62 protein-coding genes and 1 riboswitch (1 of these 63 running past the window's edge) are annotated in these 57,671 nt (G+C 29.3%); of the genes, 3 read left to right on the forward strand and 59 right to left on the reverse strand.

Annotation, left to right across the window (positions count from 1 at the left end; all coding sequences use genetic code 11):
• Positions 1-217: 217 nt before the first annotated feature.
• From IR151_RS15400 to cobT, 22 genes are all read right to left on the reverse strand, one after another.
• Positions 218-796 (reverse strand): bifunctional precorrin-2 dehydrogenase/sirohydrochlorin ferrochelatase, encoded by a 579-nt coding sequence (locus IR151_RS15400; protein ID WP_227436126.1) that lies wholly within the window; start codon positions 794-796, stop codon positions 218-220.
• Between the two features lie 169 nt (positions 797-965).
• Positions 966-1,931, reverse strand: a complete 966-nt coding sequence (hemB, locus tag IR151_RS15405; protein ID WP_227436135.1) for a porphobilinogen synthase — start codon at positions 1,929-1,931, stop codon at positions 966-968.
• A 15-nt stretch (positions 1,932-1,946) separates the two neighbouring features.
• Complete coding sequence (gene cobA, locus IR151_RS15410) at positions 1,947-3,446, reverse strand: uroporphyrinogen-III C-methyltransferase (RefSeq protein WP_227436137.1); 1,500 nt, start codon at positions 3,444-3,446, stop codon at positions 1,947-1,949.
• Positions 3,436-4,341, reverse strand: coding sequence for a hydroxymethylbilane synthase (gene hemC / locus IR151_RS15415; RefSeq protein WP_227436139.1), 906 nt, complete (start codon positions 4,339-4,341; stop codon positions 3,436-3,438). The genes cobA and hemC overlap by 11 nt, the downstream gene beginning before the upstream one ends.
• Positions 4,342-4,370: 29 nt before the next feature.
• Positions 4,371-5,849 carry a cobalt-factor II C(20)-methyltransferase gene (locus IR151_RS15420; protein WP_227436141.1) on the reverse strand — a complete coding sequence of 493 codons (1,479 nt, stop codon included), beginning with the start codon at positions 5,847-5,849 and terminating at the stop codon, positions 4,371-4,373.
• A gap of 18 nt (positions 5,850-5,867) precedes the next feature.
• Positions 5,868-6,620: a precorrin-6A reductase gene (cobK, locus tag IR151_RS15425; protein ID WP_227436144.1), complete on the reverse strand. Its 753-nt coding sequence runs from the start codon at positions 6,618-6,620 to the stop codon at positions 5,868-5,870.
• The gene (gene cobJ / locus IR151_RS15430; protein ID WP_227436145.1) at positions 6,617-7,342 is read right to left on the reverse strand and encodes a precorrin-3B C(17)-methyltransferase; all 726 of its coding nucleotides are present in this window, start codon (positions 7,340-7,342) and stop codon (positions 6,617-6,619) included. The genes cobK and cobJ overlap by 4 nt, the downstream gene beginning before the upstream one ends.
• Entirely contained in the window at positions 7,339-8,463 is a 1,125-nt protein-coding gene (cbiG, locus tag IR151_RS15435; RefSeq protein WP_227436147.1) for a cobalt-precorrin 5A hydrolase, read from the reverse strand. The genes cobJ and cbiG overlap by 4 nt, the downstream gene beginning before the upstream one ends.
• Positions 8,447-9,199, reverse strand: a complete 753-nt coding sequence (locus tag IR151_RS15440; protein WP_227436149.1) for a cobalt-precorrin-4 methyltransferase — start codon at positions 9,197-9,199, stop codon at positions 8,447-8,449. Before IR151_RS15440 ends, cbiG begins: the two co-directional genes overlap by 17 nt.
• A complete protein-coding gene (locus IR151_RS15445) occupies positions 9,192-9,767 on the reverse strand; it encodes a decarboxylating cobalt-precorrin-6B (C(15))-methyltransferase (protein WP_227436152.1) in 576 nt (191 codons plus the stop codon). Before IR151_RS15445 ends, IR151_RS15440 begins: the two co-directional genes overlap by 8 nt.
• A complete protein-coding gene (locus tag IR151_RS15450; protein ID WP_227436153.1) occupies positions 9,757-10,365 on the reverse strand; it encodes a cobalt-precorrin-7 (C(5))-methyltransferase in 609 nt (202 codons plus the stop codon). Before IR151_RS15450 ends, IR151_RS15445 begins: the two co-directional genes overlap by 11 nt.
• Entirely contained in the window at positions 10,362-11,588 is a 1,227-nt protein-coding gene (cbiD, locus tag IR151_RS15455) for a cobalt-precorrin-5B (C(1))-methyltransferase CbiD (RefSeq protein WP_227436156.1), read from the reverse strand. Before cbiD ends, IR151_RS15450 begins: the two co-directional genes overlap by 4 nt.
• Before the next feature lie 8 nt (positions 11,589-11,596).
• Entirely contained in the window at positions 11,597-12,229 is a 633-nt protein-coding gene (locus IR151_RS15460; RefSeq protein WP_227436158.1) for a cobalt-precorrin-8 methylmutase, read from the reverse strand.
• Positions 12,217-13,104 (reverse strand): cobalamin biosynthesis protein, encoded by an 888-nt coding sequence (locus tag IR151_RS15465; protein WP_227436160.1) that lies wholly within the window; start codon positions 13,102-13,104, stop codon positions 12,217-12,219. The genes IR151_RS15460 and IR151_RS15465 overlap by 13 nt, the downstream gene beginning before the upstream one ends.
• 1 nt (position 13,105) lies before the next feature.
• Positions 13,106-14,176: a pyridoxal phosphate-dependent aminotransferase gene (locus tag IR151_RS15470; RefSeq protein ID WP_227436162.1), complete on the reverse strand. Its 1,071-nt coding sequence runs from the start codon at positions 14,174-14,176 to the stop codon at positions 13,106-13,108.
• Positions 14,177-14,208: 32 nt separating this feature from the next.
• Positions 14,209-15,171, reverse strand: a complete 963-nt coding sequence (gene cbiB / locus IR151_RS15475) for an adenosylcobinamide-phosphate synthase CbiB (RefSeq protein ID WP_227436164.1) — start codon at positions 15,169-15,171, stop codon at positions 14,209-14,211.
• Positions 15,172-16,548, reverse strand: coding sequence for a cobyrinate a,c-diamide synthase (locus tag IR151_RS15480; RefSeq protein WP_227436165.1), 1,377 nt, complete (start codon positions 16,546-16,548; stop codon positions 15,172-15,174).
• A 39-nt stretch (positions 16,549-16,587) separates the two neighbouring features.
• Positions 16,588-18,102: a cobyric acid synthase gene (locus tag IR151_RS15485; RefSeq protein WP_227436168.1), complete on the reverse strand. Its 1,515-nt coding sequence runs from the start codon at positions 18,100-18,102 to the stop codon at positions 16,588-16,590.
• Positions 18,103-18,221: 119 nt separating this feature from the next.
• A riboswitch (cobalamin riboswitch) is annotated at positions 18,222-18,401 on the reverse strand.
• 47 nt (positions 18,402-18,448) lie between these two features.
• Entirely contained in the window at positions 18,449-19,063 is a 615-nt protein-coding gene (locus tag IR151_RS15490) for a histidine phosphatase family protein (protein ID WP_227436170.1), read from the reverse strand.
• Positions 19,064-19,083: 20 nt separating this feature from the next.
• Entirely contained in the window at positions 19,084-19,857 is a 774-nt protein-coding gene (cobS, locus tag IR151_RS15495) for an adenosylcobinamide-GDP ribazoletransferase (protein ID WP_227436172.1), read from the reverse strand.
• A gap of 9 nt (positions 19,858-19,866) precedes the next feature.
• On the reverse strand, positions 19,867-20,427 hold the full coding sequence (gene cobU / locus IR151_RS15500) for a bifunctional adenosylcobinamide kinase/adenosylcobinamide-phosphate guanylyltransferase (RefSeq protein ID WP_227436174.1): 561 nt from the start codon (positions 20,425-20,427) through the stop codon (positions 19,867-19,869).
• Positions 20,428-20,455: 28 nt separating this feature from the next.
• Positions 20,456-21,502 carry a nicotinate-nucleotide--dimethylbenzimidazole phosphoribosyltransferase gene (gene cobT, locus IR151_RS15505; RefSeq protein ID WP_227436176.1) on the reverse strand — a complete coding sequence of 349 codons (1,047 nt, stop codon included), beginning with the start codon at positions 21,500-21,502 and terminating at the stop codon, positions 20,456-20,458.
• 213 nt (positions 21,503-21,715) lie between these two features.
• On the opposite strand from cobT, the gene IR151_RS15510 reads away from it, so the two are divergent.
• Together IR151_RS15510 and IR151_RS15515 are read left to right on the forward strand one after the other, a co-directional pair.
• The gene (locus IR151_RS15510; protein ID WP_227436177.1) at positions 21,716-21,907 is read left to right on the forward strand and encodes a hypothetical protein; all 192 of its coding nucleotides are present in this window, start codon (positions 21,716-21,718) and stop codon (positions 21,905-21,907) included.
• Positions 21,908-22,300: 393 nt separating this feature from the next.
• Entirely contained in the window at positions 22,301-23,173 is an 873-nt protein-coding gene (locus tag IR151_RS15515) for an aldose 1-epimerase family protein (protein WP_227436198.1), read from the forward strand.
• 237 nt (positions 23,174-23,410) lie between these two features.
• On the opposite strand, the gene IR151_RS15520 is transcribed toward IR151_RS15515, so the two are convergent.
• Positions 23,411-24,568 carry a S41 family peptidase gene (locus IR151_RS15520; protein WP_227436200.1) on the reverse strand — a complete coding sequence of 386 codons (1,158 nt, stop codon included), beginning with the start codon at positions 24,566-24,568 and terminating at the stop codon, positions 23,411-23,413.
• A 154-nt stretch (positions 24,569-24,722) separates the two neighbouring features.
• Here IR151_RS15520 and IR151_RS15525 point away from each other — a divergent pair, with 154 nt between their 5' ends.
• Complete coding sequence (locus tag IR151_RS15525; RefSeq protein ID WP_227436202.1) at positions 24,723-25,292, forward strand: 5-formyltetrahydrofolate cyclo-ligase; 570 nt, start codon at positions 24,723-24,725, stop codon at positions 25,290-25,292.
• Between the two features lie 179 nt (positions 25,293-25,471).
• Here the strand turns inward: IR151_RS15525 and IR151_RS15530 are convergent, their stop codons facing one another.
• From IR151_RS15530 to IR151_RS15705, 36 genes are all read right to left on the reverse strand, one after another.
• Positions 25,472-25,888: a hypothetical protein gene (locus tag IR151_RS15530; protein WP_255613098.1), complete on the reverse strand. Its 417-nt coding sequence runs from the start codon at positions 25,886-25,888 to the stop codon at positions 25,472-25,474.
• 214 nt (positions 25,889-26,102) lie between these two features.
• A complete protein-coding gene (locus IR151_RS15535; protein ID WP_227436206.1) occupies positions 26,103-27,197 on the reverse strand; it encodes a hypothetical protein in 1,095 nt (364 codons plus the stop codon).
• Positions 27,198-27,630: 433 nt separating this feature from the next.
• A complete protein-coding gene (locus tag IR151_RS15540) occupies positions 27,631-28,572 on the reverse strand; it encodes a transketolase family protein (RefSeq protein ID WP_227436210.1) in 942 nt (313 codons plus the stop codon).
• On the reverse strand, positions 28,565-29,392 hold the full coding sequence (locus IR151_RS15545) for a transketolase (protein ID WP_227436212.1): 828 nt from the start codon (positions 29,390-29,392) through the stop codon (positions 28,565-28,567). The genes IR151_RS15540 and IR151_RS15545 overlap by 8 nt, the downstream gene beginning before the upstream one ends.
• Before the next feature lie 171 nt (positions 29,393-29,563).
• Positions 29,564-29,947, reverse strand: coding sequence for a type II toxin-antitoxin system PemK/MazF family toxin (locus IR151_RS15550; RefSeq protein ID WP_003421356.1), 384 nt, complete (start codon positions 29,945-29,947; stop codon positions 29,564-29,566).
• Positions 29,916-30,203, reverse strand: coding sequence for an antitoxin (locus tag IR151_RS15555; protein ID WP_227436214.1), 288 nt, complete (start codon positions 30,201-30,203; stop codon positions 29,916-29,918). The genes IR151_RS15550 and IR151_RS15555 overlap by 32 nt, the downstream gene beginning before the upstream one ends.
• 32 nt (positions 30,204-30,235) lie before the next feature.
• Positions 30,236-31,393, reverse strand: a complete 1,158-nt coding sequence (gene alr, locus IR151_RS15560; RefSeq protein ID WP_227436215.1) for an alanine racemase — start codon at positions 31,391-31,393, stop codon at positions 30,236-30,238.
• Positions 31,394-31,407: 14 nt separating this feature from the next.
• On the reverse strand, positions 31,408-31,998 hold the full coding sequence (gene gerS, locus IR151_RS15565) for a germination lipoprotein GerS (protein WP_227436217.1): 591 nt from the start codon (positions 31,996-31,998) through the stop codon (positions 31,408-31,410).
• Between the two features lie 20 nt (positions 31,999-32,018).
• The gene (locus IR151_RS15570) at positions 32,019-32,480 is read right to left on the reverse strand and encodes a CBS domain-containing protein (RefSeq protein ID WP_227436219.1); all 462 of its coding nucleotides are present in this window, start codon (positions 32,478-32,480) and stop codon (positions 32,019-32,021) included.
• Between the two features lie 14 nt (positions 32,481-32,494).
• On the reverse strand, positions 32,495-32,875 hold the full coding sequence (gene acpS / locus IR151_RS15575) for a holo-ACP synthase (protein ID WP_227436228.1): 381 nt from the start codon (positions 32,873-32,875) through the stop codon (positions 32,495-32,497).
• Positions 32,876-33,347: 472 nt separating this feature from the next.
• Positions 33,348-33,608, reverse strand: a complete 261-nt coding sequence (gene atpC / locus IR151_RS15580) for an ATP synthase F1 subunit epsilon (protein ID WP_227436229.1) — start codon at positions 33,606-33,608, stop codon at positions 33,348-33,350.
• A 2-nt stretch (positions 33,609-33,610) separates the two neighbouring features.
• Positions 33,611-35,005, reverse strand: a complete 1,395-nt coding sequence (gene atpD, locus IR151_RS15585) for a F0F1 ATP synthase subunit beta (protein ID WP_227436232.1) — start codon at positions 35,003-35,005, stop codon at positions 33,611-33,613.
• Positions 35,006-35,017: 12 nt separating this feature from the next.
• A complete protein-coding gene (atpG, locus tag IR151_RS15590; protein ID WP_227436233.1) occupies positions 35,018-35,896 on the reverse strand; it encodes an ATP synthase F1 subunit gamma in 879 nt (292 codons plus the stop codon).
• Between the two features lie 27 nt (positions 35,897-35,923).
• Entirely contained in the window at positions 35,924-37,426 is a 1,503-nt protein-coding gene (gene atpA / locus IR151_RS15595) for a F0F1 ATP synthase subunit alpha (protein WP_227436234.1), read from the reverse strand.
• Positions 37,427-37,442: 16 nt separating this feature from the next.
• A complete protein-coding gene (locus tag IR151_RS15600) occupies positions 37,443-37,988 on the reverse strand; it encodes a F0F1 ATP synthase subunit delta (protein WP_227436235.1) in 546 nt (181 codons plus the stop codon).
• On the reverse strand, positions 37,985-38,482 hold the full coding sequence (atpF, locus tag IR151_RS15605) for a F0F1 ATP synthase subunit B (RefSeq protein WP_227436237.1): 498 nt from the start codon (positions 38,480-38,482) through the stop codon (positions 37,985-37,987). Before atpF ends, IR151_RS15600 begins: the two co-directional genes overlap by 4 nt.
• A 123-nt stretch (positions 38,483-38,605) precedes the next feature.
• Complete coding sequence (gene atpE, locus IR151_RS15610) at positions 38,606-38,866, reverse strand: ATP synthase F0 subunit C (RefSeq protein WP_021386434.1); 261 nt, start codon at positions 38,864-38,866, stop codon at positions 38,606-38,608.
• 70 nt (positions 38,867-38,936) lie between these two features.
• Positions 38,937-39,641, reverse strand: a complete 705-nt coding sequence (locus tag IR151_RS15615) for a F0F1 ATP synthase subunit A (protein ID WP_227436239.1) — start codon at positions 39,639-39,641, stop codon at positions 38,937-38,939.
• A gap of 2 nt (positions 39,642-39,643) precedes the next feature.
• Complete coding sequence (locus IR151_RS15620; protein WP_227436241.1) at positions 39,644-40,030, reverse strand: ATP synthase subunit I; 387 nt, start codon at positions 40,028-40,030, stop codon at positions 39,644-39,646.
• A 4-nt stretch (positions 40,031-40,034) separates the two neighbouring features.
• Positions 40,035-40,262: an AtpZ/AtpI family protein gene (locus tag IR151_RS15625; RefSeq protein WP_227436243.1), complete on the reverse strand. Its 228-nt coding sequence runs from the start codon at positions 40,260-40,262 to the stop codon at positions 40,035-40,037.
• A 199-nt stretch (positions 40,263-40,461) separates the two neighbouring features.
• Entirely contained in the window at positions 40,462-40,899 is a 438-nt protein-coding gene (locus IR151_RS15630; RefSeq protein WP_227436245.1) for a deoxycytidylate deaminase, read from the reverse strand.
• A gap of 227 nt (positions 40,900-41,126) precedes the next feature.
• Positions 41,127-41,942 carry a selenium-dependent molybdenum cofactor biosynthesis protein YqeB gene (gene yqeB / locus IR151_RS15635; RefSeq protein ID WP_227436246.1) on the reverse strand — a complete coding sequence of 272 codons (816 nt, stop codon included), beginning with the start codon at positions 41,940-41,942 and terminating at the stop codon, positions 41,127-41,129.
• A 291-nt stretch (positions 41,943-42,233) separates the two neighbouring features.
• Positions 42,234-42,863 (reverse strand): uracil phosphoribosyltransferase, encoded by a 630-nt coding sequence (gene upp, locus IR151_RS15640; protein ID WP_227436248.1) that lies wholly within the window; start codon positions 42,861-42,863, stop codon positions 42,234-42,236.
• Between the two features lie 35 nt (positions 42,864-42,898).
• Positions 42,899-43,351, reverse strand: coding sequence for a ribose 5-phosphate isomerase B (gene rpiB / locus IR151_RS15645; RefSeq protein WP_227436250.1), 453 nt, complete (start codon positions 43,349-43,351; stop codon positions 42,899-42,901).
• A gap of 16 nt (positions 43,352-43,367) precedes the next feature.
• Positions 43,368-43,817 carry a low molecular weight protein arginine phosphatase gene (locus tag IR151_RS15650; RefSeq protein WP_227436252.1) on the reverse strand — a complete coding sequence of 150 codons (450 nt, stop codon included), beginning with the start codon at positions 43,815-43,817 and terminating at the stop codon, positions 43,368-43,370.
• 16 nt (positions 43,818-43,833) lie between these two features.
• Positions 43,834-44,874, reverse strand: coding sequence for an L-threonylcarbamoyladenylate synthase (locus IR151_RS15655; RefSeq protein WP_227436254.1), 1,041 nt, complete (start codon positions 44,872-44,874; stop codon positions 43,834-43,836).
• A gap of 28 nt (positions 44,875-44,902) precedes the next feature.
• On the reverse strand, positions 44,903-45,583 hold the full coding sequence (locus IR151_RS15660) for a ZIP family metal transporter (RefSeq protein WP_227436256.1): 681 nt from the start codon (positions 45,581-45,583) through the stop codon (positions 44,903-44,905).
• 128 nt (positions 45,584-45,711) lie between these two features.
• A complete protein-coding gene (gene prfA, locus IR151_RS15665) occupies positions 45,712-46,776 on the reverse strand; it encodes a peptide chain release factor 1 (protein WP_227436258.1) in 1,065 nt (354 codons plus the stop codon).
• Between the two features lie 43 nt (positions 46,777-46,819).
• A complete protein-coding gene (gene prmC, locus IR151_RS15670; RefSeq protein ID WP_227436268.1) occupies positions 46,820-47,671 on the reverse strand; it encodes a peptide chain release factor N(5)-glutamine methyltransferase in 852 nt (283 codons plus the stop codon).
• Positions 47,672-47,688: 17 nt separating this feature from the next.
• A complete protein-coding gene (locus IR151_RS15675) occupies positions 47,689-48,582 on the reverse strand; it encodes a DUF1385 domain-containing protein (protein ID WP_227436270.1) in 894 nt (297 codons plus the stop codon).
• Positions 48,583-48,726: 144 nt separating this feature from the next.
• Positions 48,727-48,927, reverse strand: a complete 201-nt coding sequence (gene rpmE / locus IR151_RS15680) for a 50S ribosomal protein L31 (RefSeq protein ID WP_003421397.1) — start codon at positions 48,925-48,927, stop codon at positions 48,727-48,729.
• A 151-nt stretch (positions 48,928-49,078) separates the two neighbouring features.
• Positions 49,079-50,698 carry a transcription termination factor Rho gene (gene rho, locus IR151_RS15685; protein WP_227436272.1) on the reverse strand — a complete coding sequence of 540 codons (1,620 nt, stop codon included), beginning with the start codon at positions 50,696-50,698 and terminating at the stop codon, positions 49,079-49,081.
• Between the two features lie 507 nt (positions 50,699-51,205).
• Positions 51,206-52,171, reverse strand: coding sequence for a UTP--glucose-1-phosphate uridylyltransferase GalU (galU, locus tag IR151_RS15690; protein ID WP_227436274.1), 966 nt, complete (start codon positions 52,169-52,171; stop codon positions 51,206-51,208).
• Positions 52,172-52,288: 117 nt separating this feature from the next.
• The gene (gene pepF / locus IR151_RS15695; protein WP_227436275.1) at positions 52,289-54,178 is read right to left on the reverse strand and encodes an oligoendopeptidase F; all 1,890 of its coding nucleotides are present in this window, start codon (positions 54,176-54,178) and stop codon (positions 52,289-52,291) included.
• 350 nt (positions 54,179-54,528) lie between these two features.
• Entirely contained in the window at positions 54,529-56,901 is a 2,373-nt protein-coding gene (gene spoIIE, locus IR151_RS15700; protein ID WP_227436277.1) for a stage II sporulation protein E, read from the reverse strand.
• 89 nt (positions 56,902-56,990) lie between these two features.
• Positions 56,991-57,671: the 3' portion of a Ppx/GppA phosphatase family protein gene (locus IR151_RS15705; protein WP_227436279.1), read on the reverse strand. It continues 240 nt past the right edge of the window; only the last 681 of its 921 coding nucleotides appear in the window; its start codon lies off the right edge, out of view; the stop codon is at positions 56,991-56,993.

Genomic DNA, 57,671 nt, shown 5'->3' on the forward strand with positions numbered 1-57,671 from the left:
AGCCAGGATCAAACTCTCAAATAAAAGTTTATCAGGCTCAGATACTATTGTTATCTAAATATCTGGCTTTATGGTTTGTTTCTTGTTTTATAAATTAACCTACTGTTTAATTTTCAAAGTTCATTTTTCATGTTTGCCCTTTTCTTAAGGACAAGTAATACTATATCACCTTAAAAATAATTCGTCAACAGCTTTTTTATATTTTTTTTAAAAAACTTTATACATTAAACTTTTTTAATTCATCTAAATCAAGTACTATCAACATATTAAGTATACTTTTTCTTTTATTTTTATCTTGATATTTTTTTATAACTTCTTTTCTAATCTCGCCTAACACGTTCAAATATTCCTCATAATCCTCAGTATATTTTTCTTCTAGCTCCTTTTTTATTTTTGAAGACAAAGATGGACTTTTACCCCCTGTGGATACACTTATAAGCAAATCACCTCTTTTTACATATGATGGAACAGTAAAATTTGATATTTCTACATTATCAACAACATTTACTAGTTTTTTATTTTTTCTACAATATAATCCTATTTCTAAATTCAGCTCCCTATTATCTGTAGCAGCAATTATCACAGAGCTACTTTCTATATATTCTTCTTTATAATCGTCTTTTATTATATTTATGTTACCTTCTAAATCATGAAACTTATTTAAAATATGTTTAGAAACTACAGTAACACTCTTATTAAAATCTAAAAAGTTTTTACATTTCCTATATGCAACCTCTCCTCCTCCTATTATGACTACATCTAAGTCATCTAATTTTAAGTTAATAGGATATAGCATTTTTTACCCTCCAAAATTTTTATTAAATACATAAACAAATATAGAAATTGTAAAGTCACTTATATTTTCATTTACTAAGATTATAGATTACTAAACTTGTAGATGAAAATATTTTAAAATAACAAATTACAATTTCTATACTTTTCATAATACTTTATATTTTAATAGCTTATTTTCTTAATAATTTAGCAATATCTTTAGCAAAGTAAGTTATTATTATATCTGCTCCTGCTCTCTTTATAGATGTGATTGCTTCAAGAATTACATCTTCATTTAATAATCCTTCTTTAACAGCTAACTTAAGCATAGAGTATTCTCCACTTACATTATAAGCAGCTAAAGGCAAATCAAAATTATCTTTAACTCTTCTTATAACATCTAAATATGATAATGCAGGTTTAACCATAAGTATATCTGCACCTTCTAATACATCAAGTTCTGTTTCTATCATAGCTTCATTGCTATTTGCAGGGTCCATCTGGTATGTCTTTCTATCTCCAAATGATGGTGCTGAATGAGCTGCTTCTCTAAAAGGTCCATAAAAATTTGAAGCGTATTTGACACTGTAAGCCATTATACCGATATTTTCCAAACCATTTTCATCTAAAGCTTCTCTTATTGCTTGTATTCTTCCATCCATCATGTCAGATGGAGCAACCATATCTGCTCCTGCTTTAGCATGACTTACAGATATCTTAGCTAAATATTCTAATGATTTATCATTATCAACATAACCAGTATCTGTTAAAATTCCACAATGTCCATGACTTGTGTACTGACACATACAGACATCTGTTATTACATTTATATTTGAATCTATTTCCTTTATCTTTCTAATCGCTTTTTGTACTATTCCATTCTCATTAAATGCTTGTGATGCACATTCGTCTTTTTCATCTGGTACACCAAATAACATTATATGTTCAATTCCTAAATCTCTTATTTCTTTTATTTCTTCTTCTAACATGTCTATTGATAAGTGATAAACATCTGGTAAAGATTTAATTTCTTCTTTTACATTCTCCCCTTCTACTACAAATAAAGGATATATTAAATCTTCTACATTTACTTTAGTTTCTCTTACCAAATTTCTTATTGCTTTACTTGCTCTTAGTCTTCTTGGTCTTCTTAACATCTCAATCCTCCAAAATTAATTTTCTATAATTAAATCTACTAATCCATTTATTGTAGATGTTGTAGCCTCTTTATATAAATTTATTCCTAAATTATTTATTGCCTCTGTAGTTATAGGCCCTATAGACAATACTTTTATTTTATCTAAAATTTTAATATTTTCTTTTCCTATAATCTCAATAAGATTATTTACTGTTGATGAACTTGTAAATGTTATATAATCTATCTCATTCGAATTTAAAATATCTAATATTTCATTTCTTTTATCTTCATCTATCACGGTTCTATATGTATGTATTTCTGTTACTTCACAAATTTCCTTAAGCTTATCAACTAAATAGTCTCTAGCATTTTCTGCTCTAGGTATAAGTATCTTATCATTTTCAGTTAAAATTGGTGATATCTCTTCATATAATGATTCTGCTACAAATTTTTTTGGTACTATATCTGCTGTAATTCCTCTTTTCTTCAATTCACTTGACGTTGCTGAGCCTATTGCACATATCTTTAGGTTAGATAATATTCTTGAATCAAAATTCACTTCATAAATCTTCTCAAAAAATATTTCTACTGCATTTTTACTGGTTAGTATTAGATAGTTATATTCATTTATATTTTTTATTTCATTTTCCAATTTAGTATTATTCTGTATTTTTTCTATCTTAATAGTAGGTATCTCTATTGGATTCCCACCTAAATCCATTATCTTTTCTACTAATACACTATTTTGATTTCTAGACCTAGTCACAGCTATACTTTTTCCAAACAAAGGTTTCCCCTCAAAGAAATTCAGTTTTTCTCTAAGTCCTACAACACTTCCAACTACTATAAGAGTTGGTGGTTTTACTTCTTCTTTGATAGCAACTTCATAGACATTTTCAAGTGTAGATGTAACAACCCTTTGATTATATCTAGTTGCCCAACTTATAAGAGCAACTGGTGTATCTTTGCTCTTTCCCTCTTTCATCAAGTTTTCACTTATTTTCTTCAAGTTAGAAATCCCCATCAAAAACACAAGAGTGCCTTTATTGTTTGCAAGAGCATTCCAATTTAATTCCCCACTATCATCACCTTTCAGATGACCTGTTATTACATGAAATGATGAAGCGTGGTCTCTGTGTGTTATAGGAATACCCGCATAGCATAAACCTCCTATTGCAGAAGTTATCCCTGGAACTACTTCAAACTCTATACCTTCATCCACTAGAGTCTCTGCTTCCTCTCCACCTCTACCAAATACATAAGGGTCTCCACCTTTTAAACGAGTCACAAGTTTTCCTTCTTTAGCTTTTTCTGCTATAACTCTATTTATATCTTCTTGTGGCAAAATATGATTGCTTGATGCCTTTCCTACATATATAAATTCACAATCTGTTTTAGCTTCTCTTAAGTAACTACTATTTGCTAATCTATCATATACTATTACATCCGATTTTCTTATACACTCTAAGCCTTTCAGAGTCATGAGTTTATAATCTCCTGGTCCTGCACCTACTAAGTAAACCTTACCCTTCATAACTTTCATACTCCTTCAATACAAGTTTAGCTAACTTTAAACCTAACTCTCTAGGAGAAGAGATATCTCCTTCTATGGACTTAATTACTATTTTATTTCCTTCTGAATCTCCATATAAACCAGTAAGATGTATTTTATCTTGATTTATTTCACAATAAGCTGCCATTGGAATATGACAACTTCCATTCACACCATCTAAAAATCCTCTTTCAGCTAATATTTGGATTTCTGTATCATTATCTTTTAGTGAGTTCACTATCTCCTCAACATCACTATCATTACTTCTTATCTCTATAGCTAAAGCCCCTTGAGCAGGTGCTGGAATGACAACATCAACAGGTAAATAAGAACTTATTTTATCTTGTAAATTAGCCCTTATTATTCCTGATGCAGCTAATACAATTCCATGTAGATTTTCATCTTTGATTTTTCGTATTCTAGTCTCTACATTTCCCCTAACTTGAACTATGTTTAAATCAGGTCTTTGCTTTAATAATTGAAATTTTCTCCTTTTACTCCCTGTTCCTATTACTGCTCCATGAGGTAAATCATCTAGGCTTTTATATTCATCTCTAAGTATTAACACATCTCTTGGGTCTTCTCTTTTAGGTGTATGAGCAAATTTTAGTCCATCTGCCAAATAAGAAGGCATATCTTTCATACTATGTACTGCTATATCTATCTGTCCATCCAATAATTGTTGCTCTATTTCTTTTACAAATAATCCTTTATCACCTATTTTATCTAATGAAACATTTTGAATTATATCTCCTTTTGTTTTTATAATTTTGATTTCAAAATTAATATAAGGATGTTTCTTTTTTAGCTCATTTATTACCCATTCAGTTTGTATAAGTGCTAGATTACTACCCCTAGTTCCAACCACGATATTCATATTAAATCTCCTTTAAATATTACATTCGTCTATTTTATTTTGTTCTCTTTATTTACTAGTATCGTAGAAAAATAAGATATCTTATCTTCAAGATGTGCTTCTCTTAAATCCTTAAATACAGTTTCACTATCTTGAGACGAATTACTAACTAAAATAGCATGTTCTATCAGATTATATTTTTCTAATTTTTTTATTATTTCTTTAAAATTCTTATACACTTTCATTAACACTATAGAATTATAATTTTGTAGAGCATTCTCTATCTTATCATCTTCCATAGTACAAGGAACTACTACTAATGCTTCTCTATCCATAACTAATGGAAAATTTTGATTAGATGCTATATTAGAAAACGAAGAAATTCCTGGTATAGTTTCTACTTCTATCTCATCTACTATTCTGTTCATTATATACACATATGTACTATAAAGCATAGGGTCACCCAATGTTACAAATCCTACATTTTTACCATTATTAACATCTGATATAATTTCCTCTGCTACATTGTCCCAAGCTAGTTCTTTTTCGTTTCCATCAAAACTCATTGGGAAATGTCTAGATTTTATCTCTAGTGATTCTGGTAAATATTCATTAACTATTGATAATGCCAAGCTTTCTCCACCCCTTTTTGACTCCGGAGTGTATAAAACATCTAGTTTTTTTAGAGTATTAACTGCTTTTATTGTAAGTAAAGAACTATCTCCTGGTCCTGTTCCTATACCATAAAACTTAGCAGTTTCTGCACATTTAAGAGTATGACGAACAAATTTATCTTGTATATAAGGATTTTCTCCTAGCCCTTTTAAATGAATTTTCACATTAAATCCATTATCTTCAAGTATTGTCTTCCAAGAATCCTCTTCATCTCCTGCCATATCATTTATGGCATGGTCACCTGCAACTAGCATAAATGGCATTAAATTTATAGTTTTTATATTGCCTTCTTTTAATCTTCTCATTACATGTTCTATTTCTGGATAACCTTCAACCGTACCAACATAAGCATTTACTCCATTATCTCTAAGCATATATTCCAAGGCTGGATATGCTGAATGAGACTCATGAACTGTTCCATGACCCATAAATACTACTGCTTCATCACTTTCCATATGAGGAATTTGATGTTTAATTGCCTCTACTGATTCTTGATAATCCTCTATGTGAGTAAGTAAAGGTCTTCCTAATATAAGTTTTTTAAATTTAGAAGAATAGCTTTCTACTTGTTCTTTTAGCTTATTAAATTCTTCTCCACATATAATATGAAGCGTTTGAATTATTACTTCGTCATACCCTTGCTCATATATTTTATCTAAAGCTTGTATAGGGTTGTCTATTTCTATGCCATCTCTTTTTTTTATTTTGTTTATTATCATATTTGATGTATACGCTCTAAAAAAATCATAGTTTTTTAACGAATTCTTTATTTTATTTTCACACACATCTATTGTCTTTTCTCTTGTTTCATGGTAGCTTGTCCCAAAACTTACTACTAATAAGGCTTTCTTCATATCTTCTCCTCCTAAAAATCACACAATTATGTCTTTAATTTTATTTATGTCATTAATTACATTTTCGTAGTTAATCGATTCTCGTTTAATAATTACTACTGGTATATTGAGATTTTTACATGCATTTACTTTTTCTAAAAAACCTCCTGCTACCCCACTTTCTTTTGTTATAACTAAATCTACATCATAATGTTTATATGTTTCCTCGTTTATACACTGGCTAAACGGACCTTTCATTGCTACTATATTGTCTGCATTTAAACCTAATTTTTCACAACTTAAGATAACTTCACTTGTCGGAAGAACTCTAACCACTAAATTTTTATTACTTATTCCTTCTACAAATCTGTTTAAGTTTTTACTTCCTGTTCCTATAAATATATTTTTTCCTATTTTATTTGCAATTTTACAGGCTTCTTCAATTGTATCTACTATAAACTTATTGTCATAATTTATTTCTTCTATTAACGATTTTCTTTCAAATCTTATATACTCTATGTTTGATAACTTTGCACAAGTAATAGCATTTTTAGATACTTCAACTGCATAAGGATGAGTAGCATCTATTATTCTAGCTATATGATTATCCTTTATAAACCTTAGCATTTCTTCTTTTCCAAGCTTACCTAAAACTATATTATTTGTATGTTTTTGTGCAAGTTCTTTTCCATATTCTGTAGTTACTGAAAGTACATAGGACTGATTTTCCAATTCATTTATCATATCACATATAGCTAAACTGTCTGAAGTTCCTCCTAGAATCAAAATCATACTGTATAACCTCTTGGAGTTATCATCAGTTCACCATCAATATAAGTAGATTTATTTCCGATTATAACCATAGTAGTCATATCAACTTTTTCAAAATCCATATTCTCAAAAGTACATATAAACTTAGTTTCTTTTTCTCTACCTACATCTTTGACCACTCCAACAGGTGTATTTCCATCTTTAAACTCTCCCATTATTTTAAATGCTTTACTTAGATGTTCACTTCTTCCCTTACTTCTTGGATTATACAGGCATATTACAAAATCAGCTTCTGCAGCTAACTTTAATCTTTTTTCAATTACTTCCCATGGAGTCATTAAATCACTTAAACTTATATGACAGAAATCATGCATAATAGGTGCTCCAAGTATAGCTGCTGCACCAATACTAGCAGTAACACCTGGAATTACTTTAACTCTTATGTCTTCACTTTCCTTAGATATTAATTCTAAAATAAGTCCTGCCATTCCGTATATACCGGCATCTCCACTACTTATAACTGCTACTTTTTTCCCTTTTTTCGCTTCTTCTACTGCTTGTTTACATCTATCAACTTCTTGTCTCATACCATTTTGAATTATTTCTTTATCACTTATAAATTCTTCTATTAAATTTATATAAGTCTTATACCCAACAATAGCCTCAGAGTCCTCTATCGCTTTTATCGCCTCTAAAGTCATAGTATCTTTATTTCCTGGTCCAATTCCTACAACATATATCATATTTTTATTCTCCCTACCGAAAAAGTTATTCCTTTATATTTGTGTTTTTCAACTATTAAGTTTCCCTTACTTAAAAGATATGCTACAGGTTCTGCTACTGAATATACACCTACATTTTTTTTCACAAAATCGGATTTATCAAACATATCATCAACTTTGGATATTTCATCTATTGAAAATGTCTTAAATGGCGCTTTTAGCTTTTTTGCTAAATCAATGATTGCCTTTTCATCTTTTTTTAGGTCTATACTTCCAATGATTTTTACAGCTTTAATATCTATATTTTGTACCTCAAAAAATTCTAGTAAAGAATCAAACATCAACTTACTATCTGTGTATCTTCTACACCCAATCCCTATAACTATATCTTTTGGAATCACTTTTATTATTTTTTCTCTGTAATAATTATGTGTAAAGTTATTATCCACATCTAAACTTTCTATATCTTTAGTAAAATTTATCTTGTTGCTTACTATAACTATCTTTTCTATATCTTTATTTAAAAAACTATCTTTTAATCCTTTACTACTTTTTATAAGCTTAAATCCTCTAGTGTCAACTTGATAGCCTTCCTCAACATACAAACCAACACATTTACCATTTACTAACATAGAATTTACTTCTTTTACATTTTCTCTAAAGTTATCAATATAAGCATTTAATTTTTTTGCTATCATATCTAAAGAAGCTTTTTGGTTTACATCAGTAGCTGTTGTTATTACTGGATTCGCATTGATAAGACTACTTATATAATGCGTTAAACTATTTGCTCCTCCAATATGTCCACTCAATAAACTTATTACATTTTGTCCTTTCTCATCTATCACTAAAATTGCAGGGTCACTAAACTTGCTTATTATATATGGTGCTATACTTCGTACAACTATCCCTGTCGCCATTATAAATATTATATACTCAAATTTATTAAATACCTCTCCTACAAAATCACTTAGTTTTTTTTGTATTATTTGTACAGAATCTTCCTGACTAATATCTAAAGTACCTTTTTTATTTTTTATTTGATATACAACACAATTGTCCACTAAAGATTCTATCTTTCTAGCTAAATTTTTTCCGTTTTCAGTAATACAAATTATAGCGATATTACCCTCTATACTCATGTTTAAAATCCTTATCATATAACTTTGAGTTATTATATTCTTCTCCTAAAAATCTACCTACCATTATTAAAGCAGTTTTATTTATGTTATTTTCTTTAACTTTTACAGCTATATCATTTAAAGTTCCTTTAACTATTTTTTCATCTGCCCATGTAGCTTTATATATAACTGCTATAGGTGTGTCCTTTGGATAACCGCCTTCTAATAATTTAGATACAACCTTCTCAATCTCTTGAACTGATAAAAATATTACCATAGATGTCTGATGCTTAGCATAAGATTGTATTGATTCCTTTTCAGGAACTGGAGTCCTTCCTTCCATTCTCGTTATAATAACACTTTGAGAAATTTCAGGAACTGTATATTCCACTCCTAGAGATGAAGCTGCCCCTAAAAAAGAACTCACTCCTGGTGTACAATCATAGTCTATATTCAATTTATTTAAATCTTCCACTTGTTCTCTAATTGAACCATATATAGAAAAATCTCCTGTTTGTAATCTCACAACAGACTTGTTATTTTCTATACCATCTCTCATAACATCTATTATTTCTTGTAAATCCATATGTGCACTATTATGTATTTGACAATCTTCTTTACAATATTCTAAAAGCTCAGGATTGACAAGTGAGCCAGCATATATTACTACATCTGCATTACTTAATAGTTTATACCCTTTCAAAGTTATTAGCTCTTTGTCTCCAGGTCCTGCTCCTACAAAATGTACTTTATTCATCATCATCTTCCCCTTTTTCACAAGATATTATATATATAGGATTTAGTGGTTTAAAATATTCACCTTTTCCCAGTTTCTCTAGTTTAGAAACATTTAAAACACATACATCTATTTCTTTAAACCCATATTTTCTAAGTAACTTTAGAGTTTGGTTAAATGTTTCTATGATTATAAAATTAGCTACAAGTCTTCCTCCTGTAATTAAAGTTTTTTTAGACCATGCTATTATTTCTTCTAAGTTATTTCCAGTACCCCCAAGAAAAATAGAATCAACTTTATTATTTAAGCTTATCTTTATCGGTGCATAGCCTTTTATTACTTCTACATTTTTCAAATTAAACTTTTTAATATTTTTTTCTATAAGTTCTACAGCAGCATCATTTTTCTCTATAGATATAACCTCTAGGTTGGGATAGTTATATGCAGCTTCAATGCTTACACTTCCTGTACCAGCACCTATATCTATAAAACTCTCAGCATTTACTAAATCTAGTTTGCTTATTGATATTGCTCTAACTTCTTCTTTAGTAATTGGAACCTTACCTGTTATAAATTCACTATTCCTCATCTAAAATCACCACAACATTCATTCCGAAATTGTCCATTCTTATTATTTCATCTGGCTTTGCTATTGTTATTTTTTCATTGTCATATGATAAATTCTCACCTACAACAATAATTTTATTTAAATTCCTATCTATTATTTCTTTACTTATTTGCTTTGGTCCTATCTTAGAATCTGTAACCATACATACTTTTTTATGTGATAGTATATAATCGAAATCTGGTATTTTACCATGGCTACTGGTAATATATAAATCATTCATATCAACATATATCCTTGAAAATATATATTGTAAAGAACTAATTCCAGAAACCATATTTAACATCTTATTATCAATATTTTTAGATAAATACTTACCTATACCATATATCAGTGGATCACCTGAAGCTATTATTGATATTTGCTTTTCACTATTGTTATTTATATAATCTACAATTTCTCTTAAATTAGAATCTAATATTATTTTTTCTCCTTCAAAGTTTTTTACAGATTCTAAATTCCTTCTGCCACCAATTAATACATCTGAAGTAGAAATTAAATTTTCACCTTTTTTTGTTATATAGTCTAAGTTACCAGGCCCTAAACCTATTATATTTATCATATAAAAACCTCCAATAAATCATCTGTATTATCTGATTTTCCTAACAAAGACTTATCCATTGAAAAAATTATTACTTCTACATCAATATCATCTACCTCTTCATTTAAATATTGCTTTACTCTATCTCTACATTTATTACTCAATATATTATAAACCTGTTTATATTCGCTATTATTTATCAACTCTACAGCTTCTTCAGCAGTTAAACACTGATTTATTTTATGTAAAAATTCATGTGTAGCTCCCATTAAAGCTAGATTTGCCACTAATATCTCACTTCTAGCATCTGCTACTTTACTATGAGTATTAAAAATCCCAGCTGATACTTTTATAAATTTACCTATATGCCCAGCCATCAATATTTTTTTATATCCTATTCTTTGAGCCTCTTTAATCATATAACCAATAAAATTACTGGTTCTTACTACATACTTAATATCTAAGTTCAGTTTCTCTCTTATAAATTGTTCTCCATGATTTCCTGGAACTAATATTATCTTGTCTAAACCTTGTTCTTTTTTCATTTGGAGTTCTATAGATAAAGATTTTTTCCAGCCCTCATCGCTCATCGGCTCAACTATCCCAGTTGTACCTATTATAGATATTCCTCCAACTATTCCTAACCTTGGATTAAATGTTTTTTTTGCGATTTTTTCTCCTTGTGGAGCAAAGATTGTTATTTTTAAAACTTTATCATGCCCAAGCATAGATTCAAAATCACTTTCTATAAGCTTTATTATTTCTTGATTTATCATTCTTAATGGAGTTGGATTTATGGCAGGTTTACCAACACCTACACTTAATCCTTTTTTAGTTACTACTCCAATACCAGTTCCACCATAGACCCTAATAAATTTATAGAGTTCACTTTGACATTCTTCACTAATATTTATGTTATCAATATTTTCTAAGGTAAGATAACTATTGCTATCATCAGTTTTAGATATAATTTCAACTCTTGCATAGATATCCATAGTATGTGTTGCATCTATATCATCTCCACCATCTTTTTTTACAGAACATTCCACAAAATCATCAGAAATGTTTATATTATCAATATTTAATGATAGTGGTATTCCCTTAGGAGTATCTATGTTTATTGTATCAATTTTATTTTTTGTAATCATCATATACACAGCAGCCTTAGATGCACCTGTAGCACAAGAACCTGTAGTATATCCTCTTCTATACTTTTTCCCATCTATATATACATATTCTTCCATATAGATACCTACATGGCATATAAGATAGCATTCACTATTGCTGCTGCTAAATTACTACCACCTTTTCTACCTTTAGAAATTATATATGGTATATCTGTCTTTTCAACTTCATCTTTTGACTCCTGTGCTCCTACAAAACCTACAGGAACTCCTATAACTGCATCTACATCCAATTTCCCTTCTGATTTCATTTCCATAACTTTATATAAAGCTGTTGGTGCATTCCCAAGTACAAATATCTTTCTTCCTTCTTCTTTTGATGCAATTTCTACAGCTGCCATAGAGCGGGTAATACCTTTTTCTTTAGCTACTTTTGCAGTTTCATCATTCGCTACTAAACATTTATATTTGCATCCCAATGCTTCCAACTTCTTCTTATTTATTCCACTCAGAGCCATATTTGTATCTGTATAAATACTTGCATTATTTTTTAGCGCATCTATTATACTATCAACTGCCTTTTCTGATATTTTTAATATATCCAAGTAATCAAAATCAGCAGTAGTATGTATAGCTCTTTTTATTATTTTTTCTTCAATCTCATTTTTAAATTTATAATCTGGTCTGATTTCATCTATTATTCCTTGTATTAATTCAAAACTTCTCTCTTCTATTTTCATAGGATTCTTTATGTATTCCATTCTACTTCCCCCTTAATTCCACCATCTATTATATCCAAGGTATAGATTTTATTATAAACAGAATTTATATTAGACTCACATAATACATCTATTAATTTCTTATCATTCATAAGCTTATCAATTAAAATCCCTATTACTGTACCACTATGGGCAATATTTACTCCATAGGCTCCATATAGCTTAGATATTTTTATTATTTCATTTAAGTATTCTTTTTTTTCTATATTTTCGTTTGCTAAACTACTTAATGTACAAGCCTCTCCAACTAAGGATAAATCATCTTTCTTCAGACCTTCTTCTAAAAGAGCAAATGACTTTTTTATAATTTCCTTATTTTCGATTTTTAGCTTACTATAATCTTTCCTCATTCTAATTTTCATCGTATCTAATACTTTATTAGGTTCAAGAATTATAACTTTTGCATTAGTTATATTTCCCAAGTATTTTATAACAGTACCATTTAAGGGATTAAATATACTATTTTTATTTATAAATATAGAGTCTGTTGGTTCTATTTCTGCTGCCAATTTCGATATTTCTTCACTATTTAAATCTTTATCTATTAACGATAATGTTGCTTTTATAGTAGCCCCTATATCAGCTGTCGAACTTGCCATCCCTTTTCCAACAGGTATTTTGCTGTTTATATTTAAAGAAATGCTTTTGGTATCTTTTTTAGGCAAATTAAATTTTTCAAATACCTTTTCTATAGCTATTCTTGATTTATGTCTACCTAAATTTATATCTTTTAATTTCTCTTCAATACATACCTTAGAGTACATATTTATAGCATATGAACATAGATATTCTTCATCATCTATTATCCCTTGAACAAACTCTCCACATGATGCTGGACATATTCCATAAGATTTCATTTTAATCACCTAATAAATTTTTTATATTTTCTATAAGAATTTTATTATCTTCATGAGATTTTATAGCTATCCTTATAAAACTGTCGTCCAATCCTATAAAGTTAGACGCATCTCTAACCAATATATTTCCGTGCTTAAACAAATCTTTTTTTAACTCATCAGCTGTCTTTTTATAAACTTTTATTAGGATAAAATTAGCATCTGTATCATAAACTTTTATATTTCTTATGTTTTTTAACTCTTGTAACATGTATTTTCTTTCTTTTATGTAGTACTCTTTACTATTTCTAATATAATCTTTATCTTCAAAAACAAAATTGGATAGCATATCAGCAAAAGAATTTATAGTCCATGGTTCTTTATACTCATAAATTTTATCCATAATGTTGCTATTACTTGTAAGGCCATACCCTAATCTTAAACCAGGCATTCCAAAAAATTTAGTCACAGCTTTAATTATAAATATATTTTTATTTGACTCTATATATTTAACTAAACTATATTCATTTTCATTTTCGATAAATTCCATAAAAGTTTCATCAATTATTAGCATCTTATTGTTTTCATTTAATAAACAAACAAGTTCCTTTAAATCTTGAACATTCCCACTAGGATTATTTGGATTACATATAAATAAACAATCAAATTTTTCAATGTTATTTTTTACTATATCTATATCAAGTTTAAAATTATTATTTGAATCTAATTCTAAATCTATAATATCTATATTATTTAGTTTGGCACTTCTTCTATACTCTGAAAAAGTGGGGTTTATTATAGCCAATCTTTTTTTAATACTCTTCATAAGCAAATAAATTATCTCTGTTGCTCCATTTCCAGGTATTATAAAGTTTGAATTTATATTTATATATTTTGATATATTTTTTCTCAAGTTTGTATAATTTATATCTGGATAATTCCTACATTCATCTAACCCTCTTAAAATATATTTTTCTAAATTTGGTAAAACTTTTGGATTTATATTTGAACTAAAGTCTATTATTTCTTTTGGGTCTTTCCCATACAATTTTGCCATTTCGTCTACATTAGCACCATGCCCTAAATCCTTCATCTACATCCCCCTTAAATCAATACACAATTAATTTATATAATTAAAATCATCCTACATACCACAGATACCAGCGTAAATACTAATATAGAGGTCAATGAAGAAGCATACATAATTTTATTTGTTTTAATTATATCTTCTATATCTATCTCTCTAGTTTTATCTCCTATCGTTGGCTTATCTACTTTTTTTCCAAAATAAACATTGGTTCCTCCTAGTTGAATTCCTAAGGCTCCTGATACTGCACCTTCTGAAAAAGCACAATTTGGACTTTTATGATTTTTTCTATCTCTAATAGAAATTTTAAAACAACGCTTATAGTTATAACCAAGAAAAAAACTCCCTACTGTCATAAGAATAACAGCTATTCTTGCTGGTATATAATTAGCTATATCATCAATTTTAGCAGAAGCAAAACCAATATTTTTATATTTTTCATTCTTATATCCGACAGTTGAATCAAGAGTGTTTATGGCTTTATACGCCATAGCAAGTGGTGCTCCCCCAATAAATGCATAAAGCATAGGTGCAATTATACCATCTACAGTATTTTCTGCCACAGTTTCCACAGTTGCTCTTATTATTTCAGGTTCACTTAAATTAGTTGTATCTCTACCCACTATATAAGATAATTGAATTCTAGATTTCTCTATGTCTCCAGTCTTTAATACATCATAAATTTTTACAGCTTCATCTTTTAAACACTTTGTTGCTAATGTCGTATAAATTATAAACCCATTTACTACAGTGCTTAATAATACATTAAAACTACATAGCTTCACTATAACATAAGTTGCTAAGTAAGTTATTCCAACAGTTACAAACCATAATATAAAGCCACCAATTTTTAACTGTTTTTCATTTTTAGAGGCCTTCCTTATTATCCCTTGGATAAGATTTATAAGTTTTCCAATAAACCTTACTGGATGAGGGAAAGAATATGGGTCTCCTACAATTAAATCTGTTATATACCCTATATAAATAGATAAAATATTCATTTACTCATTTCCCTTTTCCAAAAAATTTTCTATGCAATTTAAGTTATTATAAAAATGTGTATGAAGGTATGTTGCCAGTGTATTTCCTTTGCTATAACCTCCATCCCATTCTTCTATTAAATTTCCTTCTCTTTCTTTTTTCATTGAATATGCACATTTCTCATCACTTTCAAATATTGAATGATGAAACTCATGCCCTTTAATAATTTCACCTGTTTTAGATAAAATTGTATTTTCTTTAGCTATACCAAGGCAATATCCAAACCTCTTTAAAGAAGGTGTCATCTTACTAGTTCCATTAAATATGCCAACCATATTAAATTCTTGTTCCTCTTGATTAAGTAACTTCTCACCTAAGTACATTAATCCACCACATTCTGCATAAATAGGAATATTATTATTATGTGCTTCTAGTATAGAGGCTCTCATTGATTCATTTGCTTCTAGTTCTTTCCCAAATATCTCTGGAAAACCGCCTCCAATATAAATATAGTCTGAATTTGGCACTGATGTATCTTCAAGAGGACTAAAATAGTTTACTTCTAATCCAAGCTCTTCTAAAAGTTCTATGTTTTCCCTATAATAAAAATTGAAGGCTTTATCATATGCTATGGCTATTGATTTATCCTTAACATGCTCTTTTATCTTATTATTTTCTATTAGATTTTGAAAATCAAAACTACTCTCAAATTCATCACTTTCTGAGATTTCGATTATTCTATCAATATTTATGTAGTTTTCAATCTCATCAGCTAAAGTATAAAACTTTTCTCTTAAAGATTTCATCTCAACACTAGGAACTAGACCTAGATGTCTGGATTCTAATGAAAATTTATTATTTGGAGGAAAGTATCCCAACACTTCGATATTACAATATTTCTCTATAGAACTCTTAATTATTTGATAATGGCTCTTAGTTTTTACATTATTTACTATAACACCTTTTATATCCACAGCTTTATCTAGTTCCTTATATCCTAGTACCATAGCAGCACTAGATGCAGCCATAGATTTTCCATTTATAACTAGTATAACTGGGGCTTTTAATACCTTAGAAGTATGTGAACTTGTGCAATTATCTAAATCTATCCCAAAACCATCATATAATCCCATAACTCCTTCTACTACTGAAATATCTGCATCCTTTGAAGATTTATTTACTATATGCTTTATCTTTTCATCATCTAACATATAAGAATCCAAATTCCTAGAATGTCTTCCAGTTATAAATGTGTGATATGAAGGGTCTATATAGTCTGGCCCTACTTTATACGGCTGTACTTTCATATTTCTCTTAACTAAAGCCTGCATTATGCCTAATGATATTGTAGTCTTCCCAACTCCACTGCTAGTACCTGCAATCAGAATCTTTTTCATAATACACCTCCTACCTAAAGTATAAATATAAAGTCATTCTTATTTCATAATTTCATATATCTGCTCTATATCTAAATGTTCTCTCAAGAAATCTGCCAATTTATCATACTCTTTATCTTTAAACTCATCAAAAGAACTTACAGTACTTTCTAATTCTTTTAATCCCTTTTTCTTTCTTATATTATTTAAAATTGCTCTTGTAAAATCTATTTCATCAAATATTCCATGAAGATAAGTACCAATTACATTACCTTCTTTATTTACACTTCCTTCAGTATAATTGACTTCTTTATCTAGTTTTTTTGTTATTAAGTCTAAGCTACTTACTTTATTACTGCGATTTGTAATTCCCATATGTATTTCATAGCCTTTTACTTTCTTACCTTTAAGGTTGTTCATATATTCGCCAGTACATTCAATAATGGTGGCTTCTACTTGAGTTGTAGTCTTTTCCTCTTCAAATATTGTTTCTGTATCTAAAAGACAAATGCCATCTACTTCTTCAATTTCACTTTCAACATGATAAGGGTCTTTTAATTTTTTACCTAGCATTTGATACCCACCACATATTCCAAATATCAATTTACCCTGACTATGTAAATTTTTAATTTGTGACTCAAGACCACTTTCTCTTATGTACTTTAAATCATCTATAGTACTTTTAGTTCCAGGTATTATCAATATATCTGGATTTCCTATAGCTTCTCCATAGTCTACATATCTAAGGCTTACATCTTCTTGTGTTTCAAATATATTAAAATCTGTAAAATTTGACATATGTGGAGTTCTAATTATTTCTATATGTATATCATTTTTATCCATTTTTTTCTTAAATCTAGTTGTTACACTATCTTCATCTTCTATTTTTATATCCATATAAGGAACCACACCTAAAACTGGTACTTTTATAATATCTTCAAGCATCTTTAAACCATCTTGTAGGAGTTCCTTTTTCCCTCTAAATTTATTGATTATTACTCCTTTGACTCTTTTTCTCTCATCATCATCTAATAAAAGCATTGTACCTGCTAATGATGCAAATACTCCTCCTCTATCAATATCCCCAACTATTATTACTGGTGCATCTGCTATTTTTGCCATACCCATATTAGATATATCTCTATCTTTTAAATTTATCTCTGCAGTACTCCCTGCACCTTCCATAACCACAATGTCATACATTGAACTTAAATTATTAAAGGTTTCCTTTAATACATCTACCAATTCTAGCTTATAATCATGATATTCAGATGAATGCATTTCTCCTACAACTTTTCCCCTTACAATCACTTGACTTTTATGATTTCCAGAAGGTTTTAATAAGACTGGATTCATATCTACTATTGGCTCTATTTTTGACGCTTCTGCTTGAAATACTTGTGCTCTCCCCATTTCCAATCCTTCTTTAGTTATAAAAGAATTTAAAGCCATATTTTGTGACTTAAAAGGAGCAACAGTATGACCATCTTGTTTAAATATTCTACACAATCCTGCTGATAAAATGCTCTTACCTACATTTGATGCAGTTCCCTGTAACATTACTTTTTTACCCACTTTCTCCCCCTCCTTAAAGTTAAATTTTACCTACAAATAAAATAAAAAAAGTCCTAATGCTTCTAAAGCTAGGACTTTTATATATATATCAATTAAAAATCTTTCACCCCGAAGACCTCATGTTTTAAATTAAATTAGGCAGGTATCCTGGCTTAACTTCATCCTACTCCTATAACCTTCCCATCAAATTGACAGTGGTATTTATAGTTTCGTTGGTTTCACAGTAGCGGGGGCTGCAAAGGCATCTAACCTTTTTCCCTTTTTACATCTAATTGAGAACCTAATTTTAATCTAATATTCTATTTTTGTTAGTAAGTTTATAAGCACATATCGTTTAATGTTTAATTTATATAAAATCAGTAAAATTCATTTTATTTATTACAGTAAATCCATTATCAACTTCCAAAATTGTAATAGATGCATTATCAATTTTAAAGTTCCAATGATATTTATAACTACCAGAAATCAAATGTGTTATTATGTTTCTTATTGTACCTGCATGAGAACATATAAGTATTGCTTTTCTATTTAAATAGTCATCATTTTCTAAAATTATATTGTCAATCTCTTTTGCTACTCTTTCATATGAATCTATCAAACTTTCTCCATTTGGGTATCTATAATTGCTACCTTCTTCTATCATTTTTTCAAATTCTTTTGGATGCTTAACTTTTATTTCTTCAAAAGTTATTCCTTCAAAGTCTCCAAAGCTAATTTCTCTTAGATTTTCTCTTTCTTCTATTTCTATTGATTTCAGCTTTGATATTTTCTCTACTGTATCTTTAGTACGTGAAGATGGAGTTGTATAAATCTTATCTATACTTTCACTACTCATATATTTTGTAATTTTATTTATTTGCAATTTACCTTCTTCACTTATATAACTATTTATATGACCTGATAATCTTCCTTTTTCATTATCAATTGTCAATGCATGTCTTATTAATATTAATCTTATCACATTATCACCACTTTTTAGTTTTAAATAAACATAAAAATTAACAAATATATATAAATCAAATATACAAGTTCTGAAAGTTCTATTCCACAACCTAATATATCTCCTGTTACTCCATCAATTTTTTTATAAATATGATTTTTAAACAATGTTATAAATATAAAAACTGCTATAGCTGAGCATAATACTTTAATCAATACTATATTAGGCACTAAAAATATTAATTTAGCAATAATACTAACTATCAATAATGTATATATTATAGCTGTTATTAACATACTTGTAGTCAATTTTCCTATAAATAAATTCCCCATTCCTTTTGCTCTTGGTGTTACCGTTTTATATGTCAATAACATTACTCCTAACCTTGCAATCATTGGCATGAATATTATAACCCATAGTGAATTATTGCTTATAATACTATATACAAATCCAATCTTTAATAAAAGTACAAACATAATTGCTAAAAGCGAATTTGTACCTAATCGAGAGTCTTTCATTATTTCAAGCATTTTCTCTTTGTCTCTATAACTGTATATTGCATCAAATGTATCCCCTAATCCATCTATATGAAGCCCCCCAGTAATCAAAACACCAGCAAGTGTTATTATAATCGCACATATAAATGGCTGAAACAAAAGTATAGAAACCCATCCTATTAAATAAGTTAATATACCAATAACAAGACCTACAAGTGGGAAATATACTATGGATTTGTAAAATTCATCATCAAATCCTACATCTAATTTTATAGGTATCCTTGTCAAAAACTGTAGTATCAAAATAAATCTTTTCATAGTCACATACTACTCCTTTATTTTCATAGGTATTCCACTAACTACAAAATAAACTTCATTGCTTTTTGATGCTATATATTGATTTATACGACCTACAATATCAGTATATATTCTACTAAGTTTATTTCCAGGAACAATTCCCATACCTAATTCATTTGTCACAAATACAAAATATAGATTTGTTTTTTCTATTTCTTTAATCAGTTTACTAATTTGCTCTTTTATGTACTCTTCCAATTTATTTATTTCTTCTTGAGTAGATTCTTCTATGTTTAAATTATGTGAAAACATTAAATTATTTACTAATAGTGTGACACAGTCTAGTATAACAGTCTCATGTTCTCCACATATATTTTTAATTATAGAATATATATCTTCATATATTTCATATGTCTTCCAACTTTTAGGTCTACTCTCTTGATGCTTTCTTACTCTATCTTTCATCTCATCATCAAATGGAATAGATGTCGCTATGTAGGCTGTATTATTATTCCTATCTAAACACAATTTTTCTGCAAAATTACTCTTTCCTGACCTAGCTCCTCCTGTTACCAGAATAATTTGACTCATCAAAACACTCCTAAATATATTAAATTTTTTATCGACCCATATCTATCTCATCAAAAGTCGCCATATTTTTGTAAGTATAATTTGAAGCTTCCACTATATTGAATGCCAAAGCAGCTCCACTTCCTTCACCTAATCTCATATCCATATTTAGTATAGGGTCTAATTTCAATATATCTAATGCTCTTTTAGTTCCTGATTCTGCTGATAAATGTGATGCTATCATATATTCTCTAGTTTTTGGATTTATTTTATAAGCAATTAAAGCAGCAGCATAAGAAATAAACCCATCTATAACAACTGGGATTCTATTAGCACTACATCCTAATATAACACCTGCCATTGAACCTATTTCAAATCCACCTACTTTAGATAAAATATCTACACCATCAGTTGGATTTGGATTGTTAATTTCAATAGCTTTTCTAATTACATCAGCTTTATGTTTTAATCTTTCTTTTTTAAGACCTGCACCTATTCCTGTCACTTCTGATGGGTCACATCCTGAGATTACAGATATTATTGCAGTACTTGGAGTAGTATTTGCTATTCCCATCTCTCCAATACCAATTACTTTATAATCTCTTTCTATACATTGCTCTGCTATTTCAATTCCTATTTCTAAGCATCTTATAGCCTCTTGTTTACTCATGGCTGGTCCCTTTGCCATATTTGAAGTACCTTTTCTTATCTTATAATCTAATACTCCATCTAATTTTTCATCACAATTTATTCCTACATCTACAGCTACAACATCTGCTCCTACAAATTTACTTATTACCCCAACTCCACATAGCCCTTTTGAGAAATTTGGAAATTGTAACTTTGTTATGTCTTGAGGGTCAGGTGCAACTCCTTCTTCATATACTCCATGGTCTCCAGCAAAAGCAATTATAACTTTTTTAGTTGTATCAAAATTTTCATTACCAAATATCCCTGCTAATTGCATGCAAATATCTTCTATCTTTCCTAAACTTCCAGTTGGATGTATAAGCCTGTCCAACCTCTGTTTTGCTTTTTCAATAGAAGACTTATCTAGAGAATATATATTCCTTGATATACTTTCTAATAAACTCATTTTCTATCCTCCCAATATTATTTTTTAATTATCTTTTTAGATAAAAGATACTCTTATTTTCTAAAAATTTCAACTTTTTCTTTTTATTTTTACATACATATAGAGATTATTCTACATTTTATCTTAATTTCCTTTATTTTACATTTCTAATTTGCATACAATCACATACTTTTTGTAAAAATATAATTAAAAGAACTTTAAGGAGTTGATATTGTGGATGATTTTTCTAAATTAAAAAATTTATATGAAGATGGATATAGATGTATTTATCATAATTGTGTTGATAATAATTATACTATCTATCTTAAGAATTTTTATACGGAAGGTACAGAAACTGTAGAGTTAAGTAGTGAATCAGATTTTTCACAATTTAAAGATTATATAGATGGACTTAGAATGTCTTAATTCTTTGGGAACCCATTAAAATAGGGAGTTTAACAACTCCCTATTTTGAAGTCACAATTTTTTTAATAAGCTTTAAAAGTTCGTCTCGGTTTACTTCTCTTTGTTTTTTTCTGTCTTTATACTCTTGAAAGTTAACAACTTTTGTATTTGGTTTTTCCATAAACTCACTTCCCATTTAACATTATTAACTTATCTTAATATATTTAATTCTATACAATTTATCTATTTCCTTCTATTTATAATACAAAATTTCTTAAATAATCCCAAATTTTCAAAACAAAATTTTCAAAATACACTAAAATCTACCTTTCAAATATAATATCAAATACAATTTAAAACTCATTATACTTTATAGTATAATATACTAACAAAGTATAATAAAGGAGATTTTAAATGAATATATTACAAAATGAAAACTTAATTATTGAATCAAGTAGCTCTGGTGCTGAGCTTACTAGGATATTTTCTAAAAAACATAACAGAAATATTCTTTGGGATGGTAATAAAAAGCATTGGGGTAGACAATCACCTATATTATTCCCTATAGTTGGTAAACTGCTTGATAATGAAACCATAATAGAAGAAAATTTATACAATATGACTCAACATGGATTTGCTAGAGATATGGATTTTGAAATTACAAATAAAAGTGATACATTCATATCTTATAGTTTAAAATCCAACGAATCTACTCTAAAAAAATATCCCTACTCTTTTGAACTGCTTATAAATTATACATTAAATGACAATAGCATAAATATAGAATGGATTGTAAAAAATACTGACTCTAAAGATATATTCTTTTCTATAGGTGGACATCCTGCATTTAATATTCCTTTTTTTGAACAAAATGGTTTTTCTAAATATCACCTTGAATTTAAAAGAAGAAATGATGTAGAAAAAATCAATTTAAATGGTTCTTTTACTGATGATATAACATTTATTGGTGATTTAAAAAACTTACAGTTAAATCCAGAATTGTTCAAGAATGATGCCTTGATATACACCAATATAGATGAAGTATCTATATGTAATAATGATGGTAGCAAATATATAACTCTATCTATGTTAGATTTCCCTCTAGTTGGTATTTGGACTCCTTATTATAGCGAAACTAATTCTACTGCTCCATTTTTATGTATAGAACCATGGTATGGTCTCGCTGATAGTATACATTCTAATAAAATTTATAAAGATAAGAAATTTATAAACAAATTAGGTAAAGGAAAAATTTTTACAACTTCTTATAGTATAGACATACATTAGATAAAAAATTTAATTTACATGTATGTGTTTTTACAAAATATTAATGTAATTCAAAATAGAAAATACCTTAAATATTCTTATAATCAGTATAAAACAAATAAGTTTCTATATTACTGAAATGAGAGTAGGTATAGTATTAGAAAATAGTGTTATTAATATTAATATTTCTTAAATCAAAAAAATATTACTGGAATGCTAAATTTCCAGTAATATTTTTATATCTACAAACTTTAAATTCTATTTATTAACCTGCTCTCTAAGCCATTCAGTTGCTACATCCAGTTGCTTTTTCTCATCTTTTTCTTCAATTGTAGGTTTTATCCCTTTTTCATTGATATAATCTCCATTAGGTGTAAAGTATTGAGCAGTAGTTAGCTTGTATCCTGTTCCATCTTTCAATCTTACAACTGACTGTACCAGCCCTTTACCATAAGTCGTAGTACCTACAGAAATACCTTCTTTATTATCAACAATTGCAGCTGTTAATATCTCAGCAGCAGAGGCGCTTTCTCCATTAGTTAAAACTACTATTGGAAGTCCCAATTTTTCTTTATCAGATTTTAAGTATTCTGTATTACCTTTATTGTCTTTAGTATATACTATAGTTCCTTCACCAATTAATTCATCAGCAACTTCTTTACATATATCCAACATTCCTCCAGGATTGTTTCTAAGGTCTATTACTAATCCCTTAATATTCTTTTCTTTCAACCCTTTTAAAGCTTTGTCAAAATCAGTATATGTACTTGATATAAACTGGGTAATTTCTATATATCCTAAATCATTATCAATTACTTTACTTTCTATACTTTTCTCAACTATCTGTTCTGTTTTCAGCTCAAAGCTTAGTTGTTTATCTTCTCTCAATACTACTAGCTTTACTTTTTTGCCTTTTTTACCTTTCATCATACTTACAGCTTCATCCGAATTTTTATATGATACAGATTTTCCATTGACTTTTATTAATTTATCTCCTGCTTTTACTCCTGCTTTTTCTGCTGGAGAATCTTTCATAGGAACTACTACTAGACCTCCATCTTTTGATGCTCCTATATACATCCCTACACCAACATAAGAGCCCTCACTATCTTCTATTAGCTTTTTCATTTCATCTTTAGTGTAATAACCAGAATATTTATCATTTGTTCCTAGAAATAACCCCTTTGATGCTCCATCCACTAAATCTTTATCAGAGACTTTTTTATAAAAATCTTGTTTTATAATAGATTCTAATCCTAACAACTTATCATATTTTTTATAGCCTTCATAGAGTTCTTTTGATATTACAACTTTGTTCCCTAATGTAAGCTGAAATGCCGATGTGGCCATAGCTGTTATAATTACTAAAATCACCCCTAAAAAAATAGCTTTCTTTTTTGAAATCACAAGATACATCTCCTTTTACATAAACTATTATATATTATATGACTAGCTGTTATTTTTATTACATTTACCCAAATATATTGCCTTATTACAATAAACTATACTAAAATTTATATTAGAATATAAATTCTGTTCACATTATAACATATTAAGGGAGGAATATTTTATGAAAAAAGAATTTAGGAAAAAAGTTATTGAGCATAGAAAAAATAAAGGTGCTGATTTTATACTAAATAATTCAAATTTGATAACAGAAAAATTACTTCAAATGGAGGATATAAGAAACGCAACTAACATAATGCTTTATCTAGATTTTAATAACGAAGTTAACACAGATAATTTAATCAAAAAACTTTTATCTCTAAAGAAAATAGTCTCAAGTCCTATTACAATAAAAGAAAATCATACATTAATTCCTACTCAAATAACAGATTTAGATAACGGACTAAAAATTGGTGCATATGGAATAAGAGAACCTAACGAAAAATCGCCTAAAATTGATATTAAAGCTTTAGATGTTGTAATTGTTCCAGCTGTTGCATATGACATACATTGCTATAGATTGGGATATGGCGGAGGATTTTATGATAGATTTTTAGAGAACTTAAGAAAAGACGCAATAACTATAGGAATAGCATTTGACTTTCAGGTATTCGATTCTATTCCAAAAGAAACTCATGATGCTCAATTAAACTATATAGTTACTGAAACTAGAATTCTTACACCAAATAATTAAGACTCTCAATACTATTAATATAACACTCTGTTTAATATTTAATTTTTATCTCATTCAATGAATATTTTAAGTCATGGCTTTTACATCAATAAAGCCTCGAAATGATTTATTTACATTAATAAAAACCATGACTTTATTTTACTATACAAATAAATAGTTATCTAATTACAAATATATTTTTATTTAGTAGAATTTAATTCTATTCTATCTGGAAGTTCACTCATATTTGTTTCAACCACTATGTATGGAAGAGAATCCTCCTTATCCTTATACTTTATCTTAACTCTCAAAACTTCTTTTCCTTCTTCACTTACACTTTCTATGTTATCCATCTCAATACCATATTTATTATTTCCCCTAGTTACTATGATGTATATTTTATTATCAATTTTAGCTGCTAATGCCCTTTCTTCATTCGTGTATTTGTCCATAACGTCAAGTATCTTTTCTGGTATTGAATTCCTTTGCAATACTGTATAATCTATTGGTTTAGTTTTTTCTATAAACATACTTGGTATGAATATAAATCCTCCTATTACAAATATAAGAGCTATAACTCCATAAATTATACCTTTAATATTAAACTTTACATTCAATTTTATCACTCCTCCCATCTATTTAAATATATGATTTATAATTTTGTCTTAGACTTTAAATCATCAATAATAAAATGTTTATTAACAATTGTCTTCAAGTATAAAACAATTAAAAAAGGGATTTTATGACAAATAAATTATAAAATAAAAAAGAGTTATATAAAAACAATTAAATTGTTTTTATATAACTCTTTATTTTACAATTCCAAATTACTTATTTACCATTAACTCCTTCTTGATAGCCAGATGTTTTTGTAATCTGTCTATAAAGAACACAAACCAGTATTATGACGCCCATATATCCGGTATATGGATATAAGATACCAACCAGCTTATCAAATGGTAAGAATCCACCTATAAGACCTAATATAGCTGTTATTAATGTTATTAATTTGAATTTAGGATGATTATCATCTACAAATCTATTAGTTACTGACCATAATAAAGGTACAGCTGTTGTATATATTCCTAATATAAGAACTACTGAGAATAAAACTCCAACTATTGGTGAAATCTTATCAGCTAAGAATAATGAAGGTATTGCTTTTGAATATAAGTTCCCTATATCAGAAAGCATTGCTAAGTTCATCATTATAGCTGCTGCCATAAGTGCTACACCACCTAGTATACCACCACAAACAGCTTCTTTTTTATTAGCAGCACTTGCTCCTAATCCTGTTAAGAACGCCATGACAACGATTGTATTATAAGTAGTATATATTACACCAGATAGGTATGCGTTTGGAACTGGCTTAGTTACCTCTACAGTACTAAGAATCTCTCCTGCTTGAGATAAGTTACCTATATTACTGCTCAAACTTATAGCTCCAACTAAAAGTGTAAAGATTATTATTATAGGTCCTATTCCACCTAGTATCTTTGATAATTTATCAAGACCTAATGAAACAGTTAATAATGCTACTACTGCCATACCTATTCTACCTACAAATGGATTTAATCCATAGTATTCAGTTAAAGTTGCTCCTGCTCCTGAAATCATTACTACGAAAACACCAAATAAGAATAAAGGTCCAAACCACTCAAAGAATATTCCTAAATACTTACCACAATAAACACGATAAATTTTGATAGGTTCCTTAAGTTGAAGTTCTTTACCTTTTGACATTACTGAAGCACCCATCCATGAGAATAATACCATTGAAATTATCCCACCAATAATACCTGCAAACCCATAAAAAGTGAAGAATTGCATTATTTCTTGTCCTGTTGCAAATCCAGAACCGATTACTGTTGCTACATAAGCTCCTGCGAAACTGATGACCGTTTTAACATTTACTTTTTCTGACATATCTCAGTTACCTCCCCACGTGAAATTTTTTCATCTGCTTAATTACTTCGATAAACTACTTACAATTTCCTTTAACATAAAATCCATGATAACTGTTTTAAAACTTTTTGTATTTTGTATAATAACTTAAAACTTATAGCATATTTTTTATACAGTATACCTCCCTTCATACAATTCTTTAAATTCTTTTTATCTAAGTAGTTATTATATGTATAAAACTAATTTCCCTATAAACTATATATTAGTCATATTTTTCTGAATAGTCAATATATATTTGAATATTTTCTCTATTTTTGTAAAAATTTGAATATTTGGTTAGGTTTTTGATAAATTGATATAGTGTATAAAAAAGAGAGATACAAATTCATATAATGCTTTATATCTCTCTTTTACACATATTATATTGTTAACAAACATGCATAATTTATATTTCTTACATTCTTTTTGCAAGAATAGCTTCTTTTACAGCTTTTACTATGTCATCACAAGTTAATTCATATTTTTTTAACAATTCGTTTGGAGCACCAGATTCTCCAAAAGAATCCTTAATCCCAACTTTTTTTACAATAGTTGGATAAGATTCTCCAACTGTCTCACTTACAGCAGAACCTAATCCTCCAATTATACTATGTTCTTCTACAGTTACAATGGCATTAGTTTCTTTTGCTGATTTTAATATTAAATCCTTATCTATAGGTTTTATTGTTGACATATTTATGACTCTAGCACTAATACCTTCTTCTTGCAATTTTTCTTGTGCTAATATAGCATCATTCACCATAATCCCACAAGCTATAATCGTGACATCATTGCCATCTCTTAGTACTACACCTTTTCCTATTTCAAAGTGATAATCCTCATCAAATAAAACTGGAACTGAACTTCTTCCTAGTCTAACATAAACAGGTCCATTGTATTTAGCTATTTCAAAAATCATCTTCTCTGTCTCTACTCCATCAGCTGGAACAAGAACTGTCATATTTGGTATAGCTCTCATTATTGCAATATCCTCTACACTTTCATGAGATGCTCCATCTTCTCCAACAGTAAGTCCTGCATGAGTAGCACAAATTTTTACATTTAATTTTGGATAACAAACTGAATTTCTTATAATCTCAAATGCTCTTCCTGTAGCAAACATAGCAAAAGTACTAGCAAAAGGTATTTTTCCAGCAGTTGATAACCCACAAGCAGCACCTACTAGATTTTGTTCGGCTATACCCATATTAAAAAATCTATCTGGAAATGCTTCATAAAAATCATGTGTCTTTGTAGACTTTGATAAATCTGCATCTAATACTACAACATTGTCATTTATTTGTCCTAATTTTACCAAGGCTTTACCATATGCTTCTCTTGTTGCCATTTTATTCATTGTCAGCACCTCCTAATTCAAGTAAGGCTTGTTCTAGTTCTGCATCATTTGGAGCTGTCCCATGCCATCCTGCTTGATTTTCCATAAAAGATATTCCTTTACCTTTTATAGTCTTTGCAACTATCATTGTAGGCTTTTTAACTGTTGATTTAGCTATATCAAGAGCAGCAAATATTTGGTCAAAATCATGACCATCTATTTCAATTACATTCCATCCAAAAGCCTTAAATTTATCAACTATTGAACCTAAGTTCATTACACTTTCTATGTTTCCATCTATCTGAAGTCCATTATTGTCTAAAAAAGCAATTAAATTATCAAGTTTATAATGTGCTGCACTCATAGCAGCTTCCCAAACAATACCTTCTTGAACTTCTCCATCACCAAGTAAAGTGTACACATTCCATGGTGCATTATCTAATTTTGATGCCATAGCCATCCCACATGCAGCCGAGAAACCTTGACCTAAGGAACCTGTAGATATCTCCACACCAGGTGTTCCTTTCATATCTGGATGCCCTTGTAACATTCTTCCTATTTTCCTCAGCCCATTTAATTCTTCCTTATCAAAATAACCTTTTTCAGCCAATGTTGCATATAATGCTGGTGCAGCATGTCCTTTTGATAATACAAATCTATCTCTATCCTCCATTTTAGGATTTGAAGAATCCACATTCATTTCATCAAAGTATAACGCAGTAAGTATTTCAACTACTGATAATGACCCTCCTGGATGTCCAGATTTGGCTCTATGTATCATAGAAACTATATCTCTTCTTATGATACGCGCAATCTCATTTAATCCTTTATGGTCTCTCATGTAATTACCTCCCTTGAGTTTGTAATTTTTATATCAATTCCATATTATTATATCACTTTTATGCTATTTTTTTTCGTTATTTTTGATTTTATTAGCTTAGGCACTAAAATTAAACTCTATGAAATATTTTTAAAGAAAAAAGGGATTGTCTAACAAAAGACAAATCCCTCTTTAAAAAGTAAACAATCCTAAACTTATTTGAAGTCCATCATCTACTTTTATCATCATATTTTCATCTAGACAACCAATTTTTTCCCTCAGCCTCTTTTTATCAATAGTTCTGATTTGTTCTAAAAGAATCACTGAGTCTTTATTAAGCCCATATTCATTGGAACTTATCTCTACATGAGTAGGTAATTTGGCTTTATTAATCTGAGATGTTATAGCTGATACTATAACTGTAGGACTATATTTATTACCTACATCATTTTGTATTATCAGAACAGGCCTAACTCCTCCCTGTTCTGAACCAACAACTGGACTTAAATCAGCGTAATATAAATCACCACGCTTTATTTCACAATTAGTACTCACCTTGGGCAATCTTCCCTTCATTTTTATCATCAGAAGATACTTCGTCAACTGTCATACCTAGTTCAGCTAATGACAGATTAATTTGACCCATTTCTCTATAACCCGTTTTCATAGATTCTTTAATATGAATTCTCTTTTTCTGAGTTATATAGAACTGAAAAGCAGCTTTTGCAAAATCTTCTCTGTTACTGTTCTCCATCTGAACAATACTATCAACTTCAGAAATCAGAGAGTCTGGTAAAGTAACTTCTATTTTTTCTTTACTCTTATCGTACACAAAATCGCCTCCCAGATTATAATATCATGGTTTTATTTTAGCAAATAACTGTTTATTTGTACAAGCTCATTATTTTCCATATAAACACGGTCAACTCTTCTTGATATCATGCATAACACTTCATAGTTTATAGTTCCTAAGTCTTTGGCTATACGTTCAGCTGTAACTTCACCTTCTCCAAATAGTATAACCTCATCTCCAACTTTTATGTCTACATCTTTGTCAATTCTAACCATTATTTGATCCATACAAATTCTACCAACTACATCAAATACTTCTCCTTTAATAATAACTTTTGGATTCTTTTGAATTCTAGTAAATCCATCTGCATATCCTATTGGAATTGTAGCTATTGTTTCCATACTAGTAGTTGTATATTTTAGTCCATAACTTATTCCTATACCTGGTTCAACTTGTTTTATATGTCCGATTTTTGATTTTAATTTCATGGCTGGTTTTAGTTCTAGTCTTTCTTTAAATACATCATCAGATGGATAATGACCATATAATATTATTCCTGCTCTTACCATATTTAATCTTAAATCAGGGCAATCCATAATAGCTGCACTATTTGATACATGCTTTATAGCTATTTCTACACCAGCTTCATCTAACTTATCAGACATAAATTTATAATTATTAGCTTGTTTATAAGTGTACTCTTTACTTACTTCATCAGCTGTAGCAAAATGAGTAAACATACCTTCTAAATTTATATATTCTAATTTATTTAATTTTACTATATCCTGAACTGACTCTTCATTAGGTTGGAAACCTATTCTAGTCATTCCTGAGTCTATTTTAATGTGAACACAGGCTTTTTCTCCTAAAGATTTTGCAATTTCGTTTATCTTTTGTGCTGTTTCTAAAGAATAAACTGTCATAGTTATTTTATTTTTTATAGAATCTTCAAAAGCTTCATCTGGAGTATATCCTAAGTTCAAAATAGGAAGTGTTATACCATTTTGTCTAAGTTCAATTCCTTCAGCAGTTCTTGCTACTGCTAAATAATCTACTTTTTCCTTTTGTAATAATTTTGCAACTTCTACTGCACCATGTCCATATGCATCAGCTTTTATTACTCCACAAACCTTAATATCTTCTTCTAATAAATTTTTAATATTTTTTAAGTTAAATCTTAAGTTATCTAGATTTATCTCTGCCCATGTAGGCACTGTTATTTTTTGCATTTCTTTAGTCCCCCTTAGTTTCTGTATTCAAAATCTCTGTATTTTACTGTAAATCTTGGCACTCCTTCATTATCTAACACTTCCATCTTTTCAGGGTTCTTTGTGTCAGCATTTACATATAATACTTGCTTATTAAAATATTTATTATCCCCAGGAATAAAAGTCTCTAAAACCAAATTTCCTTTGGATAACTTTATTTTCATCTCTTCGTTTTGAAGATAATTTTTTATAAAGTCTCCTATAAAAAGATATTGATTATTTTTTCCTGTATTAGGCAATTCCACTATATCACTGATATTTGGATTTTTAACTAATATTTTATCACCTTGATACTCTATACTTTTTCCCTTTAAGTGTTTTGGGGAAATTACTTCTAATTTATAGTTATCAGTTTTTTTATAAGTATGAATTAAAACATAATTGTGTGGGCTCTTATTTCCAACTACTTCTACTTCAGCTTTACAACTGTAAGAATTCATATCAGAAATCTGCTTTTGAAAGTCTTTGTATACTTCTTCTTTTGTGGACTGTCGTTTTTGGCATCCTATTACAATTATAACCAGTGCCAAGAACATAATACATACTATAGTCCACTTTTTTCTCACATCACACCTCCTACTTCAGTTTATTCATTATATAAAGCTTTTATTATATCATATCTACAGATTATACCTTTAATTTTATTGTCATCATCTACTACAGGAACTCTGTTTATTGATTTTTTAATCATTATATTAGCCACATCATCGAACTTATCATCTTCATGAACTTTTATTATGTCTTTAGACATCAGTTCTCCGACTTTATACGCTGCTACTTGCTTTATGTCTTTTTCTACCTTTTTTAAATCATCTAAAAAAATCAGCCCTTGTAATAAATTTATATAGAGAGGTGCTTCTATATATTTTTCCTTTTTAAGAATGTCTGTCTCAGAAATTATTCCAACAACTTTATTTTCTGAATCTACAACTGGCAATCCTCCTATTTTCTCTGCAATTAGCATATTAGCTACATCTGCTATACTATCATCTTGTTTTGCTACTATTACATCTGTTGTCATTATTTCTTTTGCTGTTTTATCCATCATAGTGTAATCACTCCTTAGTCCTTAATTATAGTTATCGCATTTGCTATAGCATAATCTTTTGAATGTGATATTGAAACTTTTATTTCTAAAACATTATAATCTATGCACATTTTTGCCAGATTATTATAAGTTTTTACTATTGGTTTTCCCATTTCATTTCTGAGAACCTCTATATCTTTAAAGTTAAACATTCTGATTCCTGTACCCATAGATTTACTTATAGCTTCCTTAGCCGCAAAATTACCGGCTATACTTTCTGCCTTAAAATTTTTAGAATTAAAATATTCAATTTCTTTATCTGTAAACATTTTCTCTAAAAACCGATTATTTTTTTCTACAGCTTTTTTTATTCTGTCAATTTCAACTATGTCTACTCCAATATCAAATATATCCATTTTTCCTCCAGAAAATTTATAATAGCTCTTTTCATTTAATAATGAATTTATAAATTTACTATTGATAATACCTATTATTGTTTAGTTTATGTTACTTATCCCAATTTAATAATCATTATAATAAAATTGTAACTTTTAAAATTATTTATAATAAATAACCTATGTAAATCTATTATATTATTTATTATACTACACAACTAAGCAAATTTTTTAAATTTTATAAAAATTTTATATAGATTCCTTATATGAATATTTTTTCACTTCTATATAATCTATCTAAACTTTCTTTATCTTATTAATTACAACATAATTTTGCAGTAAATTCAAACATTTTGTGAATTTATTGTCAGTGCATTTTCTGCATACTTTACACTCTATTTGTTATTATTTTATTAACACCAAAACATAAAAAAGTCACTTTGACCAAAAATATTTTTAGTAAAAATGACTTTTCATGTTTTATATTAAGTTATTAAATCCATTCAGCAGATTCTGTCAATATAACGGTTTTATTTTGATCTACATTAACAAATCCTTCTGATATTTTTGCTTCTTTAAAATTTCCATCTTTTTTTATCTTCAAAGTCCCTACAGGTATGCCTGAAACAAATGGTATATGACCTTTCAATACCCCTTTGTCTCCCTTTGTAGTTCTAACTACTATCATTTCAACTTCTCCATCATAAAATGTATCATTTGGAGTTACAACTTTCAATGAAAATTCACTAGCCATGACTACATACTTCCCTTCGCTTTTTTAACAGCATCTTCTATTGTACCTACAAACAGGAATGCTGACTCTGGTAAGTCATCATGTTTACCTTCAAGTATCTCTTTGAATCCTCTTACAGTTTCTTTAACAGGAACATATTGACCTGGATTTCCTGTAAATTGCTCTGCAACTGTAAACGATTGAGATAAGAATCTTTGTATTTTTCTAGCACGTGCAACTATTAACTTATCTTCATCAGACAATTCATCCATACCAAGTATGGCAATTATATCTTGTAGTTCTTTATATCTTTGAAGTATTGATTGAACTCCTCTGGCTACTTCATAATGTTCTTTTCCTACTATACTAGGGTCAAGAATTCTTGATGTAGATTCAAGAGGGTCAACCGCTGGATATATACCAAGTGATGATATTTGTCTAGATAAAACTGTTTTTGCATCTAAGTGAGAGAATGTTGTAGCTGGTGCTGGGTCAGTTAAGTCATCTGCTGGTACATATACTGCTTGAACAGATGTTATTGAACCTTTCTTAGTTGACGTTATCCTCTCTTGAAGTGCACCCATTTCAGTAGCTAATGTTGGTTGGTAACCAACAGCTGATGGCATACGTCCTAGAAGTGCTGAAACTTCTGAACCAGCTTGTGTGAAACGGAATATATTATCAACGAAAAGTAAGACATCTTGTCCTTGCTCATCTCTAAAATGTTCTGCCATTGTAAGTCCAGTTAAAGCAACTCTCATTCTTGCTCCAGGTGGCTCGTTCATCTGACCAAATACTAGAGCTGTCTTATTTATAACTCCAGACTCACTCATTTCTCCATAAAGGTCATTACCTTCTCTTGTTCTTTCTCCTACTCCTGAGAATACAGAAATACCACCATGTTGCTTAGCAATATTGTTTATAAGTTCTTGTATTAAAACTGTTTTTCCTACTCCTGCTCCTCCAAATAGACCTATTTTTCCACCTTTCAGATATGGTGCCAGCAAATCAACTACCTTAATACCTGTTTCTAGTATTTCAGCTGTAGTTTCTAGTTCGTCATATGCTGGTGCTGGTCTATGTATAGGTAACTTAGGCGCAGACTTTGGAGCTGGTTTTCCATCAACTGGTTTTCCAAGAACATTGAATATTCTACCTAAAGTTTCATCTCCAACAGGAACACTTATTGGTCCTCCTGTATCTACAACTTCCATACCTCTTACAAGTCCATCTGTTGCACTCATAGAGATACATCTTACTGTATCATCACCTATATGTTGAGCAACTTCTGCAACTATTTCTTTATCTCCTAACTTTATTACTAACGCATTTAATAAGTTAGGTAGGCTTTGTTCATTATCAAACTTAACATCTAGTACAGCTCCTACAATCTGTACTATTTCACCTACATTTGCCATTTCCTAACCTCCCTATTTTAGAGCTTCAACTCCACCAACTATCTCTGTTATTTCTTGAGTTACAGCTGACTGTCTTGCTCTGTTATAACTTAACTCTAAATTAGATAGCATTTCATTCGCATTATCTGTGGCTGATTCCATCGCAGTTCTTCTAGCTCCTTGCTCTGATGCAAAAGATTCTAAAATCCCACCATATATTGTACCTGATACAAACTGAGGCACAATATAACTTAAGACTGCTTCTGCTGATGGTATATATTGTACTTTCGATTTATTTTGTTTTTCTTCTTTTATTACAATTCCATGGTCATCTGTATCTTTTTCAAACACCAATGGAAGCAATTTTAAAACTTCAACTTCTTGTAATAACGCTGATTTAAACTTTGTATAAGCTATATAAACTTCATCTACTTCACCTTTTTTATACAGGTCAATAACAGTTTGTGAAATTTCTATCGCTTCTTCATATCCACAAGCTTCAACACTATTTATATCTTTTGCTATATTGTAATTTCTCTTAGAAAAAAACTCGTGTGCCTTCTTTCCTACTGTGATAACTGTTTCTTTTTTTCCTTCCATGTGAGATACAGATTCCTTTAATACATTGGAATTGTATCCACCTGCAAGACCTCTATCTCCAGCTACCACTATATAGCATTTATTTTTTACTTCTCTTACTTTTAAAAATTCATTTCTAACTCCACGTGTTGTTTGGGCAATATCTTTTACTGTATCGTACAAAGTATTAAAGTATTCTCTTGAATCTTCAGCTTTTTCTTTTGCTTTTCTAAGCTTAGAAGATGCAACAAGTTCCATTGCTTTAGTTATTTGTTTTGTACTTTCAACACTCCCCATACGTGTTTTAATCGCTTTAATTCCAGCTCCTGCCAATTAATTTACCTCCTTTTTTAAAAAGGATTATACTTCAACAACAAACTTTTCTTTAAATTCATTTATTGCATCTGTTAAATCATGAGTGAAGTCTTCTCCATCTAATATTTTTCTTGATATTTCTGGATAATTATTATCTACAAATGCATACAATTCTGATTCAAATCTAGCTATATTATCTATTGGAATATCTTCCAAGTGATTATTTATAACAGCATATATTATCATAACTTGATTTTCAACTTTTATTGGTTGATGCTCACCTTGTTTTAATATCTCAACGATTCTTTCACCTTGAGCAAGTCTCTTTTTAGTATCTTCATCTAAGTCAGAACCAAATTGTGAGAATGCTGCAAGCTCTCTATATTGTGAATATGCAAGTTTCAATGTACCTGCAACTTTTTTCATTGCCTTAATTTGCGCAGAACCACCAACCCTCGATACTGATATACCAGGGTCAACTGCTGGTCTTACACCTGAATAGAATAATTCTGGTTGTAAGTATATTTGACCGTCTGTTATAGATATAACATTTGTTGGTATATACGCAGAAACGTCTCCAGCTTGAGTTTCTATTATAGGTAAGGCAGTCATTGAGCCTCCTCCTAATTCATCAGATAACTTAGCTGCTCTTTCAAGTAATCTTGAATGTAAGTAGAATACATCTCCAGGATATGCCTCACGTCCTGGTGGTCTTCTAAGTAATAATGACATTTCTCTATATGCAACGGCTTGTTTACTTAAATCATCATATACTATAAGCACATGTTTTCCATTGTACATAAATTCTTCACCCATAGCTGCTCCAGCGTATGGTGCTATATATTGAAGTGGTGCTGATTCAGATGCTGTTGCTGAAACTACTATTGTATAGTCTAAAGCTCCACCTTTTTCTAATGAGCTAACTAATTGAGCTATAGTAGAACGTTTTTGCCCAATTGCTACATATATACAGATAACATCTTTTCCTTTTTGATTTAATATAGTGTCTACAACTATAGATGTTTTACCAGTTTGTCTGTCACCTATTATTAACTCTCTCTGACCTCTACCAATTGGTATCATTGAATCTATTGATTTTATACCTGTTTGTAATGGCTCATAAACAGATCTTCTATCTATTATACCAGGTGCTTCAGATTCAACTGGTCTAGTTTTTGTACAAGCTATAGGTCCTTTTCCATCTATTGGCTGACCTAGAGAATTTACAACTCTACCTATTAAGGCTTCTCCAACTGGAACTTCAACTATTCTTCCAGTTCTCTTAACTATATCGCCTTCTTTTATTCCACTGTCATCTCCAAGTATAACAGCTCCAACTACTTCTTCTTCTAAGTTAAGTGCCATACCATATACTTCACCTGGGAACTCTAGTAACTCACCAGACATAGCTTTTTCTAATCCATATACACTAGCTATACCATCCCCAACGGTTAAAACACTACCTGTATCTGTCAATTCAACTTTATTCTCATAATTCTTTATTTGCTGTTTAATTATAGAACTTATTTCTTCAGGTTTTAAGTTCATGGGTTCACCGCCATTCTTAAGATATTACTTCAGATAGCTTTTCTTTCATCTTATCTAGACGAGTTTTTACAGTGCCATCTATCTGCTCATTTCCAAGTCTAACTAGAACTCCCCCTAGTATAGTCTTGTCAACTACATTTTCTATAGTAACATTTTTGTTGTATTTGTTTGAAAGTTTAACTTCAAGTTCTTTAATATCTGTTTCACTCATTGGAATCGCACTTATTGCGACACCATCAATTATATTATTTTTCTTATTTAATAAGTCTTTATAAGCTAACTCTATGTCTTCCAAAAACGCTATTCTATCTTTATCTACCAAAACTTTTAAGAAATTTTTTATGTTAGAGCTTACTTCCTTATCAAAAATGATTTCTACCAAGTTTTTCTTTTCTGATTTTGAAACTAATGGTGATTTTAAAACTTTGTAGAAATCTTTGCTAACTTTAGTCATCATATCTACTACTTTTTCTAATTCTTTAAATAATATATCAGTTGAATTTTCTTCTTCTCCTAATTGAAACAGGGCTTCGGCATATCTATTTGCTACTACATTTATCATTTAGCCTCCCCTACCTCTTTTATAAAGTTTTCTATCAATTCTTCATGTTTAGATTTATCTAAATCTTTTTCAATAACTTTAGATGCTGCAAGTAGTGCTATATTTGATATATCACTCTTAATTTCATTCATAACCTTTTGTTTTTCTTGTTCTATATCTTTGCTTGCTTTATCTTTTATATTAAGAGCATCTTGTTTTGCAGTACTTATTATGTCATCTGATTTTTTCTCTGCTCTTATAGTTGCTTGTTTTATGATTTCTTGACCTTCGTCTTTAGCAAAATTGATTTTTGACTCATATTCTTTTTTTAGTGCCAATCCTTCGTTTTTTGCTTTTTCGCCTTCTGCTAAGTCATTTTTAATATCATTTTCTCTTGATTGGATTATATTTAAAACTGGCTTAAATAAAAGCTTTCTTAGAAGTAAAAATATTATAAAAGTATTAACAATTTGGAATACAAATTCCCATGTTATACCTACTAGTGCTTTCTCCATAATTATCCTCCTTTCCATAAATCATAACTACTTATAATCACGAGATGATAAAATTCATCTCATGATTATAAGTTTGAGATGATTTATCTATAAAACCTATCTCAAAATATTTAAGGACTAAATCTACATTCCTAAGTATTTGAAGAATGGATTTACGAATAGAAGTATTATTGATACAACCAAGCCATATATTGCTGAAGACTCTGCTATAGCAACACCTAGTAATAAAGTTGAAGTTATATCACCTTTAGCTTCTGGTTGATTTCCTACTGCTTCTGCTGCCTTACCTGCTGCTACACCTTGACCAATTCCTGCACCTATACCTGTTGCAACTGCTATTCCTGCTCCTATTGCTGATGCTGCCGCTACTATTGCTGTTTCCATAATTATTTCCTCCTTAAAATTTAAAAATTTAAATTGTTTTTTATTTTTTATCTTAATATAAGTTGATTTCTTAATCTAATTCCCCTGCACTTGATATAAACACCATTGTTAACATTATAAATATATATGCTTGTAACAATCCTGCAAATAAATCGAAGTACAAGTGTAATGGTACTGGTATTAGTATCTGTCCAATTGGTATTGATAATCCTGGTATTAGACTAGATATAAAACCTAAAAGTTGATAAAATAGACCCATTATAATTGTTCCACCTAAGATATTTCCAAATGGACGGAAACTTAATGATATTGGTCTAGCTAACTCACCTATAATGTTAATTGGTAACATTATGGCAAGTGGTTGAGCCAATTCTTTAAAGTATGATACTCCTTTAAATTTAACTCCTGCAAAATAAATCATAAAAAATGTAATCATTGCCCATGCAGCAGTTGTATCTAGGTCGGTTGTTGGTGATCTTAATCCAAGTAATGGGCTTAAATTTGAGCACGCGAAAAATAAAAACAAACTTCCTATGTATGGTATCATATATGGCATTCTTTTTACTGTGTTTTTACCCATAACATTTGTAACCATTTTAGCAAGACCACCTATTGCAAATTCCAAAAATATTTGAACTTTACTGGTTGGAACTTTTTTCAAATTTCTAGTTAAAAAATAAGATGCTATCGCTAAAAAGGCCATTATTCCCCAACTCACTAGTATTGTTTCACTAATTTTAAAGTTTCCTATGAGATAATAATGCGCTTGACTCATACTTACGCCTCCTTCCTCTTTAATTTATTTATAAAGTTTTTTGATAATATGACAAACTTTGTACTCAATAATCCTAGTGCTGTTCCGATTATATTTAAATGTGGAACCTTAGCTGAAGCAAATAGAACAACTGCCATTATAAATAGCCTAATGGTATATTGTGCTGATGCATAAGCTTGTGCTTTTCCAGCTGGCAATGACACTGTTTTTTCTAGTGAGATTGCTAATAATCTAAAATTTAACATAGCTATTATAGAGCCAAATATAAGTCCTAAAAATACTGGCTTACTTAATGTTGATGTTATCAACATTAGCACAATTAAAATTACATCAAATATTACTATACCCTTTGTTACTGACCTTACTTGGTTAAGTAATTTTATATCCAATATATCACTTCCTTCGTGTATATACTATCAGAGTTTTATAAACACCACTAAAAGCACCTCCAACCCCTAACAGTAAAAATATTATTGTTAGAACTGGACTTGTATTTAATTTACTATCTAAAAATTTTCCTAAGAAAGTACATCCTAATATTGATATTACAATCATCAATCCTATTTGACTTATTAAACTAAACAGCTTTGCAATTTCCATATGTGTATTTTTTTTACTCATAAATAGTATCCCTCATTATTACAAAATAAATAACATGTAATTAATCTATATCATAAATTTATTTAATTATAAAATATATCTTACTACTAATCTGATTATTTTTCAAACACTTTCTTTTAATCATTTCATGAGCATGTATTTCAGTGTCAAATTTTATCGTTTATTGTCATTCTAAAATTATTCACTAAAAATTTATCTACTAGAATTTTATAAGTTCTATTCCTGCTTCTTCTAACAATTCTGTAGACATATCATCTGGATAATCGCCTTCATAAACAATTTTCAATATCCCTGCATTTATGCACATTTTTGCACACAAAACACAAGGTCTTGTAGTAACATATAAAGTTGCTCCAGCTACACTAATACCATTATGGGCAGCCTGTATTATAGCATTTTGCTCAGCATGCAATGCCCTACACAGTTCATGTCTTTCTCCTGAAGGAATATTTAGTTCCTGTCTTTTGCACCCAATATTTTCACAATGTTCAAGATTTCTTGGGGAACCATTATATCCAGTTGTTAGAATTTGTTTATCTCTTACAATAACAGCTCCTACTTGTCTCCTAATACAAGTTGAACGCTTTTTTACCACTTCTGCAATTTCCATAAAGTATTCATCCCATGATGGTCTCATAATTTACTTTTCTCCTCTTTGTTTATGTACTGGTCTCATATATATTTATTAGATTTCTTCCTAAATAAATACTTATTTTTATATTATATACACATGTCAATTGAATGTCCAATAAAAAAAGAGCATTTTTACCATTTAAATTTTAAATACCCTTTATATGCTCTTCTTAATCTATTAAATTTATTATATCACCTTAATGAAATATTAATAGTCTTATTTATCATAAATTAATTTATTGGATAGATTCCATTTTTTAATATGGCTTCTAAAACCCCTCCAGCTATACATCTAGCTTTATCTGATATGGTAAAAGCATTCTTAACTTCCTCTTTTCTAGGGTCTATGTCTAATATTTTTAAATTTTTATTTACTTTTGCTCCCTCTTTTAGTAATCCTCTAAGAACTCCAGATATTGTTGCTCTAACTTCATATTTTTGTCCATAATCATTAATATAACAAAGTAAATCACCCTTTTCAACTATATCGCCTATCTTACATACATTTTCCATTATTCCGCTATGTTCTGAGTGTATTACTCTTTCTTTAGAAATCCCTTTTATTGCACCTGGTATTCCTGTATTTTTTTCAGCTCTACCACTGGTTATTATTCTTCCTAGATTATGACCTCTCATTGTCTCTATGACCACATCAACATCTTCTCCTGCACAAAATCCAGGTCCTAAAGCTATTGTAAGTGGAGCCATATCCTTAGTTGTACCCAAATTTTTTTTGGCTAATATTCCATCAATCAAAACAACTGGATTTATCTCAGATAGTTTTTCTCCTTTTGGGTCTACAATAAGTGCTACTTTATCTTGAGATAACGTTTTTTCGATTTCGTCTTTATTTTTACAAAGTTTACACTTTATACCTTCAATAGTAACTTCCTTTTCATATACAGCCTCACAAAAAGAGACCTGTCTTCTTATTGCTAAAGGCTCTTCTATTTCTAATGCAACCACTTTAAAACCACTATTGTGTAACTTATGTATAACTGCTGTTGCTAAATCTCCAGCTCCTCTTACTACTATACATTTTTTCATGTATTATCACTCCCAATAATATCATTAATATTTTAATTTAAACTCAATTAATATATATCAATTTAATCGTAAGCAACTAACATGCCATATTTAAAATTGCTCATAATTTGTAAACTCAAGTAAAATAGCCATTCTTTATTAATTGGTAAAAGCTTTTTATTCTCAATTCGAGAAATTTATCAATTCAAGAATTCTTATTATGAGAAAATACATATAAAAAGGAACCTCCTTATATTAAATAATTTTTACTATATAAGAAAGTTCCCAATAAATATTTATAGTTATTAATTTTTATTTAGTTCCAAATAATCTGTCTCCTGCATCACCAAGACCAGGAATTATATATCCATGTTCATTTAATTTCTCATCAATTGATGCAACATATATATCAACATCATCATGATATTTTTGTACTTCTTGTATTCCTTCAGGTGCAGCTACTAAATTAGCTAATTTTATACTTTTAGCTCCTTTAGATTTAAGTAAATCTATTGCTGCAACAGCAGAACCTCCTGTAGCAAGCATAGGGTCAACTACTATTATATCTCTTTCTCCTATGTCTTGAGGAAGTTTACAATAATATTCAACTGGTTTTAATGTTTCTGGGTCTCTATATAATCCTACATGACCAACTTTTGCTGCAGGCATTAAACTTACTAAACCATCTACCATTCCAAGCCCTGCTCTTAAAATTGGAATTATAGCTAGTTTTTTACCTGCAACAACTTTAGATGATGTTTTTTGAATAGGAGTCTCTATTTCTACATCTTTTAATGGTATATCTTTTGTTATTTCGTATCCCATTAGCATTGCAATTTCAGTTAAAAGTTCTCTGAAATCTTTAGAACCAGTATTTTTATCTCTCATTAAAGTTAGTTTATGTTGTATTAATGGATGGTTTGTCTCTACCACTTTGCTCATTTTGATAATTCCTCCTGATAAAACTGTAATTTTTATTATTTATTGTGTTTTTCTTCTATTGATTTAATCATATTTACTCTTCTAGCATGTCTATCACCTTCAAAATCTGTACTAATCCAAGCCTCAACTATTTCAAGTGCTAAACCTTTACCTAAAACTCTTTCACCTAATGACAACATATTTGCATCATTGTGTGCTTTTGACATTTTTGCAGAAAATACATCTGATACAACTGCACATCTTATTCCAGGAACTTTATTGGCAGCTAAAGATATTCCTATCCCTGTACCACAGCATAATATTCCATAATCTACATCTTTATCTATAACTGCATTTGCAACTATTTCTCCATACGCAGGATAATCAACAGAATCTGTAGCATTCTTAGTTCCATAATCTACACATTCAATCCCTTTTCCTTCTAAATAGTTTATTATTTCTTTTTTTAAATTATATCCTCCATGGTCACAGCCTAATCCTATTTTCATTTCTTTATCCTCCGTTTTATATATTTTTTACTATTTGGTTGACAGAATATATTATTTCTTTCATAGTATCTCTATAAGTATCCAAGCTTCCACCAAATGGGTCAGATATATCTGACTCATCCTGATTTGCGAACCCTTTAAAAGTATACACTTTTTCTTTGCATTTTGGAACTGCTTGGACTAAAATTTCTTTATGAGATTTAGTCATTGTTAGTATGATATCTGATTTATCTAATAAATCCTTAGTAATTACTCTACTTTTATGATTTGATAAATCTATTCCAAGCTCTTTTAAAGCTTCTATAGAATTATTAGAAGCATCCATACCATTTGCTGTAGATATACCCGCTGAGGATATGCAATATTCTTCAATATTTTTTCCAGACTCCTCAATAGCTTTCTTTAATATAACTTCAGCCATAGGACTTCTACAAGTATTTCCTGTACATACAATAAGTATATTCATATTTCACAACTCCTTTTTAAGCTTTTATTACTTTATATCCTGCTGACTTAAGTAATCTATTCATAATTGCTTGTCCGACACCGCTCTTAGGAAATTCCTCAGAATATATAACATCCATACCTTTTTTATCCATTTCTATGAGAGCATCAAACAAATTACTTGCTACTTCCTCAAGAGTACTCCCCAAATCTATTACTTCTCCATTATAAAACTCTTTATTTCTACTAATGCACATTACACCTGTTTTTAGACCTTTTTCTTTATTAGATTTTATCATATCATTAATCTTTGTTGCTACATTCTCTCTTTTGCCAGATATAATATATACGTCTGCATTTGGTGAATAATGTTTATATTTCATTCCTGGAGCCTTGGCTTTTTGATTATCTTCTTTTTTACTTAATGATGGATCAAGCCTTACTTCACCAAGAATTTCTTCTAAGACTTCTTTAGTTATACTTCCAGGTCTTAATATCATAGGAATCTCTTCTGTAAGGTCTAATACAGTTGATTCTAGTCCAAAGTTACTATCTCCTCCTAAAACTATTCCATCAACTCTTCCATTCATTTCTTCATATACATGTTTCGCTTTTGTTGGGGATGGTCTCCCTGATATATTTGCAGAAGGAGCTGCAATAGGTATGCCTGCTTCTTTTATTATTGCCCTGGCAATAATATGAGAAGGCATTCTTATTGCAACTGTATCAAGTCCTCCACTAGTTCTATATGGAATTATATCTTTTTTATTTAGTATTATAGTTATAGGCCCTGGCCAAAGTTTTTCCATAACAAGTTTAGCTTTATCACTTATATCTTTAGCTAAATCATAAACTTCTTCTTTTTCATAAATATGGACTATAAGTGGATTATCACTAGGTCTACCTTTAGCTTCATAAATCTTCTTTACTGCATTTTCATCTAATGCATTTGCACCTAATCCATATACTGTCTCAGTTGGAAAAATAACCGTCTTACCTTCTCTAAGAAGTTTTGCTTGTATTTTTATTTCCTCATAATCAATATTATTTATATCAATATTACTTATAATAGTCTTCATCTTTCGTATGCCTGCTTTCATTTTAATTTTAGATATAGTTTACAATTATTGTACCTAACAAAAAACCAACTATACAATACACACTTTTTGAATGCGGAAAAATTTCTTCCAATACAACATACATCATTGTACCTCCTGCTGTAGCAAGAAATACACCTATAAGAGAAGTAAACACTCCTCCAAAATAAACACCTAAAAAACTTCCTAGACCCATAGGCAATCCAGCTATTATTGTAAATAAAATAACTTTACTCATCCTCATTTTATTACATATCAGACCCAATGCCATAGCTAATCCTTCTGGTATGTTATGTAGACCTATTACTATAGCAAGAGTGATACCTAAGCTTTCTGTTGACATAAAAGAAGAACCAATAGCCAGTCCTTCTGGTAAATTATGTAGTAATATACTTATGAATATAAGATATCCAGATGCCATACTTCCAGATACATCCAATCTTGTTTTTATGTACATAGTTATGAGAGCTCCAACAAATGTAAATATAACTGTATTGATTACTCCCATTTTATCCATGGATTCTTTCATCAAATCAAATACTACTACAGCCAACATTATTCCGCCAGACAATCCCATAAAGAAATTTAGGTATTTATCAACTTCTCTTTTAAAGATAGCTGATATAACTCCTCCTAATCCTGTCCCTATAACACCTGCCAAAAGTCCAATTATTGTTACTTTTAGTATCATATAACCCTCCTGTACTTGTATATAACAATTATATACAGTAGAATATGATAACATGACCTAAAATGCAAAATAGCTGTTTCAAAATAGAAAATAATTTCTAGAAAGAAACAGCTCTTTTAAAACATTCCTTATATTGCAGTCATTTTTTCTGTTTGGTCAACAGTAATTAAAGCGTCTATCATTTCATCTATATCCCCATCTAAGAATGCATCTAGCTTATATAAAGTTAAATTTATTCTATGGTCACTTATTCTACCTTGAGGGAAATTATATGTTCTTATTCTTTCTGATCTGTCACCAGTTCCGACTTGGCTTTTTCTTTCTGCTGCTATATCTTTGTGTTGTTCTGCCAATGCTTTATCGTAAAGTCTCGCTTTTAATATTTTTAAAGCTTGCTCTTTATTTTTTAATTGTGATTTTCCATCTTGACAAGATACTACTTCACCTGTAGGTATGTGTGTTACCCTAACAGCAGAGTCAGTAGTATTGACACTTTGCCCTCCATTACCTGAAGAACGGAAAACGTCTATTCTTAAATCATTTGGATTTATGTCAACTTCTACATCTTCAACCTCTGGTAATACTGCAACAGTAGAAGTTGATGTGTGTATTCTTCCACCAGATTCAGTTGATGGTATCCTTTGAACTCTATGAACTCCAGATTCATACTTTAATCTTGAGTAAGCTCCTTTACCTTTTATCATAAAAGATACTTCTTTATATCCACCCACTCCAGTATCACTAGCACTTAATAATTCTATTTTCCATCTTCTTCTCTCAGCATATCTCGAATACATTCTAAATAAATCACCTGCAAATAGAGCTGCTTCATCTCCTCCAGCTCCACCTCTAATTTCAACTATAACGTTCTTGTCATCATTAGGGTCTTTAGGTAATAGTAGTATTTTTATTTCTTCTTCTATTGGAGCTACTTTTTCTTCCATTTCAGATAGTTCCATTTTAGCTAATTCTCTTAACTCTTCGTCTGACTCTTCTTGTAAAATTTCTTTTGATTCCTTTATGCTATCTAAAACGCTTTTGTACTCTCTGTATTTCATAACAATAGGCTCTAAGTCAGCATGTTCTTTTATATACTTTTGCCAAACTTTTTGATCATTTATTACATCAGGATCACCTATTTTTTCACTTAAGTCTTTATATGTATCTTCCAATACCTCTAATTTTTTTAACATACTTTCACCTCGATTAAATGTAACATATCAATTGTTGATTATATCATATATTGTATCCTATAACAACTCTATCAATGCCTTGTATATCCTTCTTTGTATATATTTTTTTATATCCATTACTTTTCATAATATTAATTACATCTTCAGCTTGATTGTGACCAACTTCATATGCTAATATTCCACATTGATTTAAATATTTCTTACCTTGCTCTGTTATTTTTCTATAAAAATCCAATCCATCTTCTCCACCCTCAAGTGCATTATATGGCTCATAATCTTTAACTTGTGTGTGTAGTGTTTCTATGTCTTGTTTTTTTATATATGGTGGATTTGAAACTATAATATCAAATTTTATATCACTATTATTCAATACTGTAAATAAATCTGATTTAATGTACTCTATTTTTTCATCAACTTCATTTATAATAGCATTTTTCTTTCCTATTTCTAAGGCTGTTTCTGATATATCAAAAGACATCAATTTAGAATTTTCAATATATTTTGCTAAGCTAACTGTAATCGCACCTGAACCAGTACCTATATCTAGTATGCTTACATTCTTTCTACCTTTACATATTTCAATTATTTCTTCTACCAAAGTTTCTGTATCTGGTCTTGGGATTAATACCCCTTCCTTAACAAAGAAATCTAGTCCCATAAACTCCCTATTTTCAACTATATATGCTATTGGTCTTCCATTTATTCTTTCTTCTGCAAAACCTATAAATTCTGTTTTCTGTTCTTCAGTTAATTCTTTACTTAGATTTAAGTGAATATACAATCTATCAACGTCACCTAATGCTTTTTGTAACAATAATTCTGTATCTAGTCTTGGAGTATCACTTATACCTTTAAATTCCTCTGAATATTTAATAATTATATCTTTTATCGTCATAATAAATACCCTTTTCTTTAATCTACTACTGCCTTTAATGCTTCTAAAGCTACTTCTAACTGCTCATCATCAGGCTCTTTAGTCGTAAAGTATTGCAACATCATACCTGGATATGCAATAATCTTAGTAAATCCATTGTCGTATTTTCCAAGAATTCTAATTACTTCATAAGATAATCCTGCTACTATAGGAACGCATATGATTCTCATAAATATCCTAAGTATTGGATTTGGCCAACCAAAAAATGCAAATAGTATTATTGATACAGCCATAACTATAAACAAAAAATTTGTACCACATCTAGGGTGAAGTCTTTTAAATTTTCTAGCGTTTTCTACTGTAAGTTCCAAATTATTTTCATAACAATATATTGATTTATGCTCTGCGCCATGATATTGAAATACTCTTTCTATATCCTTACTTCTAGAAATCAATACTATATATGCAAATAATATAACTATCCTTATGATGCCTTCTATTAAATTGAGCATAAAATCACTAGGTATTACCTTAGAAAAAGCCCCTCCTACTAGTGTAGGTATAAAAATAAATAAACCAGCAGAAAGTATCATCGCTATAACCAAGGAAAATACTATAAGTATATCATTTGCCTTATCTTTAAAAATCTTCTTCATAAATAAGTCAAATTTGTCCTCTTCAGCTTCTTCCATAAAAAACTCTGAAGAAAAGTTCAAGCTCTTTATTCCTTGAATCATTGTATCTATCATAACAAAAGAACCTCTAATAAAAGGTATCTTGTCTATATTCTTATCTCTTACCCAACTTTTTATTCTATCTTCTTTTAAGGCTATTTCTCCGTCACTTTTTCTAACAGCTACAGCTCTTTTATCTTTTGATTGCATCATTACGCCTTCAATAACAGCTTGACCACCTACAGATTGCTTTCCCATCCACTCACCTCATTCAATTGCATTTTAAATACTTAATTTAACATATTTATTATTATAATACAAAAAGACAATTTAAAGTAGAATATGAACCTTTTTTTGTAATAAAATAGGAGTTGGCTTCCTCCAACTCCACTTTTATAAAAATTAGTCCATTTTGAATCTTTTTTTGAATTTGTCGATTCTTCCACCTTTTTCTATGTTCTTTTGTTTTCCTGTATAGAATGGATGGCACTCTGAACATATTTCAACTTTTATTTCGTCCTTAGTTGAACCAGCAACAAATGTGTTCCCACAAGCACAACGCACTTCAACTGGATTATATTTTGGTTGTATTTCCTTTTGCATTATAGTCACCTCTTCTCTTTATTTAAAAAAATTAATTATATTAACTTTCTTTTTACATTATCAACTACATTATTATAGCACAACTTATTATGCCATTCAAGTGATTTTTCTATTACTTTATATAATCTATTTTTACAATTATTCCTTGATTTTACAAACTCTTTATCGATTTTACAAATTCTTTATTGTCTTTGGTTCTTTTTATAAGTTCAATGACTTTATCTGTGATTTCCATCACTGAATTATTACTCATTTCTCTTCTTAATCTCCAAAGAGCTGTTTTTTCTTCATCATCAAGCAATAGGTCATCTCTTCTTGTCCCAGACTTATAAATATCAATTGCAGGGAATATCCTTTTTTCAGCTAATTTTCTATCTAAATGTAATTCCATATTTCCTGTACCTTTAAATTCCTCGAAAATTACATCATCCATTCTAGAACCAGTTTCAACTAATGCTGTTCCTAGTATTGTCAGGGAACCACCTTGTCTTATATTTCTAGCAGCTCCAAAGAATTTTTTAGGTCCATGAAGTGCCCCAGGGTCAATACCTCCAGATAAAGTTCTACCTGTAGGAGATATTGTAAGGTTATATGCTCTTGCAAGTCTAGTTATACTGTCTAGTAATATTACTACATCTTTACCGTGTTCAACTAGTCTTTGAGCTCTATTTAATACCATTTCTGCAACCTTAACATGATGACTTGATACTTGGTCAAAAGTAGAATATATAACATCTCCTTCAATAGATTCCTTCATATCAGTAACTTCCTCTGGTCTTTCATCTATAAGAAGTACTATAAGTTCAACATTTGGATGGTTTTTAGCTATACTGTTTGCGACACTTTTTAAAAGAACTGTTTTCCCAGCTTTTGGAGGTGCGACTATCAATCCTCTTTGTCCTTTACCTATAGGAGAAATTAAATCTATAATTCTTGTGGCTATCTCATTTCTATTTGTTTCCAGTGTAAGTCGTTCTTCTGGAAAGATTGGTGTCAATGTCTCAAATGCATTTCTTTGTATAGCTGTATCAGGATTTTCATCATTTATCTTTTGAACATATAAAAGTGCTCTAAACTTTTCTCCACTTTTTGGATGTCTAGTTATACCCTTAATCTTATCTCCTGTTTTCATATTAAATCTTCTTATTTGAGATGGCGAAACATATACATCGCCTTCGGTAGATAAATAATTTGAGCCTCTTAAAAAACCAAATCCATCTGGTAAAATCTCAAGTACACCGACCACTTCATCTTCCTTTGATGTGTTAAATTCATCTACTATCTTAGATTCATCAACTTGTTTAGGCATATAATAGTTTTTATTATTATTTCTGACCATTCTATTACATGTATTTGACGCCTTATTGTAATCATTTGTATTTGATGTCTTATTATAATCATTTTTTTGGTTTCTGTTATCTTGGCTTTGGGAAATATTTTGATTATCCATATCTTTTTTGTTATATGATTTGGCAGGGCTCTTATATTCAACTTCTTTTTCTATGCTTTCGCTCTCTATATTTTCTTTTCTATTTTTTATGTCTTCTTTTATATTTTCATTTTTATCTTTAATTTCTTCACTCACTTTAATATCACTTGTTTTTACTTCGTTCTTGCTCTTAGAATTTATAATCTCAATTAGCTCATTTTTCTTATATGTAGTAATTGATTTTATTTTTAATTCTTTTGCTATTTCTCGTAGTTCAACTAATGTTTTACTACCCAATCCTTCTAATACTTTATCATCTAAAATCAAAAAAATCCTCCTCATCTATATATTCATTTATATACATACTTTTTTTGGAAATTGAAGGCATGAAAAAGAAAAGTTTTATTCAAACAGTTAAGTCTAATAATATCACTATTTATACATTATGGTCAATAAATAAAATTTAAAACATTATTATCCATATTATCCATTTATTTATTATATCTCAAGTCCAATCTTAGCACGTTTTTATAAATTTATCACTATATTTATATCTTATAATAATATTTTCCCTTAAAATATGCAACTATTATAAAAATTATTTTTTATCTTTATAAATTCTAAAAACCATACATAACTAGAATTCTGTAAATTTTTAACTACATCAAGTTATATATGGTTTTTATATTTATGTATACTACAGTAGTTATTTATTTCTACAACATAGTTGCAATCATGCTTAAAACAGCTGTTATACTTGTTAATACAAGAACACCTACAATCCCAACAGCTATTATTCTATTAATCTTTTTTTGACTTGATTTTGCCACACTACATCACCTTTCCTAATTATTTTTGAACTTCGAGTTCTTTAATCTCGCAAATCTTATCTGAATCTATTCCTTCATTTGTACTATTGTATAACACATTGTCATCTTTATCAAATTCATTACAGACATGTCTTAGATATTTAATAAAATCTTCCTTAAGGTCTTCTTTCTTTAGAGCAAAATCGACAGTCGCTTCTAAAAATCCTAATTTATCACCTACATCATATCTCTTACCCTCAAAGTTATATGCATACATGGCTTCCTTTTTAGATAATACTTTTAAAGCATCTGTAAGTTGTACTTCTCCACCTTTGCCTGGTGGTAAATCCTTGAGGATGTCAAATATCTCAGGAGTTATTATATACCTACCTAAAATAGCTATATTTGAAGGTGCCTTCCCTGATTCTGGTTTTTCCACCATATCTTTTACTTTATAAACCCTACCCTCTATATTTTTAGCTTCTATTATACCATATTTATTAGTATCTTCTGGATTCACTTTTTGCACACCTAATATTGTAGTTCTATACTCTTCATATGCGTCTGTTAATTGTTTTAAACAAGGTACATCATTGTCTACAATGTCATCTCCTAACATTACAGCAAAAGGCTCATCACCTATAAAATGTCTAGCACAATAAATCGCATCTCCCAGTCCTTTTGGTTCTTTCTGTCTTATATAATGTATATTAATCATATTAGATATGTTTTGTACTATTTCTAATAACTCTTTTTTACCTTTTTTTTCTAAGTCAAGTTCTAATTCTACAGATTTATCAAAATGGTCTTCAATAGATTTTTTATTTCTACCTGTTATTATTAATATTTCCTCTATCCCTGAAGCTACAGCCTCTTCTATTATGTATTGTAGTGTTGGCTTATCAACTATTGGTAACATTTCTTTTGGCTGTGCCTTTGTCGCTGGCAAAAATCTAGTGCCTAAACCTGCTGCTGGTATTACAGCTTTCTTAACTTTAACTTGCATAGAATCATCTCCCACTAATTAATAGATAAAAAGCCCTATTTATAAATAGGACTTTAAACTTTTAGTATATTTTAACATTAATTCGATATATTTTCCATGTGGATTATAATAAATCTTTTATAATAGCTTTTCAAGTTCTGCTACTAAGCTGTCAAATTTTTTGATTGTATTTTCTATAGGTTTTGTATTAGTTAAATTTATCCCACTTCCTTTTAATAAGTCTATTGGATAATCTGAGCTTCCTTTTTTAAGAAAATTTATATAATTATCTGAGCCATTTTTTAGTATATCTTGGGCGAAACTGACTCCTGCACTACAGCCTGTAGCATATTTATAGACATAAAAACTATTATAAAAATGTGGGATTCTTGCCCATCCGACCTTAGATAATTGGTCTAATTCATAGTTTTGCCCATAATACTTCTTGAGAAGTTGTCCCCAAACATCATTTAACACTAATGCATTTACACTTTTTCCTTTTTCTACTAATTCATGTATAGTTTTTTCAAATTCAGCATACATAGTTTGTGTATAAAGAGTATCCTTTATTAAATCTAGATATTGTGTTATATAATAAGCTTTCTCACCATTACTTTTAGATTCTCTTATAAGCATCTCATAAAGTAATGCCTCATTAGTAGTAGACGCAACTTCATGAGTAAATATAGATGGACTTGAATTAAAATAATTTTGGTTCTTAGAACTTAGATATTCATATACAGCATGACCTAACTCATGTGATAAAGTTGAAACTGAGCCTAGCGAATTATTATAATTTAAAAGTATATATGGATGATTTTCATAGACAGATAGGCAATATCCACCACTCACTTTATTTTCATGTGAATAAACATCTATCCATTTTTCATTAAACGCTTTGTATACTACATCATTGTATTCTTTTCCCAAAGGTGATAATGCTGAATATACTATACTCTGAGCTTTTTCATAGTTAATATTACTATCAACAGCCTTAACTATAGGTACAGACATATCATATGAATGAACCTTATCCAACTTTAAGACTTTTTTTCTTAAATCTATATATTTGTGTAAACTATCCATATTACTGTTTACAGTTCTTATTAAATTATTGTATACTTTTTCATCTACATTATCAGATTCTAAATACATTTCTAAAGACGACTCATAACCTCTTTCTTGAGAATAAAATATATTCTTTTTAACTTGGCCAGTAATCAAGCCCGCAATTGTATTTATATTATCATTATAAGTAATGAGTTCATCTTGATAAGCTTTTTTTCTATTTTCTCTATCTGGCGATTCCAGTTCACTTGCATATTGAGCTGGTGTCAAATTAGTTTTTCTATCCATATTTCTAAATAACTCATACACTTGACTTGGAAGACTACTTATTGAAGACACTTTACTTAGAATATCTTCTGATTTATCGTCCAAATAATGTACTTTATTTCTTCTTATATCTCTTAAATACACACCATATTTTCTATTTATATTTTTATTTGAAATAATCTTCTTATAATCTCTATTTGATAATTTTAATATCTCTAACTCTAAATCTGAGCAAATCCCCATATAGTCTCCATAAGATTTACCCATACTATCACTCATATCTAAATATTTATATGAATTTTTATTAGTATCTTGTTTTAATTTTACATAAGCAGAAAGTTTATTTAATCTTATATCAAGTTTCTCTTTGATATCTAACGCAAAAGACAAATGCGTTGGTGACTTTGTAACTTTACCTATGTAATTTTTAAGTTCTTTTGTATCTTTATTAAAACTCTTAAGTTCTTTTTTCCATTGGTCATCACTTTTAAATAGAGACTGTAAATTCCAACATGTTTTTTCATAATCTATTTCTTGTTTTTTTTCAGCATCATCTTCAGTATCATTATTCATGACAGTAATTGCTCTATCATTATTTTTTTGATATCCTTGGTCAGCTTTTATACTTATTATTAACATGCAAAAAATAGAGATAAATAAAGGTATTATTGCTTTGCACAATTTCCTATTCATAAAAAGCCATCCTTTCAATAAGTTTACTTAATAATAGGATGGCTTTTTTTAGATATATTATTCAATTATTCATACTATATAAATAAATATCGAATTAATAGTTATCCACATAATAATCAACATATTCACAGGCTTTACTTGCTTAGAAATTTAGTTATTTCAACATGAATCTCTTTTGATAATAGCTTTTGTTTTTTCTTTTTTTACATTTTATTAACATTTATGCCATACTTATCAACAAATTTTGTTGATTTATACGTTTTTTTTGTTAATAACTTTACTTTTTTCAAAAGTCTATTAACACATTATACACAAGTTATCCACATATTATACACAGAAATTTATAAAGTTTATTTTGTACATATTTTTGTAACTAGAACAGTCATGTCATCTTCGATTTGTAACGCTTGTAACTCCAATGCTCTATCTAATATTAAATTTGAAATTTCTTTTGGATTAGTAGTTTCTATGTTTTTTAAGAAATATATTAACCAATTATCACCTAAATTGTTATTTCTTCCTGCATCTACAATTCCATCAGAAACCATTATAACATAGTCCCCTTCCTTAACTTTTACATTTTTTCTATCAATCTTTACATCTGACAATATACCCACAGGTAAAGATGATGATGATATTAAATCAACTTCTCCATCCTCTCTTTTTATATAGGTAGAACATGCTCCCATCTTTATAGTTTCTAAACTCCCTCGTTTTAAATCTAAAATACCTAAGTCGAGAGTTGAAAACATTTCTTCTGAAGACTTTAATAACAACATATTATTTATAGTATCTATAACTATTTCATCTTTAATCTTTGCATCTATCATTTTTTCTAGTATATCAATAGTAGCAGAAGACTCTTCATAAGCTTTTTTACCTTTTCCCATACCATCGCTTATAGCCATCATATATTTGCCATCATTTATCTCCATATATGTGTAGTTATCTCCACAAAGGATATGTCCATCCCTTGACATTGCTGAAACTTCTGTAACAGCCTTATATTTTTGAGACTTAACAAATGTTGCTTTACATTTACCTCCTAAACAGTGACATCCTATTTTTCTAACAGACATATTCTCTCCTACTAGGTCTGAAATTATATCTACAATTTTATTTTCACACATGCAACCATCATTGCAAGTTTTCTTTTCTATTGATATTTCAAACTCGCTGTTACTCTTTGTTAAGTAACTTACTTTATCAACAGTTATATCATATCTCTCTAATTGTTCATATATATTTTTTTCTTTTTCTATATCTAACATTATATCGCCCTCTAAATCCTGAGACAGCGATTTAATTGATTTTGAAATACTCCTTATCTGATTTGCTATTAATTTTCTACTTTCTGAAAACTTCACACTCCAATCATAATCTAATACAAACATTTTATAATAGTGATTTGATATTTTCACTATTGACTCTGGCTTCATACATTCCTTTCTAAAGTTTTTAGGTATATCGTTTACACTTAATTCTCCTTTCTCTTCAATTTTTTCAAGAATATTATATATCATAGTGTATGTATGATTAAATCTTGATTCCCAACACATTCTTCTCATACTACAACTTTTACATTCATCATTATGAATCATATCTATTACATTAGCTATGTCTCTTTGGTCTAAAACCTTATCCTTTTCTCTTATCTTGTCAAATGTATCTGCAAGGTCATCATAGGTTTTATAGATACTGTTTAATCGGCTATTCGTTAAGTTTTTGCTTCTCATAATATAATCGTATACAATTTCATTTGAAGCTACATTACTTTTTATTAATTTTTCAATCTTATTGAATAACCTTTCAGGCAACACAATCACTATCAAGCATCCTAACAATATATCTCTTAGTTGCATCATATTTGAAGTAATACCAGAAGTATATAGGTATATTATTGTCCAACTTAGAATATATCCTAATATACAGAAATATTTATTTATTTTATTAAATGCACCACTTATTAATCCTGAAAAAGAATATATACCCATATAAATAGCTGATGTCATATTATTTAAAATAGATGCCACTCCAATAATTACACCACTAGATGCTCCCATGGTAGCTCCACCTACTATTGAGGTCAGTAATATCAATACCGTTGACAAAATGGTCCTTATCGATATTCCAAATAAAGATATATCTCCTATCCCCATTATACTAAAGGTTAGCAGTAAACTTATTGATATGGCTTCTTCTGTCCGTACAGACATCCTATTGTTTACATTGGCCATTAAACCTATACCATAAGAAAATACATATATAGATATAAACATTATTATTGCTTCTACACCTGCAACAAGCAGATTATACACACACCTATCAGAAAAGAACGCTTGTCCCATGGAAATTGGAAGTAATACCATTGAACCTATAAGCGCCACTTTGGCAATTGAATCTAATAGTTTTAGTTTCTTATTTAATGCCATAAATATTGTAAGGCACACAGCATATTTTGCTACATTTCCAAAATCATTGAATGATAACAATATCCCTATTAATGCTGATATAAATACAGGTATCTTGTACTTATCAATCTTTGATGCACATATAAAAAAGGCAATCCCTAAAGGAGCTACAGAGTCTACTATGATAGACCTACTAAGTAAAAATCCCATTACAGCGAATGACACTGTAGTAAAATCAATATATCCGCTTATTAATTTTATGACATTTGGTTTTACAGTTTTGTTCTTTACAACTGCTACACTTCTTTGCATAAAAAAACCTCCTCTTTTGTTTATATTAAGAATTGTAACAAAGAGGAGTAATTTTTTTTGTCATAATCGGTTCCAAATATCAAAAAATATTAATACATTTTTTTTGACTTTTGACATATTAAGCCTTCCAAATTATCGTATTCACTTACGGTTATTTCTTCTATTTCTAATTTTTCCATTATTATATTCAATATTTTTACACCAGCAGTTATAATATCCGCACGTTTTTCTTGTAGCCCTTTTAAGTTCTTTTTATCACTTAATGTCATCTTTATTAATTTTTGTAGAATTTCTTCTATTTCTTTTTTGCATATCTTACTATTATGTATTTTTTCCATAGAGTAAATTTCTAATTCTTGATTCATTGCTGACAATGATGTGATTGTACCTCCTATACCTATAAGAGTTTTTAATCCCTTTTCTTTTATGTAATTTAAAGTCTCACTGATTTCGTTATATATAAATGAACTCATAGCTTCAAACTCTTCATTTTCAATGATATCGTGTTTTAAAAATTTTTCTGTCATTCTAAGAGCTCCTACATTTTCACTTTTATTAAATTTAATTCCATCTGAATCACCTATAATAAATTCTGTTGAGCCTCCTCCAATATCTATAACAATAATATCATTCTCTTCTTGTATGCCTTCTAAAACACCTTTAAAGCCCAAATTTGATTCTTCTATACCTGTAACTATGTCAACATCAATACCAGCCTCTTCTTTTGCTAGTTTAACAAAATAATCTCCATTTTTACTATCTCTAAGAGC

The sequence above is a fragment of the Clostridioides sp. ES-S-0006-03 genome (assembly GCF_020662275.1).
Taxonomy (GTDB): domain Bacteria; phylum Bacillota; class Clostridia; order Peptostreptococcales; family Peptostreptococcaceae; genus Clostridioides.

Bases quoted from the DNA above. Each gene is read 5' to 3' on its own strand.
- IR151_RS15540 (WP_227436210.1), bottom strand. From the start codon at position 28,572: ATGAATAAAATGGCAACAAGAGAAGCATATGGTAAAGCCTTGGTAAAA.
- cobS (WP_227436172.1), bottom strand. From the start codon at position 19,857: ATGAAAAGATTTATTTTGATACTACAGTTTTTGACAAGGATACCTATA.
- IR151_RS15465 (WP_227436160.1), bottom strand. From the start codon at position 13,104: ATGAAATCTTATGGAATATGTCCAGCATCATGTGGAGAGTTTGTTCAA.
- yqeB (WP_227436246.1), bottom strand. From the start codon at position 41,942: ATGAAAAAATGTATAGTAGTAAGAGGAGCTGGAGATTTAGCAACAGCA.
- cobT (WP_227436176.1), bottom strand. From the start codon at position 21,502: ATGAGTTTATTAGAAAGTATATCAAGGAATATATATTCTCTAGATAAG.
- IR151_RS15675 (WP_227436270.1), bottom strand. From the start codon at position 48,582: ATGGGAAAGCAATCTGTAGGTGGTCAAGCTGTTATTGAAGGCGTAATG.
- IR151_RS15460 (WP_227436158.1), bottom strand. From the start codon at position 12,229: ATGGAATACATAAAGAATCCTATGAAAATAGAAGAGAGAAGTTTTGAA.
- IR151_RS15535 (WP_227436206.1), bottom strand. From the start codon at position 27,197: ATGTCAGAAAAAGTAAATGTTAAAACGGTCATCAGTTTCGCAGGAGCT.
- rpiB (WP_227436250.1), bottom strand. From the start codon at position 43,351: ATGAAAATAGGATTAGGCTGTGACCATGGAGGATATAATTTAAAAAAA.
- acpS (WP_227436228.1), bottom strand. From the start codon at position 32,875: ATGGATATATTTGATATTGGAGTAGACATAGTTGAAATTGACAGAATA.
- IR151_RS15480 (WP_227436165.1), bottom strand. From the start codon at position 16,548: ATGAAAAAGATTCTGATTGCAGGTACTAGCAGTGGAGTTGGGAAGACT.
- cbiB (WP_227436164.1), bottom strand. From the start codon at position 15,171: ATGAATATTTTATCTATTTATATAGGGTATATAACAGATTTAATTGTA.
- cbiG (WP_227436147.1), bottom strand. From the start codon at position 8,463: ATGAGTATAGAGGGTAATATCGCTATAATTTGTATTACTGAAAACGGA.
- cobA (WP_227436137.1), bottom strand. From the start codon at position 3,446: ATGAAGGGTAAGGTTTACTTAGTAGGTGCAGGACCAGGAGATTATAAA.
- prmC (WP_227436268.1), bottom strand. From the start codon at position 47,671: ATGACGATAAAAGATATAATTATTAAATATTCAGAGGAATTTAAAGGT.
- galU (WP_227436274.1), bottom strand. From the start codon at position 52,171: ATGCAAGTTAAAGTTAAGAAAGCTGTAATACCAGCAGCAGGTTTAGGC.
- alr (WP_227436215.1), bottom strand. From the start codon at position 31,393: ATGCAAAAAATAACAGTGCCTACATGGGCAGAGATAAATCTAGATAAC.
- upp (WP_227436248.1), bottom strand. From the start codon at position 42,863: ATGAGCAAAGTGGTAGAGACAAACCATCCATTAATACAACATAAACTA.
- atpA (WP_227436234.1), bottom strand. From the start codon at position 37,426: ATGAACTTAAAACCTGAAGAAATAAGTTCTATAATTAAACAGCAAATA.
- cobJ (WP_227436145.1), bottom strand. From the start codon at position 7,342: ATGATATATGTTGTAGGAATTGGACCAGGAAATAAAGATACTATGACT.
- atpC (WP_227436229.1), bottom strand. From the start codon at position 33,608: ATGGCTAGTGAATTTTCATTGAAAGTTGTAACTCCAAATGATACATTT.
- pepF (WP_227436275.1), bottom strand. From the start codon at position 54,178: ATGAATAGGAAATTGTGCAAAGCAATAATACCTTTATTTATCTCTATT.
- IR151_RS15570 (WP_227436219.1), bottom strand. From the start codon at position 32,480: ATGATGGATAAAACAGCAAAAGAAATAATGACAACAGATGTAATAGTA.
- IR151_RS15515 (WP_227436198.1), top strand. From the start codon at position 22,301: ATGAATATATTACAAAATGAAAACTTAATTATTGAATCAAGTAGCTCT.
- atpF (WP_227436237.1), bottom strand. From the start codon at position 38,482: ATGGAGAAAGCACTAGTAGGTATAACATGGGAATTTGTATTCCAAATT.
- IR151_RS15525 (WP_227436202.1), top strand. From the start codon at position 24,723: ATGAAAAAAGAATTTAGGAAAAAAGTTATTGAGCATAGAAAAAATAAA.
- IR151_RS15630 (WP_227436245.1), bottom strand. From the start codon at position 40,899: ATGAGACCATCATGGGATGAATACTTTATGGAAATTGCAGAAGTGGTA.
- IR151_RS15545 (WP_227436212.1), bottom strand. From the start codon at position 29,392: ATGAGAGACCATAAAGGATTAAATGAGATTGCGCGTATCATAAGAAGA.
- IR151_RS15655 (WP_227436254.1), bottom strand. From the start codon at position 44,874: ATGAAGACTATTATAAGTAATATTGATATAAATAATATTGATTATGAG.
- IR151_RS15615 (WP_227436239.1), bottom strand. From the start codon at position 39,641: ATGAGTCAAGCGCATTATTATCTCATAGGAAACTTTAAAATTAGTGAA.
- IR151_RS15400 (WP_227436126.1), bottom strand. From the start codon at position 796: ATGCTATATCCTATTAACTTAAAATTAGATGACTTAGATGTAGTCATA.
- atpD (WP_227436232.1), bottom strand. From the start codon at position 35,005: ATGGCAAATGTAGGTGAAATAGTACAGATTGTAGGAGCTGTACTAGAT.
- IR151_RS15625 (WP_227436243.1), bottom strand. From the start codon at position 40,262: ATGAGTAAAAAAAATACACATATGGAAATTGCAAAGCTGTTTAGTTTA.
- IR151_RS15470 (WP_227436162.1), bottom strand. From the start codon at position 14,176: ATGAAGGATTTAGGGCATGGTGCTAATGTAGACGAAATGGCAAAATTG.
- cbiD (WP_227436156.1), bottom strand. From the start codon at position 11,588: ATGGAAGAATATGTATATATAGATGGGAAAAAGTATAGAAGAGGATAT.
- cobU (WP_227436174.1), bottom strand. From the start codon at position 20,427: ATGAGTCAAATTATTCTGGTAACAGGAGGAGCTAGGTCAGGAAAGAGT.
- rpmE (WP_003421397.1), bottom strand. From the start codon at position 48,927: ATGCAAAAGGAAATACAACCAAAATATAATCCAGTTGAAGTGCGTTGT.
- rho (WP_227436272.1), bottom strand. From the start codon at position 50,698: ATGAGGAGGATTTTTTTGATTTTAGATGATAAAGTATTAGAAGGATTG.
- atpE (WP_021386434.1), bottom strand. From the start codon at position 38,866: ATGGAAACAGCAATAGTAGCGGCAGCATCAGCAATAGGAGCAGGAATA.
- IR151_RS15550 (WP_003421356.1), bottom strand. From the start codon at position 29,947: ATGAAGGGAAGATTGCCCAAGGTGAGTACTAATTGTGAAATAAAGCGT.
- IR151_RS15445 (WP_227436152.1), bottom strand. From the start codon at position 9,767: ATGAGGAATAGTGAATTTATAACAGGTAAGGTTCCAATTACTAAAGAA.
- prfA (WP_227436258.1), bottom strand. From the start codon at position 46,776: ATGTTAAAAAAATTAGAGGTATTGGAAGATACATATAAAGACTTAAGT.
- IR151_RS15420 (WP_227436141.1), bottom strand. From the start codon at position 5,849: ATGAAGAAAGCCTTATTAGTAGTAAGTTTTGGGACAAGCTACCATGAA.
- IR151_RS15650 (WP_227436252.1), bottom strand. From the start codon at position 43,817: ATGAATATACTTATTGTATGTACAGGAAATACTTGTAGAAGTCCTATG.
- IR151_RS15520 (WP_227436200.1), bottom strand. From the start codon at position 24,568: ATGTATCTTGTGATTTCAAAAAAGAAAGCTATTTTTTTAGGGGTGATT.
- IR151_RS15660 (WP_227436256.1), bottom strand. From the start codon at position 45,583: ATGATACTAAAAGTAACAATAATTGGACTTTTGGCAGGTGTTATAGGG.
- cobK (WP_227436144.1), bottom strand. From the start codon at position 6,620: ATGATTTTGATTCTAGGAGGAACTTCAGACAGTTTAGCTATATGTGAT.
- spoIIE (WP_227436277.1), bottom strand. From the start codon at position 56,901: ATGCAAAGAAGTGTAGCAGTTGTAAAGAACAAAACTGTAAAACCAAAT.
- IR151_RS15600 (WP_227436235.1), bottom strand. From the start codon at position 37,988: ATGATAAATGTAGTAGCAAATAGATATGCCGAAGCCCTGTTTCAATTA.
- hemC (WP_227436139.1), bottom strand. From the start codon at position 4,341: ATGAATATCGTGGTTGGAACTAGGGGTAGTAATCTAGCACTTATACAA.
- IR151_RS15440 (WP_227436149.1), bottom strand. From the start codon at position 9,199: ATGAATAAAGTACATTTTGTAGGAGCAGGACCTGGAGACAAAGAGCTA.
- hemB (WP_227436135.1), bottom strand. From the start codon at position 1,931: ATGTTAAGAAGACCAAGAAGACTAAGAGCAAGTAAAGCAATAAGAAAT.
- IR151_RS15450 (WP_227436153.1), bottom strand. From the start codon at position 10,365: ATGATAAATATAATAGGTTTAGGGCCTGGTAACTTAGACTATATAACA.